The 57,671-nt window shown below is 60.7% G+C and carries 52 protein-coding genes; 33 read left to right on the top strand and 19 right to left on the bottom strand.

The genetic code is table 11. The annotated features are described in order from the left end of the window. Nucleotides 1–58 precede the first annotated feature (58 nt). Genes SM763_RS18635 through SM763_RS18620 form a run of 4 tightly spaced genes read right to left on the bottom strand, consistent with a single transcriptional unit; the run spans nt 59 to nt 2,595 of the window. Nucleotides 59–1,408 (bottom strand): dihydrolipoyl dehydrogenase family protein, encoded by a 1,350-nt coding sequence (locus tag SM763_RS18635; RefSeq protein WP_368999389.1) that lies wholly within the window; start codon nt 1,406–1,408, stop codon nt 59–61. A 19-nt stretch (nt 1,409–1,427) separates the two neighbouring features. Next, complete coding sequence (merF, locus tag SM763_RS18630; RefSeq protein ID WP_368999388.1) at nt 1,428–1,832, bottom strand: mercury resistance system transport protein MerF; 405 nt, start codon at nt 1,830–1,832, stop codon at nt 1,428–1,430. 37 nt (nt 1,833–1,869) lie between these two features. Beyond that, nucleotides 1,870–2,175, bottom strand: coding sequence for a heavy-metal-associated domain-containing protein (locus tag SM763_RS18625; RefSeq protein WP_368999387.1), 306 nt, complete (start codon nt 2,173–2,175; stop codon nt 1,870–1,872). 12 nt (nt 2,176–2,187) lie between these two features. Next, a complete protein-coding gene (locus SM763_RS18620) occupies nt 2,188–2,595 on the bottom strand; it encodes a mercuric transporter MerT family protein (protein WP_368999386.1) in 408 nt (135 codons plus the stop codon). Nucleotides 2,596–2,691: 96 nt separating this feature from the next. On the opposite strand from SM763_RS18620, the gene SM763_RS18615 reads away from it, so the two are divergent. Further along, the gene (locus SM763_RS18615; RefSeq protein WP_219436576.1) at nt 2,692–3,093 is read left to right on the top strand and encodes a MerR family transcriptional regulator; all 402 of its coding nucleotides are present in this window, start codon (nt 2,692–2,694) and stop codon (nt 3,091–3,093) included. Nucleotides 3,094–3,162: 69 nt separating this feature from the next. Here SM763_RS18615 and SM763_RS18610 read toward each other — a convergent pair whose 3' ends face one another. Together SM763_RS18610 and SM763_RS18605 are read right to left on the bottom strand one after the other, a co-directional pair. Further along, entirely contained in the window at nt 3,163–4,086 is a 924-nt protein-coding gene (locus SM763_RS18610; protein WP_368999385.1) for an arsenic resistance protein, read from the bottom strand. A gap of 366 nt (nt 4,087–4,452) precedes the next feature. Further along, on the bottom strand, nt 4,453–5,367 hold the full coding sequence (locus tag SM763_RS18605; RefSeq protein ID WP_490363296.1) for a hypothetical protein: 915 nt from the start codon (nt 5,365–5,367) through the stop codon (nt 4,453–4,455). A gap of 456 nt (nt 5,368–5,823) precedes the next feature. Between SM763_RS18605 and SM763_RS18600 the strand changes: the two genes are divergently transcribed. From SM763_RS18600 to SM763_RS18550, 11 genes are all read left to right on the top strand, one after another. Further along, nucleotides 5,824–8,001, top strand: coding sequence for a ParB/RepB/Spo0J family partition protein (locus SM763_RS18600; protein WP_093455102.1), 2,178 nt, complete (start codon nt 5,824–5,826; stop codon nt 7,999–8,001). Nucleotides 8,002–8,127: 126 nt separating this feature from the next. Beyond that, nucleotides 8,128–8,508, top strand: a complete 381-nt coding sequence (locus tag SM763_RS18595) for a DUF3768 domain-containing protein (protein ID WP_093455101.1) — start codon at nt 8,128–8,130, stop codon at nt 8,506–8,508. 116 nt (nt 8,509–8,624) lie between these two features. Continuing rightward, nucleotides 8,625–8,921, top strand: a complete 297-nt coding sequence (locus SM763_RS18590; RefSeq protein WP_093455100.1) for a hypothetical protein — start codon at nt 8,625–8,627, stop codon at nt 8,919–8,921. Between the two features lie 79 nt (nt 8,922–9,000). Further along, nucleotides 9,001–9,384 carry a DUF6878 family protein gene (locus SM763_RS18585; RefSeq protein WP_103911894.1) on the top strand — a complete coding sequence of 128 codons (384 nt, stop codon included), beginning with the start codon at nt 9,001–9,003 and terminating at the stop codon, nt 9,382–9,384. A gap of 1 nt (nt 9,385) precedes the next feature. Continuing rightward, nucleotides 9,386–9,862, top strand: coding sequence for a DUF6915 family protein (locus tag SM763_RS18580; protein WP_093455098.1), 477 nt, complete (start codon nt 9,386–9,388; stop codon nt 9,860–9,862). Between the two features lie 104 nt (nt 9,863–9,966). Then, a complete protein-coding gene (locus tag SM763_RS18575) occupies nt 9,967–10,614 on the top strand; it encodes a hypothetical protein (RefSeq protein ID WP_093455097.1) in 648 nt (215 codons plus the stop codon). Between the two features lie 50 nt (nt 10,615–10,664). Next, nucleotides 10,665–10,916 carry a type II toxin-antitoxin system ParD family antitoxin gene (locus SM763_RS18570; RefSeq protein ID WP_036784147.1) on the top strand — a complete coding sequence of 84 codons (252 nt, stop codon included), beginning with the start codon at nt 10,665–10,667 and terminating at the stop codon, nt 10,914–10,916. Then, the gene (locus SM763_RS18565; RefSeq protein WP_103911893.1) at nt 10,909–11,208 is read left to right on the top strand and encodes a type II toxin-antitoxin system RelE/ParE family toxin; all 300 of its coding nucleotides are present in this window, start codon (nt 10,909–10,911) and stop codon (nt 11,206–11,208) included. Before SM763_RS18570 ends, SM763_RS18565 begins: the two co-directional genes overlap by 8 nt. A 126-nt stretch (nt 11,209–11,334) precedes the next feature. Next, on the top strand, nt 11,335–15,732 hold the full coding sequence (locus tag SM763_RS18560; RefSeq protein WP_093455095.1) for a strawberry notch-like NTP hydrolase domain-containing protein: 4,398 nt from the start codon (nt 11,335–11,337) through the stop codon (nt 15,730–15,732). Continuing rightward, the gene (locus SM763_RS18555) at nt 15,729–16,775 is read left to right on the top strand and encodes a DUF7146 domain-containing protein (protein WP_093455094.1); all 1,047 of its coding nucleotides are present in this window, start codon (nt 15,729–15,731) and stop codon (nt 16,773–16,775) included. The genes SM763_RS18560 and SM763_RS18555 overlap by 4 nt, the downstream gene beginning before the upstream one ends. A 299-nt stretch (nt 16,776–17,074) precedes the next feature. Then, on the top strand, nt 17,075–17,986 hold the full coding sequence (locus tag SM763_RS18550; protein ID WP_093455093.1) for a DUF2493 domain-containing protein: 912 nt from the start codon (nt 17,075–17,077) through the stop codon (nt 17,984–17,986). Nucleotides 17,987–18,107: 121 nt separating this feature from the next. On the opposite strand, the gene SM763_RS18545 is transcribed toward SM763_RS18550, so the two are convergent. After that, nucleotides 18,108–18,464 (bottom strand): hypothetical protein, encoded by a 357-nt coding sequence (locus tag SM763_RS18545; RefSeq protein ID WP_093455092.1) that lies wholly within the window; start codon nt 18,462–18,464, stop codon nt 18,108–18,110. A gap of 578 nt (nt 18,465–19,042) precedes the next feature. On the opposite strand from SM763_RS18545, the gene SM763_RS18540 reads away from it, so the two are divergent. The 4 genes from SM763_RS18540 to repC all read left to right on the top strand — a co-directional run bounded on the left by SM763_RS18540 (nt 19,043) and on the right by repC (nt 23,632). Further along, the gene (locus SM763_RS18540; protein ID WP_103911892.1) at nt 19,043–19,381 is read left to right on the top strand and encodes a DUF736 domain-containing protein; all 339 of its coding nucleotides are present in this window, start codon (nt 19,043–19,045) and stop codon (nt 19,379–19,381) included. A 496-nt stretch (nt 19,382–19,877) separates the two neighbouring features. Then, nucleotides 19,878–21,089: a plasmid partitioning protein RepA gene (repA, locus tag SM763_RS18535; protein WP_093455149.1), complete on the top strand. Its 1,212-nt coding sequence runs from the start codon at nt 19,878–19,880 to the stop codon at nt 21,087–21,089. Between the two features lie 103 nt (nt 21,090–21,192). Further along, a complete protein-coding gene (gene repB / locus SM763_RS18530; protein WP_093455150.1) occupies nt 21,193–22,188 on the top strand; it encodes a plasmid partitioning protein RepB in 996 nt (331 codons plus the stop codon). 160 nt (nt 22,189–22,348) lie between these two features. After that, nucleotides 22,349–23,632, top strand: a complete 1,284-nt coding sequence (repC, locus tag SM763_RS18525; RefSeq protein WP_093455151.1) for a plasmid replication protein RepC — start codon at nt 22,349–22,351, stop codon at nt 23,630–23,632. A gap of 12 nt (nt 23,633–23,644) precedes the next feature. On the opposite strand, the gene SM763_RS18520 is transcribed toward repC, so the two are convergent. Next, complete coding sequence (locus tag SM763_RS18520; RefSeq protein WP_093455152.1) at nt 23,645–24,754, bottom strand: tyrosine-type recombinase/integrase; 1,110 nt, start codon at nt 24,752–24,754, stop codon at nt 23,645–23,647. A 113-nt stretch (nt 24,755–24,867) separates the two neighbouring features. Between SM763_RS18520 and SM763_RS18515 the strand changes: the two genes are divergently transcribed. The 6 genes from SM763_RS18515 to SM763_RS18490 all read left to right on the top strand — a co-directional run bounded on the left by SM763_RS18515 (nt 24,868) and on the right by SM763_RS18490 (nt 34,105). Continuing rightward, entirely contained in the window at nt 24,868–25,752 is an 885-nt protein-coding gene (locus tag SM763_RS18515; RefSeq protein WP_188479851.1) for a DUF1403 family protein, read from the top strand. A gap of 2 nt (nt 25,753–25,754) precedes the next feature. After that, nucleotides 25,755–26,369 (top strand): SMC-Scp complex subunit ScpB, encoded by a 615-nt coding sequence (gene scpB, locus SM763_RS18510; RefSeq protein ID WP_188479850.1) that lies wholly within the window; start codon nt 25,755–25,757, stop codon nt 26,367–26,369. 327 nt (nt 26,370–26,696) lie between these two features. Continuing rightward, entirely contained in the window at nt 26,697–27,983 is a 1,287-nt protein-coding gene (locus SM763_RS18505; protein WP_050523638.1) for a Fic family protein, read from the top strand. 116 nt (nt 27,984–28,099) lie between these two features. Next, nucleotides 28,100–30,628: a tellurite resistance TerB family protein gene (locus SM763_RS18500; RefSeq protein ID WP_188479849.1), complete on the top strand. Its 2,529-nt coding sequence runs from the start codon at nt 28,100–28,102 to the stop codon at nt 30,626–30,628. Beyond that, nucleotides 30,621–31,928, top strand: a complete 1,308-nt coding sequence (locus tag SM763_RS18495) for an ATP-binding protein (RefSeq protein ID WP_064260171.1) — start codon at nt 30,621–30,623, stop codon at nt 31,926–31,928. Before SM763_RS18500 ends, SM763_RS18495 begins: the two co-directional genes overlap by 8 nt. 5 nt (nt 31,929–31,933) lie before the next feature. Next, entirely contained in the window at nt 31,934–34,105 is a 2,172-nt protein-coding gene (locus tag SM763_RS18490; RefSeq protein ID WP_368999383.1) for a DEAD/DEAH box helicase, read from the top strand. 43 nt (nt 34,106–34,148) lie between these two features. Here the strand turns inward: SM763_RS18490 and SM763_RS18485 are convergent, their stop codons facing one another. Together SM763_RS18485 and SM763_RS18480 are read right to left on the bottom strand one after the other, a co-directional pair. Further along, nucleotides 34,149–35,894 carry an ATP-binding protein gene (locus SM763_RS18485; RefSeq protein WP_188479847.1) on the bottom strand — a complete coding sequence of 582 codons (1,746 nt, stop codon included), beginning with the start codon at nt 35,892–35,894 and terminating at the stop codon, nt 34,149–34,151. Between the two features lie 9 nt (nt 35,895–35,903). Further along, nucleotides 35,904–36,929, bottom strand: coding sequence for an SIR2 family protein (locus SM763_RS18480; protein ID WP_188479846.1), 1,026 nt, complete (start codon nt 36,927–36,929; stop codon nt 35,904–35,906). A gap of 480 nt (nt 36,930–37,409) precedes the next feature. On the opposite strand from SM763_RS18480, the gene SM763_RS18475 reads away from it, so the two are divergent. The 5 genes from SM763_RS18475 to SM763_RS18455 all read left to right on the top strand — a co-directional run bounded on the left by SM763_RS18475 (nt 37,410) and on the right by SM763_RS18455 (nt 43,455). Beyond that, nucleotides 37,410–37,748, top strand: coding sequence for a DUF736 domain-containing protein (locus SM763_RS18475; RefSeq protein ID WP_037207756.1), 339 nt, complete (start codon nt 37,410–37,412; stop codon nt 37,746–37,748). Between the two features lie 635 nt (nt 37,749–38,383). Beyond that, the gene (locus SM763_RS18470) at nt 38,384–38,560 is read left to right on the top strand and encodes a hypothetical protein (protein ID WP_229737799.1); all 177 of its coding nucleotides are present in this window, start codon (nt 38,384–38,386) and stop codon (nt 38,558–38,560) included. Nucleotides 38,561–38,971: 411 nt separating this feature from the next. After that, complete coding sequence (locus SM763_RS18465; RefSeq protein ID WP_368999382.1) at nt 38,972–39,592, top strand: helix-turn-helix domain-containing protein; 621 nt, start codon at nt 38,972–38,974, stop codon at nt 39,590–39,592. Beyond that, the gene (locus SM763_RS18460) at nt 39,585–41,513 is read left to right on the top strand and encodes a relaxase/mobilization nuclease domain-containing protein (RefSeq protein WP_368999381.1); all 1,929 of its coding nucleotides are present in this window, start codon (nt 39,585–39,587) and stop codon (nt 41,511–41,513) included. Before SM763_RS18465 ends, SM763_RS18460 begins: the two co-directional genes overlap by 8 nt. A gap of 16 nt (nt 41,514–41,529) precedes the next feature. After that, nucleotides 41,530–43,455 carry a type IV secretory system conjugative DNA transfer family protein gene (locus SM763_RS18455; RefSeq protein ID WP_368999380.1) on the top strand — a complete coding sequence of 642 codons (1,926 nt, stop codon included), beginning with the start codon at nt 41,530–41,532 and terminating at the stop codon, nt 43,453–43,455. Between the two features lie 69 nt (nt 43,456–43,524). Here SM763_RS18455 and SM763_RS18450 read toward each other — a convergent pair whose 3' ends face one another. Together SM763_RS18450 and SM763_RS18445 are read right to left on the bottom strand one after the other, a co-directional pair. Continuing rightward, complete coding sequence (locus SM763_RS18450; RefSeq protein ID WP_271073668.1) at nt 43,525–44,253, bottom strand: HNH endonuclease; 729 nt, start codon at nt 44,251–44,253, stop codon at nt 43,525–43,527. A 249-nt stretch (nt 44,254–44,502) separates the two neighbouring features. Beyond that, the gene (locus SM763_RS18445; protein ID WP_368999379.1) at nt 44,503–45,438 is read right to left on the bottom strand and encodes a BrxR family transcriptional regulator; all 936 of its coding nucleotides are present in this window, start codon (nt 45,436–45,438) and stop codon (nt 44,503–44,505) included. Here SM763_RS18445 and SM763_RS18440 point away from each other — a divergent pair. The 6 genes from SM763_RS18440 to SM763_RS18415 all read left to right on the top strand — a co-directional run bounded on the left by SM763_RS18440 (nt 45,412) and on the right by SM763_RS18415 (nt 51,976). Next, complete coding sequence (locus SM763_RS18440) at nt 45,412–46,503, top strand: exonuclease SbcCD subunit D (RefSeq protein ID WP_368999378.1); 1,092 nt, start codon at nt 45,412–45,414, stop codon at nt 46,501–46,503. The two genes, SM763_RS18445 and SM763_RS18440, sit on opposite strands and share 27 nt — an antisense overlap. Continuing rightward, nucleotides 46,500–49,580 carry an AAA family ATPase gene (locus SM763_RS18435; RefSeq protein WP_368999377.1) on the top strand — a complete coding sequence of 1,027 codons (3,081 nt, stop codon included), beginning with the start codon at nt 46,500–46,502 and terminating at the stop codon, nt 49,578–49,580. Before SM763_RS18440 ends, SM763_RS18435 begins: the two co-directional genes overlap by 4 nt. A gap of 394 nt (nt 49,581–49,974) precedes the next feature. Continuing rightward, nucleotides 49,975–50,223: a hypothetical protein gene (locus tag SM763_RS18430; protein WP_065331062.1), complete on the top strand. Its 249-nt coding sequence runs from the start codon at nt 49,975–49,977 to the stop codon at nt 50,221–50,223. 109 nt (nt 50,224–50,332) lie between these two features. After that, a complete protein-coding gene (locus SM763_RS18425; protein ID WP_368999376.1) occupies nt 50,333–50,581 on the top strand; it encodes a toll/interleukin-1 receptor domain-containing protein in 249 nt (82 codons plus the stop codon). Between the two features lie 28 nt (nt 50,582–50,609). Continuing rightward, entirely contained in the window at nt 50,610–51,275 is a 666-nt protein-coding gene (locus SM763_RS18420) for a hypothetical protein (protein ID WP_368999375.1), read from the top strand. Between the two features lie 179 nt (nt 51,276–51,454). Next, nucleotides 51,455–51,976 (top strand): hypothetical protein, encoded by a 522-nt coding sequence (locus tag SM763_RS18415; protein WP_271073673.1) that lies wholly within the window; start codon nt 51,455–51,457, stop codon nt 51,974–51,976. 139 nt (nt 51,977–52,115) lie between these two features. Here SM763_RS18415 and SM763_RS18410 read toward each other — a convergent pair whose 3' ends face one another. The 7 genes from SM763_RS18410 to SM763_RS18380 form a co-directional block, all read right to left on the bottom strand. Continuing rightward, the gene (locus SM763_RS18410; RefSeq protein ID WP_490363295.1) at nt 52,116–53,108 is read right to left on the bottom strand and encodes an ATPase, T2SS/T4P/T4SS family; all 993 of its coding nucleotides are present in this window, start codon (nt 53,106–53,108) and stop codon (nt 52,116–52,118) included. Then, entirely contained in the window at nt 53,105–54,529 is a 1,425-nt protein-coding gene (locus tag SM763_RS18405; protein ID WP_368999374.1) for a TraB/TrbI/VirB10 family type IV secretion system protein, read from the bottom strand. Before SM763_RS18405 ends, SM763_RS18410 begins: the two co-directional genes overlap by 4 nt. A 2-nt stretch (nt 54,530–54,531) precedes the next feature. Continuing rightward, the gene (locus SM763_RS18400; protein ID WP_368999373.1) at nt 54,532–55,266 is read right to left on the bottom strand and encodes a TrbG/VirB9 family P-type conjugative transfer protein; all 735 of its coding nucleotides are present in this window, start codon (nt 55,264–55,266) and stop codon (nt 54,532–54,534) included. Between the two features lie 5 nt (nt 55,267–55,271). Continuing rightward, entirely contained in the window at nt 55,272–55,952 is a 681-nt protein-coding gene (locus SM763_RS18395; protein WP_368999372.1) for a VirB8 family type IV secretion system protein, read from the bottom strand. A gap of 17 nt (nt 55,953–55,969) precedes the next feature. Then, nucleotides 55,970–56,983 carry a TrbL/VirB6 family protein gene (locus tag SM763_RS18390; protein WP_368999371.1) on the bottom strand — a complete coding sequence of 338 codons (1,014 nt, stop codon included), beginning with the start codon at nt 56,981–56,983 and terminating at the stop codon, nt 55,970–55,972. Next, nucleotides 56,984–57,409 (bottom strand): hypothetical protein, encoded by a 426-nt coding sequence (locus SM763_RS18385; RefSeq protein ID WP_368999369.1) that lies wholly within the window; start codon nt 57,407–57,409, stop codon nt 56,984–56,986. 8 nt (nt 57,410–57,417) lie between these two features. Beyond that, nucleotides 57,418–57,671, bottom strand: a 254-nt coding sequence (locus SM763_RS18380; protein WP_490363294.1) for a type IV secretion system protein, incomplete at its 5' end; no start/stop codon positions are given.

The raw sequence follows: 57,671 nt of genomic DNA, 5'->3' as shown, positions 1-57,671 counted from the left end.
TGGTTCTTCCTTAGCTTGCGATCGGTATCGCGACACGGCCCCGATCAATAATTTTGAATCACACCATCGAACCGATGTCGGAGGCATAGCTCGGATAGGCGAAAATCATGGCCTTTATCTGGTTGGCGGTCTGCCCGGCACCCATGGCCATGGCGAAGAGATTGATCTGTTCCTCGGAGCCCGGTCCGATCAGATGCGCGCCGAGGATCTTGCCGGTGCCCTGTTCGACAAGAACCTTGAACCCAGTATGTTTCGCGCCGACGCGCAGCGACGAATACCAGTCCCCGGTCTTTTCGAAATGGGTGTCGAACTTCAGCCCCTGTTCCCTGGCCGCCGCTTCCGACAAGCCCACGGTGGCCACCATCGGCAGGGTGAAGACTACCGACGGGATCGGCGGATAATCCACGGTACGCTCGTCCTCTCCAGCCAGCAGGTTCTTGCCTGCCACACGCCCTTCGAAGGCGGACACCGGGGTCAGCTTGGGCCCACTGTCAGTGCAGTCGCCCGCGGCGAAGATCGCCGGGTTGGTGGTGCGCATCGCGTCGCTCACCTTGATGCCGCGGCGCGAGTATTCTACGCCTGCGGCTTCGAGGTTCAGCCTGTCGATATTCGGCACCCGGCCCGTGCCATGCACCACCAGGTCGCAGGTCACGATTTCGGTACCGTCGGCGCGTTCCACTGTGACGGTGAATTCATCGCCCTGTTTCTCGATCTTCGTGACCTTCGCCTTGGTGCGCAGGTCGATGCCAAGTTCCTCGGTGCCTTCGACTAGCATTTCGACCAGGTCGGGGTCGAAGTTGCCAAGGGGGCGATCCGCCATTTCCAGCACGGTCACTTCGCTGGCACCGGCGCGCCTGACGATATGTGCGAATTCCATCGCGATGAAGCCACCGCCGACAAAGGCGATGCGGTCGGGCCGGTCGGGGAGTTCAAGAAACTCGGTGCTGGTAATCAGATGCTCTTCGCCGGGAATGTTCAGCGTCATCGGCCGCGCGCCGGTGGCGATGTGGAAATGCTTCGCCGTCACGGTTTCGCCGTTCAACTCGATCGTATCGGAGCCGGTGAACCGAACCTCTCCGTGCAGGACGTCAATCCCCGCCTTTTCCATTCCGCCTTCGACGCGGGGCGGCATATTGTCGGTGAAGCTGCGCTTGAAGGCGATCATGTCGGGCCAGTTGACCGACGGCTGCGCCACCAGCCCCTTGCCCTTCATGTTTTCCGCCCATTCGACACCCTCGGTGACCGCGACCAGCATTTTCTTGGGGTCGCAGCCGCGCAGGGCGCAGGTGCCGCCATGGGGTTCGCTGTCGATGCTGGCGACGCTCCAGCTTGCATCCGCGGCCATCCGGGCGACGCCATTTCCAGCAGTGCCGCCGCCGATCACGATGAGGTCATACGTCTTGGTCATACCTGTTCCTTTCCTTGTGTCAGTTTCTCTTGATCCGGCTCACTGCTGAACTGCCTGATTTTCTGAGCCAGAGCGCATATCCCGCCACCGCCAAAGCGGCGGCAACCGAGATCCGCAGAGCAAAGCGGAACTCCAGCCAGAACAGCAGAGCCGTCAGAACAACCGCCAAGCCGATGAGAAGGGCTTTCGGACTGTGCCCTGGTCTGCCGGCTTGCTGCCACAAGGCATATGCAACCGCACTCAGCGAGGCGAAGAGCATCGGGAAAAGCGCGTAGTCGAGCCAACCAACAACGGCAGAAAGTCCGACCCCGGCGACGATCAGCACCAGGAGCGGCGTGAAGCAACAGATCGCCGCAAATACGCTGCCGATGAGGCCGCGCCGCAAAAGGGTCGTGGGTTCATTGTTATTGTTCATGTCTGTCATGCTGTCTCCAGCTCCGGGTGCGGGTCGGTGAATGCGATCAGGAATCACCGGACTCGACGATGTCCGCCGGATAGCCGGTGGCGCGGATTGCTTCGACGATCATGTCCTGATCGGTGGCCTCGTCATCAAAGGCGACGATGTAGGTGCCGGTGCCGAATTCCTCTCCTTCCGTGAAGTCGATGATCTCGACCGAGGGAACGCCCCGCATGGCCGCCGCCACCGTGTAGGAGCAGGTCGGACATGTCAGTTCGCCGACCCCGATATTGATGCGCTGTTCGGCGGCGCTGGCGGGGAAAGCTGCGAGAGTTCCAACGACCGCAAGGGCAAGATGGAGTGACTTCATGAGTTCGGCCTTTCAGTAGGACAGAAGGTATGGGGTGAGATAGGGAAAGATCATCGCGACGGCGACGATTGCGGTGGCAATCCAAAGAATGGATCGCATGAGTGTCCGGTTCATGGGACGCGCGCAGGTGCCATCCGCGCAGACTTTGGCCGGGATCGGACGATAGGCCTTGTAAAATCCATAGCCGATGAAGGCGGCACTCAGCGCGAAGGTGATCCATTTATACTGGTAGAGAACGCCCAGCTGCGCAATGAACACGCCGGTAACGCCGAAGCTGACCAGCACCAGCGGCAGGATGCAGCATGAGGTCATGGCCAGCGCGCCAAGCGCGCCGAGCCAGGTTGTCGCCCATGCTTTTTTGTCGGCAGCCACTGTTTCGTCCATTGCCGTCTGCCGGCCCGCGGATGTGGTCTCAGTCATGGTTCGAATCATCCTTGCCTCAGTGATGATCTCAATCTAGGGTCTGTAGCTGGTACAGGCTCAAGGGGGTGAAACGTGAAAAATCATCACAGATCGGTGAAGGTCCTCAGGCGCGGAGATCTCGCCAAGCTGACCGGATGCAACCTCGAGACCATCCGCTACTACGAGAACATCGGCGTCATGCCCGAGCCGCCGCGCACGTCGAAGAATTACCGGGCCTATGACGAGAGCCATGTCGGGCGCCTGCGCTTCATCATGCGGGCGCGCGAGCTGGGGTTCACGCTGGACGAAGTCCGCGATCTGCTCGCATTGGTCGATGGCGGGGTCCAGACCTGCGGTGAGGTGCAGGGTCTTGCAAATTCGCATCTCGCCTCGGTCCGCGCCAAGATCGACGATCTCAGACGCATCGAACGCGTGCTGTCCTCCACCGTGGCGCAATGCACCGGTGACGATGTCCCTGAATGCCCTGTGATCGACGCGCTGACGGAGGTGACCTGAAGGGCCATAGTTGAGGACGCCCACGCATGTCAGCCAAGCGGACAATGGTTCCAGCGCCGTTGTTTGCGATCATTCGTTCCCCGTGGAGTCCTGCGTGATCGCCGCATGTTCGGGGACCAGATAGCGCGGCACGATCCACAGATAGGCGACCATGCCGAAGAGCTCGACGAGCGACTGGAAGACGATGACCACGGCCGCCACGTTCCACTCCGGTCCGAGCGCCAGCACCAGCGGAAGTACGACGATGGAGTTGCGGGTTCCGAGCGAGAAGATGACCGTTCGTCGCCCGCTAGTGGACAATCCGGTCGCCCGCCCGGTCGCCGCTCCCAGAAGTGCTGCGGCGACGAGGTAGGCGACGTAAACGCCCGCCACCTGCGCCAGAACCGGCAGCGCATCCCGTACCGCGTCGACTTGCGAGGCCGCGATCAGGAACACCACGACAGCCAGAAGCGGAACCGGCAGCCAGGGGAGGCGATTTACTATCGCGGCCCGCTCCGGGCGCGCCCCTGCCCAACGCTCCAGCAGAAAAGCCGCTGTGAGCGGCAGCAGGATAAGCGCCGCAAAGACGGCGGCAATGCGGTCGGCGGCGAGAAGCTCAAGGAATGCGTCACCGAGAAAGAGCCAGAGGAAGAGCGGCAGACAGGCGAACTGAACCGCGAGGAGGATCGGTGTCGCGGTCGCGGCACGCACCGCATCGCCGCGACCGAGATGGGTGAATGTGATGAACCAGTCGGTGCAGGGCACCAGCAGCACGACAAGCACCCCGAGCCGAAGCGCAGGATCGTCAGGCAGGAACGCGATCAGCCCCCAGACCAGCAGCGGCACCAGGACGAAGTTGCCGATCAGCAGGGTGCCGATGAAACGCCGGTCGCGCGTCGCGCGCGGCAGGTGCGCGAGCGGCATCTGAGCGAAGGTAGTGAAAAGCATAAGCCCCAGCACCGGCCACAGCAGCGCCTCGAACACCCCCGAGATACCGGGGGCGAGCGCGCCCAAGACCAGACCGGAAAGGATGGTAGCGAGATAGATCCAGGCTTGATGGCGTTCGAGATTTGCAGCTTCATGTCCTGCCCCTGCTCTATCCGACGGCGATTTTCAAGAAGACATCACTAGACAGGCCATTGCGACAACGGCACGTTCGTCGCTTGGAGCGTTGTTTGGTCTGTCCGGTTTATACCCGCAGACCGGTCACGACCCAGTCGACAATGCTTTCATTATAGTTGGGGACGCGGCGATAGCCGAATTGTCTCAGCCAATCAGCCGAACTCGTTGACCTCGAGAATCTGGAAAACGGCGCTCCTCACCGTTTCAGCTGCGCTGCGGATAGACGCAACATGGCCGCCGCACAGATCGGTTCGACCATCAGTTTGTGGCGCGCCACATTCGAAACCGTCCTTGCCCTGTTAGCTCGCGGATCAGATCCCGCTCTTCCATCCAGGCGAGGTTGCGCTGGACAGCGGCGCGGCTGGCTCCGGTTAGGGCCTCGGCCATGGGGGCAGAGACCAGGGGCCATTCGCTCAGCACTCCGCGAAGGGCTGGCGGCGTCTTGCCCGAGAGCGGGGTCATCTTGGCTTCCGCCCGCGCCGACCATGTCTCGATATCGTCGAGGTGCCGCATCGCGGTCAGGCAGGCCGTTTCCATTCCCTCGAGCCAGCGCGCCAAACGGTCAGCCGGGGGGCCGCAGGCGCGGAGCGCCCCCGCCCCACCCATGGCCAGGGGTGCGAATATCGCCCCCTCGCCCTCATGCGCAGCAATGCGCGACGCCGTGACCGCCGCTTCCATTCCGTCGCTCTGCTTTCCGAGGCCCGCGAGGCTCCAGAGGTGAAAACCGAAACACGCGCGGGTGATCGGGTGAAGATCGGAGGCTTGCGCCATCAGGTCCAGCCAACCGGTCGCGCGATCCGTCAAGGGCTCGGCATCGTCGCTCAGGTTTTCTGGGTCACGGCGGTCGAGGAAGGCGAACAGGTCGACCTCCGGTCCCGGCCCGCCAATCAGTCGGCGCACTGCCCAACTGATACGGGCGAGCGCCGCAGTGTCGTCCTGCACGCCGGGCAGGCGCATGGAGATCCAGAGCGCCAGCCGGTCCGGGCCAATCCGGTCACCCACAAACCAGCTGAGGTCTGCCGCCTCGATCAACGCAAGCCTGTGCCGCCAGCCTTCCGGGCCACGCTTCAGACGGTCCCCTAGCGCACCGATCCTTCCGGCGACACGGGCAAGGCGGGCAGCATGGCCCGCCTCGGCATCTCGCCAATCGTCGAGAACAGCGGTCTCGCGCACTTCGGCCCGTGGTCCGGGCGGCAGATAATCCGGCTCATCTTCCATCGGACCGGGCAGAAACCACAGATCGTCTTCCGAAACATCTTCATCCCCCTCGGTAGTGATGAGGGGGTCGTCGTAATCGTCATTAAAAATAGGCGCTTGCGGCTTCATGTGTGCAAAATACGAATATGATGCACATTACCCAAGCATTTTTTTTTGGCCATCGCCCGTGCTCTATATATATAGTACGCGCGCGCGATTGTCGGCGGTACCTCTCAGATCGCGCTCAGCACAAGGAAACCAAGGGATTGTGCACCAGCACGACGAGATAACACACGCTTGCATCCATTTACAAACGGTCGATTGCTGACGTGTTTCGCAATTGCAAAGAGCCAGAGAAAGGGAAGCCCGTGTGCCGGGCTTGAAAGGAAAGAGAGAGCCTCTTCCGGGTCCGGCGCGACAAGGATCCTGACCATGGCCAAGACCAAAACCACGACGCGTTCGAAACCCGCCACCTCAAAGAAAACCGAAACCGCCGGATCGGCTGCGCCTGACGGCGCCGCCGACATCCGGATGATCCCGCTCGACCAGCTGGAGCCGAGCCAACTCAACGTCCGCAAAGTCGCCGCGAGCGCTAGCGACGACGCCGAACTCCTCGCCAGCATCCGCGAGACAGGCATCAAACAGAACCTAGTGGTTCATGCGCTGTCAGAGACACGTTTTGCTGTTGACGCCGGTGGCCGTCGCCTCAAATCGCTGAAACAGCTGGCCGAGGACGGTGTGATCCCCGCAGACCACCCGGTGCCCTGCCTCGTCGAGGACGAACGCAACGCCATCCTCACCTCCGCCACAGAAAACCTTCAGCGCGCAGCCATGCATCCGGCGGACCAGTTCGAAGCTTTCGACAAGATGATTGGCGAAGGGCGCAGCGAGGACGAAATTGCGCTGAAATTCGGTGTCTCCGTCGACCTGGTACGCCGTCGGCTGAAACTCGCCCGTGTCGCGCCCGAAATCATCGAGCGATTTCGCGCGGGGGATCTGACCCTCGAATGCGTGATGGCGTTTACGCTGACCGACGACCACGATCGGCAACTGGCGGTCTGGAACGCGGTGAAGGGCGGCTATCACATCCACCCGCAAAGCATCAAACGCCAACTGACCGAGACCGCGCATTCTGCGAACTCGGCCTTGGGGCGTTTCGTCGGCATCGAAGCCTATGAGGCGGCGGGAGGCGTTCTGCTGCGCGACCTCTTCGACGATCGCGCCAGCGCCCATATGGAAAACCCTGAGCTCCTCGAGCGTCTCGCCATCGAGAAGCTGCAGGCCGCGGCCAAACCCTTTGAAGGGACATGGAAATGGGTCGAGGTGCATCTCTCTGTGGATTACGGGGCGTTTCGCAGTTTCGGGCGTGTCTATCCGCAGGATATCGAACCCGATCCCGATCTGCTCGCCGAGGAAGAGCATCTCATCGCCCGCGAAGAGGAATTGGCGGCGCAGAATGACGGCGAGGATTGGACCGACGCCGAGACCGAAGAATACTACGCCATCGAGCCGCGTTTGCGCGAGATCGAAGCCCTGCAGCGCGAGCGGCAACCTTTCGCGGACGCAGATCGCGCCATTGCGGGCGTGGTTCTGACCATCGGTCATGACGGTGCGCTACGTGTCGAGAAAGGCCTGGTGCGGCCAGAAGATATCCCTGCTGCGGCCATGCCGGACGAAGATAGTGCTGATGCGGGTGATGCCTCCTCCCCCGCCCGCCCACATGTGACGCCGCCGACGTCCTCCACGCCAGTGCCGACCTCTGACCCCGCGGCCACGTTGCGCAAGGCGGACGGCATTTCGGCGAGCCTGGCGGATGATCTGCGTGCCACGCGCCAGCACATCCTCAGGGCGCATCTGGCGGCTGATTTCGAGGTGGCCTTCGATGCGATGCTCTACGCGCTCTGCGAACAGGCTTTGGGGCGGTCCTACGGCAACGAGGCACTCGACATCTCGATCCGGCCCTTCCAGGCGCAAGACCGCGAAGTGCTGCACGCGGACACCGTCGCCCAAAAAATGCTCGAGGCGCTGGAACAAGACCTCGCCACGGACTGGATGAAGCTTCAGAAACCCGAGGACTTCCGGACGATGTCGGCGTTGCCCATTGCGGACAAGCAGGCGCTTTTCGCCTGGGCGACGGGTCTCGCGGTCAAACCCCAGCTTTCCTCCGACAATCGTCCTTCCCCGATCATCGAGGAGATCGGCGCGCGGCTCGATGTTGATGTGGCTGCCTGCTGGCGCCCGACTGCCCAAAACTACTGGGGTCGGGTCAACAAGGGGCATGCGGTGGCCACGGCGCGCAAGCTGATCGGTGACGACTACGCCGAGGATCGCAATCGCGAACGCAAGGGCGATATCGCGGCCGCGATGGAGCGGGCGTTCGCAGAAGCGGCGAGCGAGACGGAAGGTTTCGACGCCGCGACGGTTGCAAAGACGACGCGGTGGCTGCCCGACGGGATGGTGTTTGCCGGTGCGACGGAGGCTGGTGCCGACACGGCAGGCGCTGCGCCGGAGACCGAGGAGGGAGATCTGTCCGCCGAAGATTCTCTGAGCGACGCTGAGAGCAATGAACCGTCGTCCTTGCCCGCCTTCCTGAGCGAGGATGCGGCCTGACGCGGCGAAAACCGATCCGATCATGACCTAAGCCTTGGGCCGTCCTCGCGCAGAGGGCGGCCCTTTCCCGCTGACGGGTTTCACGCAGCCGGTGTCTGATCGGCTGGCCCGTCCCGGAGAATTCTCATGACCACCACACTCGATATCGATCCCGTCAAGGAAACCGAATTGATCGCCGGGCAAAATGATGCCTTTCGTCGCTCCATTCTCAGGACCACCCCCGTCGCCGATGCGCCGCAGGGCCAGTTTGTCATGACCCGTGGTGTTGCAGCACTAGGGCCGGACGCCCAGCTCGCTCTCACCCGCCGCGTCGCTTCGTTTGACGCGTTCAACGCTGACAGTGACCCCCATGGTTGGCACGAGATGGGGGTCATCGACTTCGACGGGACCACGACCTGGTTCAAGCTCGATTTGTACGACGTCGACTATCAATATGGCTCTCCCGAGCCATCCGATCCCGCGCAAACCCGCCGCGTCCTGACCCTGCTTCTGCCGTCAGAATACTGACGCCCCTCTTCTTCAACATCACCTCGGATCGCCCTTGCACAAAGGGCGGTCCTTTCGCGCTGGCGGGTTTCCATGGGGCGCGATGGTCGCGTTCCGCCCGCCGCAGGAGACCAGAGATGGCCAAGACACTCGACTATCAGATCACCCTCTATCCCGCGCACCGCGACGGCGCCTTCGTCGTCACACAGTTCCAGATGATGGCGAATTACCCGGAAAAGCGCATCCAGGCCGCGGGCATGGACGACCTGATCGACCAAGTGACGCAGTTCGCGATGGAGCATGGCGAGAGCTGCAGTGCCTCAGTGCGCTGCCTCGCCCCGCGCAAACCGCCGGGGTTCAAGCGCGCGACTGAGAATCTGTATTTCAACCTGGTTGACCGGACGGGTGACGAACGCGGCGACGCCGCGGCTTGAAGCCCCCCGCAGGAAACCTCCTGGGCGATCTGATGCAAAGGTCGCCCTCCCCTTCCCTCAATTCCAAAGGATCGAAGACATGACACAAGTGAATGATTTTTACGCGCAGATGCTGGAAGCCCAGCAACGCGCCGCCGAACAGAGGGTTGTGACCCGCGTGGCCCTTCTCTCCGAACTGCGTGCCGTCGGCGTGACGAAGATCGAGGTGCAATACGAAGGCTACGGCGATTCCGGCAATATCGAAGATGTCGTCGTGACGCCAGACACGATCTCTCTCTCAGAAGAGTTGCGCCGCCGGGTCGAAGATTTCGGCTGGGACTTCGCCTATGCGCTCAGCCCCGGGTTCGAGAACAACGAAGGTGGCTATGGCGAACTGACCTGGGTGCTCGCGACTGACAACATCGATGTCAGTCATTCGAACCGCTACATCGCGACCAATACCACCGAACATGAGGGGCTTTGATATGGCACATCCCCTCCACCACGCCGAAAGCTCGGCCCGAAAGTTCGGAGGTGTTCCAGATGATTACCAATATGTGCACGATTGGTTCGACTCATCTAAGGAACACCTCGCACTTTTCACCCACCGAGCACATCGGCACCACACGCTCGGGATCTTCGAAGCTGAGCGTTTGTTTGGGCGAAGCCTGACCAACAGCGCGGGCCGGGTCGTGCCGATCCGCTGGATCGGCGAACAACATGTGCGCGAAGACTGCCAAGGGCGCATCCCGTCGCTGGCCGACTGGCTTGGACGCATCCAACCGGAACCGTGGATGGCCAACGGCCGGATCGACAACGACCCGACGCAGATCGGCAGCGATCCGCGCGCGGTCTGGAGCCACGCGGTGGCAAATCACCAGACCATTCTCGGCTTCGAGGAATGGCTGCTGAAGGTCTCGGTCGAACACGTTCAGCACCGCCAGAACCGCGCCGCCGCCTGATCCGACGGGCGGCAACCTCACCAACCAACTCATCACAACCAGATCGACTCGCCTGCGCCCAATCGGCCTGGCGAGTCGATTTCGTTCCAAGAAAGGACATCGACATGCACGACCCTGTCTATGAGGAGGCCTATCACGGCCACACCATCAAGATTTTCCATGACCCCGATCCCGAAAGCCCACGGGAGTGGTCGAACCTCGGCACGCTGATCTGCTGGCATCGGAGATACCGGCTGGGCGAAAGCCACCATTTCGCAAGCCCCGAGTCGTTTCTGCGCGATCTCGCGGGTGTCTCGGATCAGTGTGATCTCTCAATGGACCAGTTGCGCGAGCGCGCCGAGCGCAAGGCGATCCTTCTGCCGGTGTTTCTCTATGACCATTCCGGCCTCGCGATGAACACCATCGGGTTCCACTGCCCGTGGGATTCCGGCCAGGCCGGTTACGTCTATGTGTTGCTTGAGGCGGTTCGGAAGGAGTTCGATGTGAAGCGCGTCACCAAGGCACTGCGGGAAAAGGCAGCCGACATCCTGCGCGCTGAAATCGTCAGCTACGACGCCTATCTTGGCGGGCGGGTCTATGGCTATGTCATCGAGCGTGACGGCGAGGAGCTCGACGCCTGCTGGGGCTTCTTCGGCGACTATGAGCTGGACTGCCTGTCCGAGGCACGAGCGTTTGTAGACCATCTCGTTTTACAGGCGAGATCCAGAGCCGTCGCCGCCGAAGAACTGGGCGCAAGCCCACCTCCGAGTTGAAATGCGTGAAGTACTCATATATGTTATTCATGCGTATTTCGGAGGTGAACATGGCAAGCACAAGCGTCACACTGGGCCCCCATTGGGACGAATTCATTGCCCTGATGTTGAAGGAAGGGCGCTACGGGTCAACCAGCGAGTTGATCCGCGCCTCCTTGCGCCTGATGGAAGAACAGGAAGGTCAGCGGGCGCGGCTTCGCGTTGCGTTGATGGAGGGCAAGCAATCCGGCGACGCTGGTCCGCTCGATATGGATGCGATCAAGCGCGAGGCGCGGAGCCGCTCCGGCGCTTCTGATGCGTGACATCCATCTCTCTGAAGCGGCTAAATCCGATCTCGTCGATATCTGGGTCGAGACAGACCGACAGTGGGGCGCGGCGCAGGCGGACCGCTATCTCGACGACATCGAGCGTGCCCTGAAGGGGCTGATCGCCAATCCTCAAATGGGGTCGGACTGCTCCGATCTCCTGCAGGGTGCGCGTAAACTGATCACGGGCCGGCACCTCGTGTTCTATGAGGTGGACCCGGACAGGATATTTGTGATCCGGATCCTGCATCAATCGATGGACGTGCCTCGCCATCTGCGGCCGTCCTGACGCAGGGCAAATTCGCACCAGGGCTTTGCCATGAAAGAGCGAGAGACAGGGCGGGAGGGGTGACCCCTCCCGGGTGCGAGAGTGCGCGCGGGGCCTGGGGCCAACCCTCAACTCCGGAGATTGCCGATGAACGCTCACCCCCATTCCGTCCCGCTTGCATGTCTTTCAGAGGCCCCTGCCCTGCCCGAGGCTGCAGGCGTTGCTCAAAACCTGATGCAGGCTGCAAATGCCCTCGTCCCTTTGTTCGAGGCTGGCAAACCCATTGACGCCGCCGCTGTTCGCGCCGTGATGGAGGAGGCCTTCGGTGCCAGCGACACGAGCGGCGCCTGGGTTTGGAAGGACGCCTACGAGGCCGTCGAGGTTGCGCAAATCCTGATGCTCGCGCGCTATGGCGCGCTGATGCAGCGCCAGGCGGCCTCGCCGCAGGCCTTCCTCACCATGATCGAGCGGCTGGCCAGTCTGGCGCCCTCGCACACACGGCGTTCTGAAGATAGCGTCCGCCTGCAACAATTTTCGACCCCCCTGCCCCTTGCGGCGATTGTCGCGCAGGCGGCGGGGTTTCGCGAGGGCGACCTGGTGCTCGAGCCATCCGCTGGCACCGGCATGCTGGCGATCTTCGCCCGGACTGCAGGCGCGCGGCTTGTTCTCAATGAGCTTGCGGAAACGCGCCGTGCCTTGCTGGAACAATTGTTTCCGGATGCTGTTGTCTCGGATCACGATGCCGCCTCGATCGACGACCGTCTCGACCGCGCAATCACGCCCTCGGTCATCGTGATGAACCCGCCGTTTTCGGCTGCGAACCATGTCGAAGGTCGGTTTCGGCAGGCGACCAGTCAGCATGTTCTGTCCGCGCTGGCACGTCTTGCTCCGGGTGGGCGGCTTGTCATCATCACGGGCGAGAGCTTTCGGCCCTCCACCAAGAGTTTCCAGCCGACGTTTCAACGCATAGGCCAGAGCGCAGACGTGGTGTTTTCCGCCGCGATCGACGGCAAGGTCTTCGCGCGGCATGGGACCACGATCGACACGCGGCTGACGGTAATCGACAAGCGCGCGGCGGGCGAACGCGAGACCGCACCTGTCGAAATCGAGGCCGTCTATCATCCCATCTGCGCAACCACGGGCGATCTTCTCTCCGCAGTGCTCACCCATTGTCCCGCGCGCCGCAACCCCCCGCCCTGCCCTACCAGCGCGGCATTGTCTGTGCCGAACCGCCAGTCCCGCACCAACCTGTACGCTCTGCGTAACGCCGCCCGCAAGGAAACCCGCGCCCGCGCCGAGGAGCGCGCCCGGCATCCCTTTGATGATGTCGTGACGGCCCCGCTCGACTACCTGCCGAAAGCCTGGAGCGTACCGGGCGTCGCGCTGCAGGACACGGTTTACGAGACCTATAATCTTCAGGCGATGCGGATCGGCGGCGCAGCGGAGCACCCGACAGCACTTGTCCAATCCGCAGCCATGGCGTCTGTCCCGCCGCCCGTGCCGACCTATCGCCCAGTCTTGCCGAAGTCCCTTGTCGCTGACGGCCTCCTCTCCGCTCCGCAGCTCGAAAGCGTGATCTACGCGGGCAATGCACACGAGGCGCACCTGAAAGGCTGGTTCAAGCGCGGGGAGATCGAGGGTCAGCTTATGGCCGCGGCGGAGGGTGACGAAGGTGCCTTCCGTCTGCGCAAGGGCTGGTTCCTGGGCGATGGCACCGGCTGCGGCAAGGGGCGGCAGGTGGCGGGCATCATTCTCGACAACTGGCTCAAAGGGCGCCGCCGGGCCGTTTGGGTCTCGAAGAGCGACAAGCTCATCGAAGATGCGCGGCGCGACTGGATGGCCCTCGGGGGGCGTGAAAGCGATATCGTGCCGCTCTCGAAATTCCGCCAAGGGAGCGACATCCGCCTGCCCGAAGGCATCCTCTTCGTCACCTACGCCACGCTGCGCTCCGCCGAGCGGGAAGGCAAAGCCTCCCGTCTCGACCAGGTGACGTCCTGGCTCGGCGCAGGGTTCGACGGGGTCATCGCTTTTGATGAAAGCCACGCCATGGCCAATGCTGCTGGCGAAAAGTCCGACCGCGGCGACAAGAAGGCCTCACAGCAGGGCCTCGCTGGCCTCGCACTGCAAAACGCTGTGCCTGATGCACGCGTCCTCTATGTCTCGGCCACCGGGGCCACGGTCGTCGGCAATCTCGCCTATGCCTCCCGCCTCGGGCTCTGGGGCACTGGCGATTTCCCCTTCGTGACACGTGCAGAGTTTGTCGCCGCGATGGAGGCCGGGGGTATTGCCGCCATGGAGATGATCTCGCGCGACCTGAAGGCGCTCGGGCTATATCTGGCACGCTCGCTCTCCTACGCCGGGGTCGAATACGAGATGCTGGTGCACGACCTGACGCCCCCTCAGATCGCGATCTACGACAGCTATGCCGATGCCTACCAGATCATCCACACCAATCTTGAGGCCGCGCTTCAGGCGTCTGGCATCTCCTCCGAGACCGGCACGCTGAACGCCCAGGCAAAATCCGCCGCGCGTTCGGCCTTCGAGAGCAACAAACAGCGCTTCTTCAACCATCTCATCACCGCCATGAAATGCCCCTCGCTTATCCGCGCGATCGAGGCGGATCTGGCGGCGGGGCATTCTGCAGTGATTCAGGTCGTCTCGACCAGCGAAGCGGTGATGGAACGCCGTCTCGAGGAGATTCCGGCCTCGGACTGGGACGATCTGCAGGTCGATTTTACACCGCGTGAAAACATCATGGACTACCTGATGCACAGCTTCCCGACGCAGCTTTTCGAGCCCTACACCGACGAGAACGGCGATCTGCGGTCGCGCCCCGCCCTCGATGCTGACGGCAATCCCATCATCTGCCGCGAAGCGGAGCGGCGGCGGGACGATCTGATCGAGCACTTGGGTGCCCTCGCCCCGGTGCAGGGCGCGCTCGACCAGATCCTCTGGCATTTTGGCGGCGATGCGGTGGCCGAGGTCACGGGGCGCAAGCGGCGCATCGTGAAAACGCGCGAAGGGCGGCTCAAGGTCGAGAACCGCCCCGCCTCCTCCAACCTCGGCGAGACTCAGGCCTTTATGGATGACGCCAAACGCATCCTGATCTTCTCAGATGCAGGTGGCACCGGGCGCAGCTATCACGCCGACCTTGGGGCAAAGAACCAGCGCCTCCGGGTGCATTACCTGCTCGAGCCCGGTTGGAAGGCCGACAATGCCATCCAGGGGCTCGGGCGCACCAATCGCACCAATCAGGTGCAGCCGCCGCTGTTCCGGCCGGTGGCCACCAATGTGAAAGGCGAGAAGCGGTTCCTCTCCACCATCGCGCGCCGCCTCGACACGCTCGGGGCGATCACCAAGGGGCAACGCGAGACCGGCGGTCAGAACATGTTTCGCGCCGAGGACAACCTCGAAAGCCCTTACGCACGCGCGGCGCGGCGCCAGTTCTTCTACAAGCTGCGCGCGGGCAAGATTGACGCCTGCTCCTACGCCAAATTCCAGGAGATGACCGGGCTGACGCTCGATGACGCGGACGGCACGATGAAGGAAACCCTGCCGCCGATCCAGCAGTTCCTGAACCGCTGCCTTGCTCTGAGGATTGACGTGCAAGACGCAATTTTCGAGGCCTTCGGCGGGTTCCTCTCGGCGATCATCGAAGACGCGCGGCAGGCGGGCACGCTGGATGTCGGCCTCGAGACCCTGCGCGCGGAGAAGTTCGAGATCGTCGATCGCAAGGTCATCTTCGAGCATGAGGCGACGGGGGCGACGGCCACTGCGCTGACCGTGGAGCGCACAGACCGCAACGATCCTCTCGCCCTGCCCCGGGTCAAATCGATCTGCGCAAACACAGAGGGCGCGACGCTCTGCTGGAACACGACCTCCAAACGCGCGGCGCTGATGGTGAAGGCGCCCGCCTTCATGGACGAAGACGGTGTGCCGATCCTGCGGGTGAAACTGCTGCGGCCCATGGGAACCGAGATCCTCGCGGCCAGCGAATTTTCGACCTCGCATTGGGAGGAGATTGATGACTCGATGTTCGAACATCTCTGGCAGACCGAAGTCGCCGCCGTGCCGGAGTTCACCACCTCGAAGATCACGCTGATCTGCGGGCTGCTCCTGCCGATCTGGGATCGGCTGCCCGCTGACAACATGCGCATCTATCGCCTGCAGACCGAGGATGGGGAACGCGCCATCGGCCGTCTGGTCAGCCAGGATCAGCTTCTCAATGTCTACGCGCGCCTCGGTCTCGATTGTCAGATCGAGATGGCACCGCAGGAGGTGTTCGGCGCGGTGATGGACGCAAAGACGACCCTCAGCTTGCTCGGCGGTTACCAGTTGCGCCGGTCGCTCGTGATGGGGCAGCCGAGATGTGAGCTGATCGGCGCGTCCGGTGCGGCCCTGCCCGGTTTGAAGGCTTTGGGCTGCTTCACCGAGGTGATCCAGTGGAAGACGCGGGTGTTCATCCCGGTGGACGGCATTGACGTGCTGGCGCGCGTGCTCGGCGAGCATCCGGTTGGCGCAAACGCTGCGAATGCCGCCGCATGAACGCGCGGCGCAGCATCGCAGACCTCTCGGCCGATCTGGCAGATCGGGCCGAGAGCTTCTGCCGCCAGTATTTCCCCGAGGGGCGCAAGCAGGGCAACTATTGGCAGGTTGGCGATACCTCGGGGGCCAAAGGTCAAAGCCTCGCCATCCGGCTGCAAGCTCAAGGTGGGCGCAAGGCCGGATCCTGGGCCGACTTTGCGACGGGGCAATATGGCGATCTGATAGACCTGCTGCAGGAACGGCTTGGTTCGGTCACGCTCAAGGAAACGCTGAGGGAGGCGCAGTCCTTTCTCGGCGAGGCCCCCTGCGCTGCCGTACCTCGTGAAACCCGAAAGGCTGAGCGCCCGGATGCAGCCTCCAGCAAACGCATCGCGCGGGCGCGGAAGCTCTTTGCCGCAGGCAAGCCGGTCCTCGGCACTCTGGCGGCCACCTATTTGCAGGGGCGCGGGATCTCGCGCTTCGGTCCAGCGCTCCGCTATCACCCGCAGGTCTTCCTGCGCCACGGCGAGGACGGGCCTGATCCGCCGCACAGAGCCCCTGCCCTGCTGGCGAAGATCACGGACAATCGGGGCCAGATCACTGGCTGCGCGCGCACCTATCTCGACCCCTCCACCGGCGGTCTGGCCGCGATCGAGAACCCGAAGCGGATCCTTGGGCAGCTTCATGGCCATGCCATCCGCTTCTGGTCTGGCACCGGGCGCACTGATCTCATCGTCGGCGAAGGTCTCGAGAACACCCTTTCGGTTGGCACGGCTCTGCTTGAGTTCGACCTCGCGTCTTGTCTCACCGCCACCCATCTCGGCCTCTTCATCCCGCCGCCGGGGATCAAGCGTATCTGGATCGCGCGGGACAATGATGAAGCAGGACGCAATGCATCAAAGAGATTGCGTAACCAACTGGAATCGCGAGGAATTGCCTGTGGTGATCTCGTGCCGGCAATGGGCGATTTCAACGACGATCTGCGGGCACTTGGCAAGGATGCGCTGCGCCGGTCCCTTTTAGAGGCCATGAAAGCGCAAGGTCTGGAGATTGGGGGCGGATGACCGCCTGCCTACCCATTGATGTCCGACAGGGCAAAGGTTCCGCCGGTTCGATCTGATCCCGTTTGGACAAGGGGAGCGATGGACCAGCGGGTCGGGGCTGAGTGCCCCTCGCCCGGGCAGCAATGCGCCCGCTACCCGGAAAATTCCCCTCCCCTTTCAGGGCATTCCTCGCGGGACCAATTTTCCGGTCCGGGTCACATTCTCCGCTTCGCTCCGATCCTGACGGATGCGGCCCGGTCGCCGCCGGTCCTGACATCGCCCCATCCAAATCGGGTCAGATCAAACAGAGGAACCAGACAATGCCCCATCAGACAGACATCCAAGAGGAGACCGGCGTGACCTCCGCCATCCTCGACCACCTCGCACTTCACGGCGCAACACCGGGACCCGGCGAGACCGATCATCGCCCCCTGCCCCAACCCGACGAGGTCGAACTCGCCATGGCGACCCTCTTTGAGACCACCATCGGCCTCCTCACCGGCAGCCAGTTGGAGGACAATATTGAAGAGATGCTCTGGTCCCTCACCTCGATCTTCCATCGCCGGCTGACCCATATCCAGAAGCTTCTCGACGACAACGAATTCGAGGTCCGGGAAAGCCTCGCGATCCAGGACGGCTCTGAGGTCGCCTCGGTCGAGCTGGAACGCCTCCAGATGATCGGGCTGAAGCTCTGGGACCATCGCGACGCTTTCGAGCAGATGCGCGATCTGGCCGTGGACCATTTCTCGGCCGCCACCGGTTCGCCCTGGCTGCCCCGCACCGGATCCAAGGTCTCGCATCGGGGTCTGATCTCCGCCGTGGTGGACAGTCGGGCCTATCTCTCGGCCAAGCGCCGCAAGGAGACCGAGGTGCACTGCCCCGAAGGCACACGGATCGCTTTTTCGGGCGGCGACTATCAGGCCTACGACCTGATCTGGTCCGTCCTCGATGCCACCCTTGCGAAATACCCCGACATGGTGCTCTTGCACGGTGGCACGCCCAAAGGCGCCGAGATGATCGCGGCCCGCTGGGCAGATACCCGAGGTGTCACCCAGGTGGTCTTCAGGCCCGACTGGAAGAGCCACGGGAAGGCCGCCCCCTTCAAGCGCAATGACAAGATGCTGGAGACCATGCCCCAAGGGCTGATCGCCACCCCAGGTTCGGGTATCACAGAGAACATCGTCGACAAGGCCCGCAAGCTCGGGATCCGCATCAAGAGGATCGGGGCTTAGGCCCCGGTTCTACAATGACATCAGTCAGAGCGCCCAGTGCGGTTCGCACTTTGAGTTCGCGGAGGTGCGCAGTATTGCAGGATTTGGTCTGTCAGACTGCTGAGTGTGTGGATGAGTATTTCTAGTTTGTCGCTGTCGCGGGACTTCCAAAAGCCTCGTGACGCTCACGTCGTCCCGGGATCAGCGGGATGTTCGCCGAAAGGCGCCCCATTTCGGCCAGGAAACTGACCAATCCGACGATCGTCTTGAACTCGCGCAATTTGAAGACGCTGCGGCTCGTGACAAGCATCTTCGCGTCCTGGCCGTCCTTCGTCACCGCGTGCACGATCCACGCGCCATACCAACTGTTATGGCGCTTCTCGGCAGTCTGGTTGCAGATCACCTCGATGAGGTAGCCATCTGAGAGCAGATCGCGCAGGCCATCCTCGGTGACCACATTCTGTGTTGCGCCGTCCAACTGCTTATCCTCTTCACTCATCCCGACACGTGTCGGGATTGGAGCGGGCTCGGGCGTTTGCCTGATCTTCCGAGTCGCACACGTCGTTTGCTCAGTTTTGCGCTGCCATACGGGACATCTTCGAAGTTCGCAACGCGGCCGGGATTGAAGCTGTCGGGAAAAGATGTGCGCGTCCTCGCCTGGGCATTTCAACTTCTCCAGCCTGTGAGATCACTTTCTGCTCTAGGCCATTGGTAACTCGACCGAGGACCTCAAGACGGGCCGGTGTTGCGTTGCGACGGGTCGTGGTATGTATCGAAAGATCAGGTGTGACTGTGAAAGGATCGTTTCGGCGTTCTTAGTTGTCGGCAGTTCACCCACCTTCCTTCGCGGCCACCGCACTTCTCCCAATGTCTGAGTTGCATGACATGCTGGTCGCAGCTGTCGTCCCGTCCACAAAGGTTGTCGCCGATCTTTTTCCCCTGACCCTGCGGGTCTTTCCTCGCGCAGCAAAAAGACCGGCGCCTGCCCCTCTCCAGCTCACGCTTCGCCTTCGGTGTGGCCGGGCCTTGGCCAGCTGCAAAGTGACCATCATTGCAACGCAAACAAGGAGAAGAGCAATGACCACGAACTGCATCAAATTCACCAGCGCCGACATCGAAACCGCCAAGGGCGTCGGCTCCATCTCGACCCTGACCTTCGACCTCGACATCACGGTCGAACCCGTCGCGAGCGCGAACCCGATGGCCCCCACGCACCGCGTCCTCGGCCGTTCCCCGCGCGGCAAGCTGGTCGAGTGCGGCGGTATCTGGAAAAAGCAGAGCAAGGAGACCGGCGCCGACTACTACACGCTGACCATCCGCGACCACGGCTTCAACGCCAACCTCGGCAAGGCCGCGAACCAGGACGATCTGTCCCTGCAGGCCGTCATCCCCTGGGGCCCCAAAGACGCCGCGTGACGCAAAGAATCGGCCGGGGCAACCCAGCCGATTTCCCCCCGCGTCCCTTCGCATTGACATGCATTGCCTGCATGTTGGCGCGCACTGGTTGGTGTGCTTGGTGGAAGCAACTGAAAGCTGATCGGGCATAAGGGAGATGATGACGCAATCCGTTTCGGAGAAGACTTTTCCGTCGTCCCCCACGCACTTTAAGGCTTAGTACCTCTTGCATTTTGACAGCCGTGCAATGGAGGAAAAATAAATAATAACATAAGGTTGCGGTCGTGGTCATGTGACGCGCTAATTGGCTGGAAGTCAGAGCTTACGACAGGTCATCCCAAGATATTGGGTAGGAGCCATCCGTGATCACTACAGTTTGTCGAGGCATCTAGGCCCGCTGGCAGATTGGGTGGGGTCGAGCCGCCGGGCGAAAATCATTGTTAAGACTCATTTTTCCGTGTAGATGACACTTTAATGAGCGAAATCGCTGAAAAAGCGATATTTAGAGGGCAGTCAGATGCGACAACGGTCTTTTGAGGCTGATACGAAGGATCAACCCTTCGACGAGATCATCCTTCAGCAGGGAGAGCTGATTTCTGACCGTCTCAACATGTTGCGACAGGAACAGTATCCTCCAGACGCCCAGAAAGGTCTACGTCAGTTCTCTCTGGCAGAGGTTGCCTACTATCTCGGCGTGACCCAATCGACGATCAAGAAGCTTCACCTCGAGGGCAAAGGCCCCGAGCCCGAAACGTCGTCTTCCGGCAGGCGCAGCTACTCGGCTGAGCAAATGCTGGAATTGAGAGCCTATCTGGACAAGCATGGCCGTCCCGGAAGGCGCCGTTATGTCCCCTATCGACAGCCTGGCGAAGAACTGCACGTTGTTTCTGTCGTAAACTTCAAAGGGGGCAGCGGAAAGACCACTACCGCAGCTCATCTCGCTCAGCATTTAGCGCTGAAGGGCCATCGTGTTCTTGCGATCGACTTGGATCCTCAAGCCTCACTAACAGCTTTGCACGGTATCCAGCCTGAGCTCGACAACGTGCCCTCGCTTTATGAGACGCTCCGGTATGACGATGAGCGCAAGCCCATCTCTGAAGTAATCCGGCCGACAAACTTCCCAAACCTAGACATCGTTCCGGCAAGCCTCGAACTTCAGGAGTACGAATACGATACGCCGGTTGCTTTGACGAGCAGCGATCCCCATGAGGGCCGCACCTTCTTCACTCGGATATCCAAGGCGCTCAGTGAAGTTGATGACCGCTATGACGTGGTCGTAATCGATTGCCCTCCTCAGCTGGGCTACCTCACGCTCACTGCTCTGACGGCTTCTTCCTCGGTAATTGTGACGGTCCATCCTCAGATGCTGGACGTCATGTCGATGAGCCAGTTTCTTTTGATGCTGGGCGGGATCATGAAGACGATCCGTGACGCCGGAGCAAACATGCGCCTGAAGTGGTTCCGCTACCTCGTAACGCGGTTTGAGCCAACAGATGGTCCTCAAAAGCAGATGGTCGGGTTCCTCCAGGCGATGTTTCCAAACCAGATGCTTTCGGCTCCTGTACTGAAATCGACGGCGATCTCCGACGCTGGGATCACCAAACAGACGCTTTACGAAGTTGAGCGCTCTCAGTTCGTTCGAACCACTTATGACCGTGCAGTGACCTCCCTGAACGACGTCAACGACGAAATCGCCGAATTGATCCACAAGGCTTGGGGGCGAGAATGACTGTGGTTTTGACAGCCGTGCAGAGCGCCAATTTTGACAGCCGTGCAACTGTCGAAATGCAGACTGCGCGCCGGTTGGATTCTAACGAAGTGGAGATGACTTGATGGCTCGCAAAGACCTCCTGAAGAGCGTCATGGCTGGTTCGCCGGAGCAGCCCAAGGATTCCGGGCGCTCCGGATACGCAATGCGCGGAGCTTCGAAGTCGATGAAGGTTTCGATTGATAGCCTTGCGGAGAACTCGAAGCGTCTCCTTGAAGGCGAAACAATAGTCGAGATTGATCCGCAATTGATCGATGTGTCATTCGTTTCGGATCGGCTTAGTGATGACGATGTTGCTTTCAACGAACTGAAAGCATCGATCGCGGCCGGTCGCCAGGACACACCGGTTTTACTTCGACCGCATCCAGAAGCAGATGGTCGTTACATGATCGTCTTCGGGCATCGCCGTGTGCGAGTTGCATCGGCGCTCGGCCGTAAGGTTCGCGCAGTTGTAAAGCCGATGGACGACGTGGCCCACATTCTTGCTCAAGGGCAGGAGAACACTGCGCGCGCAGATCTCTCATTTATTGAGAAGGCCCTATTTGCGAAGAGCCTTTTGGATATGGGGCAAGCAAAGGACGTGATCCAGTCCGCCCTGACCATTGACGGTACTTTGCTTTCGCGCATGCTGTCAGTGGCGCAGAACGTCCCGCGGCACGTCATCGAACAGATTGGCCCAGCCAAGCAGATCGGGCGCGATCGTTGGGAGGATTTCAAGAAGTTGGCCTCGGAGCCCAAGAATGAGAAGATCCTCAAAGGAGCTTTGGAGTTCGACGGTTTTCAGGGTCTCGACAGCGATGCACGCTTCGAGTTCCTGCACAGCAAGCTAGCAGAAGCGGGCAGGGCGCCGAAAAGCCGAAAAGCGCGTGCCGCGCCCAAGAAACGTACTTGGACCGCCGGCAAAGGCCGCATCAAAGGCGTCATCGGCCGATCCGGAAAGGCATTCAGCATTTCACTCACGGCGCAAGACTCGACCGAGTTCGGGGATTTTCTCTCGGGCCGGCTTGATCAGCTGTACAGTGAATTCCTCGCGACGAAAGAGGAGCAGTCAGAACAATGATCTAGGCAAAAGAAAAGCCCCCAAGCAGCGTGGCCTGAGAGCTAATCTGAAAAGTTTGGTCGCTTAGAAGATATCTCTCCCGCGAATCACTGTCAACAAGAACGCCACTTCGGCGAACGGCTTTCTTTTGCCTCCACATAACTGGAGGTGAGAAACAGGCATGAAACATACAGGTTGGCGCAAGCCGACACCGGGTCTTGGCATTGCAGAGCAGCTTGCCCAAGCCGGTGAACAGTTAGCTGTACCCAAGACGCGGGCCTTCGTGGCCGTAAAGCGGGTCGGTGCATACATTGGCCTCAAGGCCGGAGACATGATGCTCCTCGACACGCTCGGGGCCTTTACTCAGGCCCAGGACTGGGAGGAGGGGCAGCGCCCGATCGTCTGGGCATCAAACGCCTATCTGATGGAGCAGACGGGCTTCTCGCTCTCGGCTCTCAAACGCCATGCGCGACGGCTGGCCGAGATCGGCGTGATCTCCTTCCAGGACAGCCCGAACGGCAAGCGGTGGGGGCGCAGGGACGCCGATGGGCGCATTATCGAGGCCTACGGCTTCGATCTGTCGCCGCTGTCGGCCCGTGTCGAGGAGTTCGAGGAGTTGCATGCCGATTTACAGGCCGAACGTGAGCTCTGTCAGCGCCTGAAGCGCCAGATCACGGTGGCACGACGGATGATCAGGGCGCGGATCGAGGCTGCCGTCAGCAACGCGCTGCGCGGGCCCTGGGCGCAGTTCACGGGGCTCTTCGAAGAGCTTTTGGACCGGCTTCCGCGCCGCCACGAAGCTTCCGAACAGCTTGTCCGGCTCTTGACCTGGTTCAAAGAGCTTCAGGAGCGTGTCGAGGCAGCTTACCTTAAGGCAACTGAGGCTGTCCAACCTGTGGAAAACACGCCTGCAACCAAGGCACAAGTCTTCGAAAAGACTCAAAAAATGAACCCCAGGGAGGTCATTTCTGACCCCCATATACTAATTACAACCCAACTAAATCCTGTAACCTGTAATCGCTCAGAAACTGAGCAAGCGGCGGGCGTGGTGCCAAATGCGCCACCGGAAGAGCAGGTTGATAGGGAGTTGGAAGAGTGGGTTGCTGAGACCCGCAAAAAACGTGGAGCAGCGCTTGATTTGCCGACTGTGATGCAGGCTTGTCCCGAATTCGCGTCCTGGGCGCGCAATATGGGCGGGTATCTCAAAGATTGGGGCGATCTGCACCGGGTTGCTGGCCAGTTGAGGCCAATGATTGGCGTCTCGGAGCATGCCTGGAACCTCGCGCAGGTTCGTCTTGGGCCTCAAATTGCAACCGCCGCGCTGGTTCTGACCTTCGATAAGCATTGCGCCGGCGAAGTCGCGTCTCCGGGCGGCTATCTCCGTGGTATTGTCCAGAAGGCCGGGGCAGGGGAGTTGCACCTCGAGCGTAGCTTCTACGGTAGGCTCAGCGGGCAGGCGGCGTAATGGGGCAGCGGATCAAAGCCCCGCGGCCTTGGTCAGGTTCACCCGGAATCTGTCGCGACGGCGTTGATACCGGCGGGTCATCTCGGCCGATGCGTGTCCGAGCTGCTTCTGGACATAGCGTTCGTCGACTTCCGCGCTGCTGGCGAGACCGGCGCGCAAGGAATGGCCTGAAAACAGCGCTAAGCGGTCTTTTTCCGGCAGCTCGGCGCGAATGCCGGATTTCAGGACGGTGGATTTGATGAGGCGGGCGACATGCTTGTCGTTGAGGCGTTTTTCCAAGGCCTTCTTTCCGTCGCGGGATGTGCGGACGAAGACCGGTCCGAAGTCGATCTTCGCGAAATGCAGCCATTGTTCCAGCGCATGAACGGGGCAGGTTTGGTTCGAAGAACCGCGGCCAATCTCCACCTCGCGCCAACCGGCTTTGGCATTCAGAGTCAGCACAGCACCGTCACCGAGGATCTCGATCCAACCGCCTGAATCATGCGTATCGTCTTTACCGACATCGAGGCTGATGATTTCAGAACGGCGCAACCCGCCAGCATATCCCAAGAGCAGGATGGCTCGGTCACGCAGGCCGCGCAGGTCGTAGGGCAGGGTGGCCACCATTGCGAGGATGTCTTCCGGCAGGATCGCTTCTTTCTGTACCGGTGGCCGCGCATGTTTGCGCTTGATGCCGGCCAGGACGGTGGCGATGTGGCGATCCTTGCGGTCCAGCGCGAACCCACGTTGCGCGTAGTTCCAGGCAAGCCCAGAAAGGCGGCGATCTAAGGTGCTCACCGAGAGGGCAGGGGACCCATTGGTCGGCGCGGCCAGGTCCGTCAGATAGAGACCAATCATCTCTGGAGACGGGGGTAGGGGCTCCGCGCCTTTCAATCTGCACCAACGCGCAAAGTGCTTCCAGTCGGCGGCGTAGGCCTTGTTGGTGTTTTCGGCGGTCGAGGCCTTGGCGTAATCACGTGCGTTCTCGGCCAGTCGATCCAGCGTACCTGAGCCGGCCACATGGGAGGGCAGGGTCAGAGCCTCGCTGGATGTCGGGTCTCTCGCGTCGTCTTCGTTGATGGAAGACCCGATTGGTGCGTCTGAGATCGATTTCTCATTCATTTTTGACATGTCGCTGAGCATATCTTTTGAGGTCCGATAATGTAAACTTATTGGACATAAGTGAAAGACGCAAGGTGGGGCGGTTAGATTGCTATTTTCTGGCAGAAAGCGCCGCGCAAGTGTAGGCTTCAGGCATGACTTTTGCCCGGCCGGACCCCATCAGCGACCTCGACACGTTACCCCGGATGCCCGCCTGGGTCACATCTGCACGCGCTGAAACCATTGAAGATGTTGCGTTTTTGTCGGGCGCTGCGTTGAACCACCTGCATGTTGTGCTAGGACGCGCGGAGGTGACGCAAGCCTTGTTGAGGGCGCGGTTGGCGTTGCGCGCTGCGGGGGCTTGTATCGCGTTCTCTGGGCGGCCGGAGCGGGCAGGGGAGCTGCGCGACGCGGTGCACCTGCTGCGACCCGGCGATCTGCCCGGACCGGCGGGCGAAACCTGCCTGGCCTGGCGGCGCGCGGTGGAGCGGCCGATGTCGATCAAAGCTCTGGGCCGGGCGTTGCCGACCCTCGAGCCGGGCCCGATCGCAACCTGGCTCGACGCGGGGAAAGGCGGGCCGGTGACCCGTGCCGCAATGGTGTTGGAGGCTGTGCTGCGCGAGGCGCCGCGCGCAGACGTAGCAGGGCTGATCCTCGCGGATGCGGCCCTCGCGCAGGCGCTTGGTTGGGACCGTCTCGTGCCGCTGCTGGCCCCGGGCCTGAAGCGCGCCGACCTGCGCAAGCAAGGCGATGACCTTTGCTTGGCCTGTCATCGGGCGCTCATCTTTGCGGCGGTCGAGGCAGTGCGCCTTGCCGCCGATCTCGCGCGTCGGGCGGCGCATCTGAACGCCGTCGCGCCGAAGCTTCGGGCCAAGGGCGCTGGCGAGGCCGTCGAGATGTTCCTGACCCGCGACGCTGTCGCACCGTCGACTTTGCCTTTGCCGGATCGCGCCGCGCGGCGGCTCTGCGACCGGCTGGTCGATCTTGGCGCGGTCCGCGAGCTGACCGGGCGCGACACGTTCCGGCTCTACGGGGTGTAGGGATGGCGAAGGATCGTTCCGACCTCGATCTTGACCGCGAACTCGCCGACCTGCCGCCGGAGCTGCGCTGGCGCGAATGGATGCGGCGGATCGAGGCGGTGCTCTTTGCCTCTGCCTCGCCGGTCCCGCGCGAGGATCTGGCCCGAGTGGTGGGGCAGGGGGCCACGGTCGATCTGCTGGTCGAGGATCTGGCCGCCGATCTGGAGGGGCGGGCGTTCGAGATCGCCCCAGTCGCCGGCGGCTGGATGTTTCGGACGCGAGCCGCCTATGCGCCCGCGATCCGCGCGGCTGCGGATGTCGGGGATCAGTTGCTGGACCTGAGCGAATTCGACATCGCGGTCCTGGCGGCCGTCGCCTATCACCAGCCGATCACCCGCGATGGCCTCAAAGACATCTTCGGCAAGGAAATCAGCCGCGAGCTGATCGGGCGGCTGCATGCGCGTGGCCTGATCGGGACCGGGCCAAGGTCGCCTCGGCGCGGGGCGCCCTATACATTCGTGACGACCGAGCAGTTACTTGTCGCGTTCGGGTTGGATAGCCTCCGCGATCTTCCCGATCGGGAGCAGCTGGTGGATGCCGGGGTTGTGGGCGAAGCACCACAAGTCGATTTCGGATAGCGAGTTGCCGATCTTGTTGGGCGCTAAGGATCTGAGAGAGCACTGTTTTACCTCACCATGGTTTCGAATCTTGCCGATCTACGTTGCCGATGCTTGGCGCAAACTCGGTCGTTCTGGTTATCGTTTCATCTGCAGCGCAACGATTCATGTGGGACACCAGAAATATTCACAATTTCAAGGTGATAATCGTTTCGTGCTTTTGACGAAGTTGGCTTTTGCTTCCTGACGCCTGAATCGTTGCAAAATCCGCGCAACGAAAACTTGCGCCTGGGAAAAGTGTAGGTGTATCAATATCCTAATCGTTTCACGCTTGCAGGATATCGTTTCATGGCCCTGTCGGATCAAGACATTCTCGACTTTGTCGGTGAGAACCCGGGTGCTGGACGCGATGCCATCCGGAAGGGCATTGCAAGGGATGTGAGCGAAACCACCGTATGGCGTCTCTTGAAGCGCATGGTGGATGAGGGGCGCCTCGAAGTATCCGGCAAGGGCAGGGCGACAGGATACAGAATTGCCGGGGGCGCGGTCGTCCGGGCGCATTTGTCGACGCCATATAACCGGCGAGCGCCGGTATCCTATCGACCGGAGTTTCTCGACGCCTACGTCCCAGAAAAGACCTGGTACCTGTCTGCACCAGACCGCGAAAGACTGTTGGAGGCCGGCCGTCCGCAGGGCGGCGCAATTCCTGCCGGAACATACGCGCGCCGGATCCTTGAACAGCTTCTGGTTGATCTTAGCTGGGCATCATCCAGGATGGAGGGCAACACCTACGATATTCTGCAGACCGAGCGACTGATCAGGTTTGGCGAAGAAGCTGCGGGAAAGGATCGAAAAGAAGCCTTGATGATCCTCAACCATAAGGAAGCCATCCAGTATGTCGTCGACAATCTCGATGAGATAGGGCTTCGGCGTCCCGATCTGTTCGCGATTCATGCGCTGCTCTCAGACGGACTCCTGGCGGATCCGGCAATGTCGGGCCGATTGCGAGCGATGCCGGTCGGGATCTCGCACTCGAGCTATCGACCGCTCGACGATGCGGTCACGATCGCAGAGGAGTTCGACATCCTGCTCCACAAGGCTGCGCAGATCACCGATCCGTTCGAGCAGTCCTTTTTCCTCTTGGTGCACATTCCGTACCTCCAGGCCTTTGCCGACGTTAACAAGCGAACTTCGCGCGTGGCCTCGAACATCCCACTTCTAAAGTCGGATCTTGCGCCGATGTCGTTCACGACTATGGACGACAGCGACTATATCGATGGGCTCATCGGGGTTTATGAATTGAACAATGTCGCGCTGCTGCGTGAGGTCTACATGGACGCGTACTTGGCGTCTGCGGAGAAATACCGAATTCTTCGCGCTGAGGTGGAGAGCCCGGAAAAGGCTGCGCTTGCATATCGGGAATTCGTTCGCGCTGCGGTCCGGCGTTGCGTTCTCGAATTCAAGGAGTTCCGAAACGATGCGGTTGATGAGATGGCTTTGGCTGCTGGCGTGCCCGACGCTGATCGAGCGGATGTTGTCGCTTACGTTCGTGAGCAGATCGCTGGGCTCCATGAAGGCAACGTAATCCGCTATCGGCTGAAACCAGACGACCTGAAAGGAGTGAACCTGCGCTAGATCGTTGATCGAACCGGACCGAAGAACGTCTACGCATCAAAAGCGCATTCAATCATTGCGATAGTCGTTGCAATGATGGGCATCCAAAATAGTGTGGTTCGGAGAGGGTTCCGATAATGTCTTCAATAATCAAGTTTTTCCGAATTACATTCTTTCTCGTCCTGTATTTTTTCTTATGCATGGTCGTGGTGACCACAATGCTTCAGGCTTGGCCGATTGGCGGCCAGATGTTGTTTGCATTTAGTGTTCCCGTCATTCTGGTCTGGTGGCAAGAAAAACGGAGATCGCGGAAAGTCGCCGCAAAGGCGCAAGCTGAGGGGAGTTCTGAAAACCTACCCCCCCGACCTGAGCAGGTGCCGCGCCCAAGTGCCTACGACAAGCGTATCGAGCGTGAGCGCGAACGAACTCGCGAAGCCAACGCGTCCAAAGAGCCGGCTGCCGTTCAGGCTTATTCCCCACCAAAGCAGGACTACGCTGAAATCGTTCGGGCTGGAAAGTCTGCGGCGCCGGCACTTGCAGCGGCCGCAGAACGAAACCAGGCCTCGCGAGTGGCATCGAGCGCATCGGCCCGATCATCGAAAAGCGGGTGGGTCCCGTCTAATGAAACAGCTAGCGTCGCCGGCCGCAACATCGGCGGGATGGTCTATGTCGGCACGCCTCCCTTGCTGAACACCTACGGGTATCGTGACAAGTGCCGAGCGTATATCGATCCATCCCTGTCCGTCGCGCGCTCTGGAGCCGACAAAGCTGGTGAAGGTATGCCCTACTGGCCAGGGTACTCGGATATCTCACCTCAGTGCCGGGCAACGTACCTCGACTGGCTGGCCAGCGGGCGCAACGACGCCTCTTACAACCCTGGCTACATGTTCCTGTACTTCTACGGTTTGGAGCGTCGCTGCTTTGTGGATCAATCGGACGAAGAAATCGCCGAAATCGTCGACGAGGTTCGGCGGCTGCAGTCACTTTACTCTGACAACCACTCGGTCAAGCGCTATCTGGGCGAGTTTCTTGACTTTGTAATGCTCTTCGAAACTGACATTAGTGCCATCGAGCCTATCTTTGAGCGGCAAGGTTGGGACTTGCCGCTGACCTTGAAATACGCAATCGGAGCTCGGATCGACAAAGGCGAGAACTTGACAGCTGACTGGTTGCTGAGTTGGTTCATCTGCCATCCGGAAACAAATCTGAGAACTCCCGCGACGCGGTGCCGTGACGAGTTCGTCGCTCTCTTCCGCATGCGATTTGATCAACGATTTCCGGACGGACTTAAAGTTACCAAGCCTAGGAAGAAGCTCACGGCGTCCTATCGGGCCGCCTCCAGCGAGTTTCAGGGGTCTGCCAACCCAACCGTGGACGGCAAGCCGGTCCCGGATATTTCCGGCCTGCGCAAACCGGTAGAGATTGCCCAGGAGTTGGCTGACGAGGTGATGAACGATCTCGACAAGCTCAGTCGCTTCTTGGGCCGAAATCCTGATGGTCGCGGAAGCGTTGAAGCGCATGCCTTGCTGCCTTCTGAACTGTGGGATGCCTTCCCATCAGAGGAAATGGACCGCTTGAAATCCTGGGCAAGCGATATCGTCGATCGAGGGGGATTGGTGCCGCTTAAGGAGGTGATCAGACGTCTGGAGGGAGAAACGAACGAGAAAATCGGGAAACGGCAGATGACAGGAGCGGCCGACGCGCTCGCGCGCCTCGGTTTCGGTCTGGCGCCCGACCCTCGGTTTGCTCTCCGGTCGCCCAAGGCGGAGGAGCCCGTTGTGCTTTTTAGTCTGGGTGAACCCATCGAAAGACTGGAGGAAGTTTCCGACAGCTATCGAAGCGCCTTGATCGAACTGGCACTTGGGTCGTTCGTCGCCCATGCGGATGGTCGCATCGCGGAGCCTGAACGCAGGGCGTTGGAAGATCAGGTTTCTGCCGCGACCCTCAGCGATCAGGAACGCCGCAGGCTGCGTGCAAACCTTGAATGGTTCCTTGCGGTGCCACCGGACATGGCGCTTCTTCGACGGAAACTGAAGGAGGTGGGCCAAGACAACCAGGCCGCCATGCGGGCAGCGCTGGTTGGTGCAGCACATGCCGATGGCATTATTCACTCCGACGAAGTCGCAAGCATCGAAAAAATCTACAAGGCTTTGGGCCTCGATTCTGCGCTTGCCTACTCGGATCTGCATGCTGGCGAAGTCGGGGATGGTCCTCGCACTGTTCGTGCCTCGCAACCGGGTCGCCCGGGCGAAGCGATACCCGATCTTGAAAAAGCCAGCGGACCCAAACTCGACGCGTCTCGGATCGCAGCAATCCGTTCGGACACTGAGCGCGTGTCGTCCGTCCTCGGTCAGATTTTCGATGTCGAAGAGGAAGAGAGTGGTGCGTCTGGGCCCGCCAGCCAAAGTCAGCTGGCGGGGCTTGACCCGAAACACGGCGCCCTTGTCCTCGAACTGGTTTCTCGGGAGCATTGGTCTGACACGGAGTTCGAGACGATCTGCGCGTCGCATGGCTTGATGGCGTCCGGGGCACTGGAAGTCGTGAATGAATGGGCTTTTGAGACCTACGATGAAGCGCTTCTCGACGAGTATGATGGATATGACGTGTCTCCGGAGATTGCGGAGGCGGTAAAAGAAAAGATGAGTGCGGAGGGCAGGGATGTCTAAGTTGAAACCACGTGAACGCGATGCAATCGTACAGGCGCTTCGGGCCGGGGTCGTGCCCAAGCTCGGTTTGCGCCATATTCAGGTCGGCCGCGTCCGGGAGATTGAAGAGCTCGTCAAGGACATGGACCGGATATCAGATGGCGGATCGGCGATCCGGTTCATCATCGGGGAATACGGATCGGGCAAGACGTTCTTCATGAACCTGATTCGCCTCGTGGCCTTGGAGAAAGGCCTGGTCGTGATGTTCGCGGATCTGGCGCCGGATCGCCGCATTCACGCGACCGGCGGACAAGCTCGGGGGCTTTATGCGGAGATGGCCCGAAACCTCTCGACGCGGACAAAGCCCGATGGCGGGGCATTGGCCAGCGTGGTGGAACGGTTTGTCAGCCAAGCTCACCGAGATGCTGAAGAACGGGATTTGCCCACTGGGACCGTCATTCGTGAACGCCTTGGCCACTTTGAAGAACTTACCGGAGGGTTTGAGTTCGCCGAAGTCATCCGTCGATATTGGGAAGGCCATGAGACCGGCGACGACGAGTTGAAATCCGCAGCCCTGAGATGGCTGCGCGGCGAGTTCGCGACACGCACCGACGCGCGCAAAGCGCTTGGTGTGCGAACGATCATCGACGACGCCAGTGTCTATGACCATCTGAAGCTTATGTCGGCATTTGTGTGCGAGGCCGGTTACAAAGGCTTGCTCGTCGGCCTCGACGAGATGGTGAACCTCTACAAGCTCACCTCGTCGCAGGCCCGCAATGCAAACTATGAACAGATCCTCCGGATCCTGAACGATGTGCTGCAGGGTAGCGCCGAGAACCTCGGATTTCTCATGGGTGGAACCCCGGAGTTTCTGATGAACACCCGTCGTGGGCTCTATAGCTACGAAGCCCTTCAGTCGCGTTTGGCCGAAAATACCTTCGCGCGAGACGGATTGGTCGACCTTTCAGGACCGGTTGTCCGGCTCGCCAGCCTGACCCCTGAAGACCTTTTCGTACTTCTGGCCAATGTCCGGCGGATCATGCAGGACGATGCCAGTGTTCTGCCGGACGCCGCACTCGAGGCATTCATGGCGCATTGCTCGGACCGGATCGGTGAAGCTTACTTCCGCACCCCGCGCAATACGGTGACGGCCTTCGTGAACCTGCTTTCCGTGCTCGAGCAAAACCCCGGTGTCGAGTGGAGCGATCTGATCGAAAAGATCGAAGTCTCCGAAGACCTCGGCGAAGACATGACCGAGGTAGACGAGTCGACTGGTGCCCAAGACCCCGGTGACGATGATCTGATCAGCTTCAAGCTCTGACGCCGATGAGCAGTGCGTTCGACAAACTGGCGAGACCTGTGCAGAAATGGATACGCCAGCAAGGATGGCGCGAACTTCGCGACATCCAGGCGCGATCCATCCGGACGATCTGCGAGACCAATACCGATTTGATCGTTGCGGCGTCCACGGCGGGCGGAAAGACCGAGGCGGCGTTCCTGCCGTTGATTTCACAGGTGCTTGACGAGCCGTCCGACGGCACCGGCTTCGACCTGCTCTACATCGGTCCGCTGAAAGCCTTGATCACGGACCAGGCCATGCGGCTGGAGGGCATGTGCCAAGAAGCAGAGCTTCCGGTTATTCCCTGGCACGGGGATGTCTCGCAATCCGTCAAGACGCGGGCGTTGAAATCTCCGAAAGGGATCCTGCTGATAACCCCAGAGTCCCTTGAGGCGCTTTTAATTCGTCGCGGTTTGGAAATCCCTCGCCTGTTTGGGGCCACGCGGGCGGTCGTTATCGACGAACTGCACACAGTCCTGGACAGCGAACGCGGTGTTCAGCTTCGTTCACTGCTCACAAGGCTCGAGCTTGCGATAAAGCGTCCAGTCCGTCGGATAGGTCTGTCAGCGACGCTGGGGGACATGGACCTCGCCAAGGCCTATCTGCGCCCTGACGCAGCAAGCTCTGTCCAGCTGATCGAAGCAAATGGCGGCGAAGCTGAATTGAAGCTTCAGCTTCGCGGCTACCTCTCAGGCGATGAAGATGACAATAGTCCATCCGCAACTGACGCCATAGCAGCCCATCTGTTCAAGCATCTTCGAGGCAGTGACAACCTGGTCTTCGCCGGGGCGCGCCAACGGGTCGAGATTTACGCAGATCGGTTGCGGGAGCTTTGCGAACGGGAGCACCTGCCACAGGAATTCTATCCCCACCACGCGAGCCTCTCCCGAGAACACCGTGACTTCGTTGAGCGGCGCTTGAAGGACCCTGCGAGACCGACAACCGCAGTATGCACGTCAACGCTTGAGCTTGGAATCGACATCGGTGACGTGACCTGCGTGGCTCAAATCGGTGCGCCATTCAGCGTTGCGGCTTTGCGACAACGGCTTGGCCGGTCAGGCCGGCGTGAAGGACAACCGGCCATTCTCAGGCAGTACGCTGTCGAAGCCAAATTGACGCCGGAGAGCAGTTTCGTGGATCGTCTTCGCCTCGGCCTGATTAGGTCCATCGCGATGATAGACCTGCTGCTGGAAGGCTGGTGCGAACCTCCAAAACCCCAAGCACTTCATCTCTCGACGCTCGTTCATCAGATACTGTCAGTCATAGCGCAGCGCGGCGGTGCGTCTGCAAGCGTGGTCTACAACGTACTCTGCCGCGAAGGCCCCTTTCGGAAGGTTGCAACCGAAGTCTTCGCAGATGTGTTGCGTGCAATCGGCCACCCAGAAACCGGCTTGATCGAACAGGCCGGCAGCGGGCTGCTACTTTTAGGACCCGCGGGCGAAAAGCTGGTCGAGCATTACAGCTTCTATGCGGTGTTCCAGACGCCTGAGGAGTTCCGGTTGGTCGCAGAGGGTCGGGATCTTGGAACCTTGCCAATCGACAATGTTCTTGCTCCTGGGATGCTGCTGATTTTTTCTGGGCGGCGTTGGGTAGTTCAAGAAATCCATGATCGTGAAAAGGTCATCGTCGTCAAACCCGCAAAGGCTGGTGTGCCGCCCGTCTTCGGCGGCGATGCTGGGGACATTCATGACAAAGTGATCGACCGAATGTTCGCCGTGCTCGAGGGGGATTCCAGCCCGGCTTACATGGATACAGTCTCTTTGATGATGCTCGAGGAAGCGCGTGCTCACTATGAACAGCTGGGGTTTAGGGCCAAAAACATACACACCATTGGCGAGCATACATCAGTCATTGCGACGCGGGTCGGTACGGTGAAGACTTCAACCCTCGCGCTAGCACTGAGAAGTGAGGGGTTTTCGGTCGAACTGCATGACGGGTTTCTGATGGTGGAGGCCGGGGACGAAACCCCCGATCTTCAAGCGGTACTAGCGCACATTCGATCTGGCGAACCTGTCGATCTGTTCGCTGGAGCTGGGAATTTAATGTCGGAGAAGTTTCATCCATACCTGTCGCAGCCCCTCTTGGAGTTGGATGCAATTTCTTCCAAGCTTGCGCCCGATACTCTTACCGCGATGGTCGGTAGAATCGTCCCAGCATAATATGTGCGGCAATCCTCGTTGACTGTTTTCATCGTTCCTAGGGCTAGTGATTGCTTTGTCTGCGCCAAGAAAGGACGGCATCTTCCGTTCCCGCAACTGGTGCCGCGTTACTCCAACGATCCCAGAAATTGACTGTCGCGCTATTGGGCTTGAAGCGCGGCTCGGACACCACAACTCGCGTCGGAAGCAAGCTCGCATCGCCGACCACCAATGCCTCACCGATGTCGAGGACCGGTAGAAGATCACCAAACCCGCCGAGGCTGTCAGGCAGCAACCGTTTGATCACGGATTGATCGTCGCCGTTGGTCAGCCGCATCGCAATGACATTGTTGCACTGGCTCAGAACGGTGCGGTTCACTTCGGATGGTCTTTGGCTGATAACCACTAGTCCAACACCGTATTTCCTGCCTTCTTTGGCGATCCTCTCGAAAATCCCGACCGAGATCTCATCGGCTGACTCTGACGATGCACGCTCCGGGATATACAGATGTGCCTCATCGCAGAACAATGCGATGGGATGACGGTTGTCTGGTGGCGTCCACTGGCTGACTGTGAATATCAGCCGAGCAATCAAGCTGACCATGAGCGGCAGGATGTCGGACGGTACTTCCGAGAAATTGATGATCTTGATCCCACCCTTGCCATCAGCTTGCGATCCGCGCCCGCCTATCAGGAAATGCGTTACCTCCGACAGCCAGGCCATATCCATACAGGCCGCTGGCGGCTGAAATATGAACCCAAGCCTGCGATCATTCCGTTTGGCTTCAAATCGCGCGATTAAGCGGCTGAGCTTGTCGAAGTATGGTCCTTGCTTTTCCTTGTTGTTAGCACCCGGAACCATTTGTTCGTTCAAGTCAGATAGTTGCTTGTGGACACCGTCGATATCGAAAGGCACGGGGCTATCGATAGTGAAATTTGCAAGAATGTCGGCGTGTTTTCCCGGATCAAGCATTGCACGCTTCGCATCGGTGATACAGCGCGTCATGAGCATGGCTTGGTTCGGAGCGTTCTGATCGGACCGATCGACAAACAAAGCGACCAATGCCTCATAGCCGAGAAGCCAGAACGGTAGATGCAGAACACCGTCGGCCAGTCGGCGATCGTGGCCAATGTCCCCCGGCCCAGCGATGCGTAGATGCCGAAACTCGTCGCTATCGAGGGTCTGGTACTCACCATGGATATCGAACAAGATTACGTTGGCTTGTGGAAGACCGGCAATCTGGTCTAGGAGCCGCGCAGTTGTGTACGATTTGCCGCTGCCAGTGCTACCGACCACGATGGCATGACGTTGGAACAGACGGTTGCCGTTCAAGAAGGCCCGCGCGTCCTCGTCCAATGCATAGCGACCAAGATCAAGCTGCGGGCCGTCGCCGGAAACCTGCGAAATGACCTGCATGAAGTCTGTCAAGCGCTGACCTTCCAAGGAAAAGCAATCCGCATCGATTTCGGGCACAGTCTCTAGGGTGCGCTTAAAGACGTTCTCTTTCAGTCCCTCTTTGTCTACGAGTGTTCCAATCAGAGCGACCCGAACAAGGTTGTTTTCGGGGAGCGCGGCTTCCGGATCCTCCTCAGCCCCATCTATTGCAGTTTCGTCACCTGCCTTGCGTGTGATGCGCGAAACTATCCCGATTAAGTGCTGCCCAGCTTTCGAGCTTCTGATCGCGGTCAACCGATTGACCTGAATCCGTTTAAGGCGTTCAAGTTCATCGACTCGCACCGTCACAGTGGCAGTATCGACGGCGATAATTCTGCCGAGACTTTCATCATCGTTGAAATCAAGTATGCCCAACTCTTCCTCCTAAAACCCAATCAATTCGTTCAATGCAGGCAACTCCCAATATTTGCCTCCGGTAACAACAATACCGTCTGGGTTGTCACGGTTGTAAACCATTGTCCCGTCATCGTGGTTCTCGAGCGCAAGGTAGTGACGCCCGGCGTTGTTCTTGAGAAAATCCTTGGCTTCGGGCGTTAAAGTGCGCGCTACGACAAGGATGGGAACGTCATGCACATGACAACGCGTCATCAGCTTCGGATGGATATGGCCGTCGCGGAACCCGTATCCTATGCAAATGAACGCGGTCGCGGCACTCAACACACGATCAGCGCCCTGTATCGCGCTCCGAAAGGGCTCGTCGTGCGTCCGCTGATATTTGCTTACACCTGGCGTGACAATCAGCGGCACCAAACCATCGGGCAACTCGCTCGTCATCGGCAGCGACATCACACCCCCATGCGGGTCTGAAAACCAATCAAGAGACCCGTGGACTTTCCAGACTGTGACCGTCCGCGCCAAATTGGCCCCTTGTTTGAAAATCAGATTCTCTGCCCCATCGGCCCGTCGCAGATAGCCCGGAAGGAATCCTGTGTGGTGGATATAGCCGCCTGAATCGGCTGCATACTCTGCAACGCGGTCGTAGTTTGTTGTTACGACATGGATATTGCGGTTTGTACTTCGGAATAACCCTGTGAATAGGGTGCGGAGCGGAAAAATGGTCTCGGTCTTTATAGCTGATTTGAGCAGGCTATAATCGCCCTGAGCGATGAAGTCCCAGGTACTTCGGACAATCTTGACAACCAAGGAGTCGGGTAGAGGCTTGTTTTCTAGTGCTGCTTCTAAATGATCTCCAGCGGCCAAGGCTGTTCTAACAAGTGTCCAGGCATCGACTTCCGGTCCATCGTCGGCCTGTACATTATCGCGGAGCCAAACGGCCAAATCCCCCATGCCACGAATGCCATGCGGTATCGAGGCCCCGCTGCCCAAGACTATCACTGGGCTATGCTGTGCACAGTTTTGGCACTGCTTTGCGAGTTCTTCTAGTTCCAAAGCTATTTTGCCTCACTTCTTGTACTTTGGCTTAGTTTGTCTGTGCCCGAAAACGATTTGGTCCAAATTTTCGCTCTTACGATACCCCCGGTAGCACTTTTTTGTCACAGCAAGTTTTCGCTGTCGTCGCAAGGTGGGTGCGTCGGGAATCTGGCAAGTGACATGGATCCGAAAATGCCTGCTCCAGCTATGATCCATGCATCAACATACGCCCTCTGGCATCTTTGACGGCTGTTCACCATCCTTCCTTAGCGGCCAACGCACTTCTCCCTTTGTCTGAGTTGCATGACATGCTGGTCGCAGCTGTCGTCCCGTCCACAAAGGTTGTCGCCGATCTTTTTCCCCTGTCCCTGCGGGCCATTCCTCGCGGATCAAAAAGACCGGCGCCTGCCCCTCTCCGCTGCGCTTCGCCTTCGGTGTGGCCGGGCCTTGGCCAGCTGCAAGGTGACCATCATTGCAACGCAAACAAGGAGAAGAGCAATGACCACGAACTGCATCAAATTCACCAGCGCCGACATCGAAACCGCCAAGGGCACAGGCTCCATCTCGACCCTGACCTTCGACCTCGACATCACGGTCGAGCCCGTCGCGAGCACGAACCCTATGGCCCCCACGCACCGCGTCCTCGGCCGCTCCCCGCGCGGCAAGCTGGTCGAGTGTGGCGGCATCTGGAAGAAGCAGAACAAGGAGACCGGCGCGGACTACTACACGCTGACCATCCGCGACCACGGCTTCAACGCCAACCTCGGCAAAGCCGCGAACCAGGACGATCTGTCCCTGCAGGCCGTCATCCCCTGGGGGCCGAAAGACGCCGCGTAAGCCAAAGGCCAGACCGCTTCGGCGGTCTGGCTATCTCTCGTTCTTGGGTGCGTCTGATGGGCGGGCCCAAATGCCGATGTTCGAAGAACGCGGCATATTTCGGAAGCGGACGCAGAGGCGGGTCGTCAGACCGGATAGGTCGCGGACGCGGCTTCGATCCTTCTGTTCAGTGGCAACGTGCATCGCGCGAACCCGAGTCGGAACAGAATTTCCGCAGGGAGAGCTGGCAGCCAGCTGAGCGAGGCAAGCGAACTTCTTCTCTCATTCGACCAACCCGCGCCTGGGTCGTGTTGGCGAAGCTGCCAGGGCGCCGAACTCACCCTGTGCCGCGAGGGTGTAAACCGCAGATCAACGTCATGCGTCCGGGGGGCAATGTCTCACGTCAGGGTCACTGCCGCGCGCCTTTCCGTCGACCTGTTGGCCTTAGAGATCGCTAGCCCGGGGTCGAGCGGTCGGCAACGCCGGGGACAGGTTTCTGGGCGGCTGGCGCCTTGAGCGCTGCGGGGCATCGCTCACAACAAACCTGCCCCCGGCGTGCTCCATTTCATTCCGCCCCGTGCCGGGTGCAGCCCGCTCTCATGCCCCCGGTCTTTTCCACGATCCGTCCAACGACGATCAACGGAAAGGATCACACCATGACACTCGAACAATCCATCGACCTCGCCGAACTGCAAGCCGACATGGCCTTCGATGCCTACCTCGCCGCCTTCGATGAAGATGCCCATCCCGAGACTCTCGACGGCCTCGAGACCGAGGCGCTGATCGCCCGCAGCCGCTACGACGACCTGCGCTCTCAGGGACTGGGTCACTGACCCAGACACCCCTGCGGGTCTTCGGATCCGCAGGGGTCTGACGCTGATACTTACCAACATTTTGTCGCCCTAAACGGGTGTGACCCGCGCCATCCCGCGCGGGCCGTCTTCGTGTTCCTGGTGCCCGACCCGTGACCGGCTCGAGCGCTAGGATTGCCTGACATCGCCTGCTGCTTCAGCACAAGTTTCAGCAGACTTTTTCGACCAAATTGCCGCGCATCGATGAGTACGGCGGCGTTCCATGTCGCGCTGTGCAGCGGTCTTGAGGGCGTCCAATTATTCGCAAAAAGACACAACACACAAAAAGTAATATTGCGCAATATGATGTATTGAAGTATAAGCGAAGGAGAGAAGGAAGACGTTGGCAGGATATGGCCAATGTTTGCACATTTTGTCCGAGGGGTCTGACCCGTGCCGAGGCCAGCGAAAAACCTGAAGCTTGAAGAGCGCATCGAAGTCGCGCGGCGCTTTGCGGCGGGCGAGAGCGCGAAGGAGCTGGCGGCGGTGTTTGGCATCTCTCCGCGACACGTGAACCGCCTCGCGAAAGAGGAGGCGGGCGAAGGCATCGCGGTGCGCGATCCGAGCGAGACGGTGGCGTTCCGGGCAAGCCGATCCGAACTGGACGCCTTCGATGTGGAGTGGCGCGAACGGGGCTACGCCAATCGTTCTCAGGCGCTCAATGCGGTGCTGCGCGGTCGTTGCGGATTCCTTGATGTTCCCCGCGATCTGGTCGCCGAATTCTGCGCCGCATGGCGTCAGGCGAAGGACGTGAGCGACGCCGGATTGGTGCTTGCCAAGGCGGTCCATCGCGGTCGGCTGGAGGTCTCGGAGGCGGACCGCGCGGTGCTGATCGAACTCCTTGATCTGGCGCAATCAATGAGCCGTGAGATGGGCCGGATTAAGGATGCGGCGCAGGCGCTGCGTCAACAGGAGTGGCCGCAAAAGGAAGAAGGGCAGGGGGCGGATCGCGCGGTTCTGGAGGGCAGCTCGCCCGCGACCGGCGGCGGTCTGAGGCTGGTGCGCAATGGCTGATCCCCTCGCCCTCTACTCTTCGGTCATGGGCCGGCTCTGGGAGGATGAGCGCATCCGGGGCCAAGCCGCGGCGCGGATCGACGCGCGGCTGGCGGGGCGTCGACAGGGGCGGAGTTTCGCGCACGTTGGTTCCCTGTCGGCGCGGAACGCGCTGAAGGCGGCCTCGGGTCAGAGCCGAGCGGCGGTGTTCAAGCGGATCCGGGCGGGGGGCTGCAAGACGCGTGCTTCGCTTGGGGCGCAGATCTCTTACATCAACGACAAGGCGGTCTACACCTACTCGACGATGACCAATGCCCTGACCGATGCCGCGGTGCTTTCTGAGGAGCAGAAGGAAAGCATCATCGAGGACTGGGCCGGGACTTGGCGCGGCTCGACCAAGCTCGGGTTCACCTCGCACATGCTCCTGTCCTTCCCGACCGACGTGACGGTCGACCAGGTCCGTGACATCGCCATGGACTGGACGGAGCATTTCTTCGAGAGCGGTGAATACGGCGACCAGTGGGATTATGTGCTCGCGGTCCATGACGACCGGGCGCACAAGCACGCCCACATCATTCTGAACAATCGCGGCGTCGAGAAAGGCACCTGGTTCTCTTGCTGGGCCGAGGGCGTGATGTCGCCGCAGCTCATGCGCGAGAAGCAGGCCGAGATCGCGGAGCGCTACGGCGTGATGCTCGACGCCACCACCCGGCTCGAGCGGGGCATCTTCGAGAAGCCTGTCGGGATCGAGGAAATCTACCGTGCCAAGGAAGAGGCCCGCCTGCCGCGCGAGATCGTCATGACGGCCCAGGAATCCGCCATCGCGCAGGCGCAGGTGGTGGGCTTCGCCAAGGACTACAAGAACCTCGCCGACCTGCTGGACCGGATGGACCGGCACCACATGGCCCGCGCCGTGCGCGGCATGGCGGACGGGCTTGGTTCCGACACGCCGTGGAATTTCACCGAAGGAGAGATAGACATGAAGGACATCAAGACCGTCGGTGATGCAATCGACTATTCCGAGCGCACGATCGAGGCGCTGCGGCTCAAGGCCGAGGAACTGGACCCGGCCGAGCGCGCCGCTTTTGAAGCCAAGGCCGCACCGATCATCGCGGATCTCTCGCAGATGGTGCCGGACCCGGACTTGCGCGCGCGTTTCGGCAAGCAGCTCGAGGAACCCTATCCGCCGGGGGCGGGCAGCGAAGTGCTGATCGCCGCACTGCAGTCCGGCAAGGACGAGGGGCTGCGTGAGGTGCTCGAGCGCGCCCAGGCAGTCGGCATGGACAGTGAGGATCTGGTGGCTCGGATTGCTGCGGGCGGCACGCGGAACTACGGCATGGCGCAGGACTGGGTCGAGCGGGACATGAACGCGGTGCTGGCGAAGGACGGTCTCAGCGTCGAGACGGCCAATGATGACCAACTGGATGCCGCGCTGGAAAAGGTCGACGGCGTGATGGACGCGTTGATGGAAAGAGCAAAGGAGATGGGCGTCGAGATCGGTCGGACCCTCGCGGACGAGGAACAGGAGATCCTGCCGCTCATCGACGAAGACGACCGGACGCCAAATCCCTACCTGCAGGACCTCGCCGACATGCTGCGCGACGGCAAACTCACCGAGGAACAGGAAGAGGTGGTCGAGCGGACCCTGGAAGCCGAACTCTTCAAGGAGTTGGGCGAGGAGGGCTTGGCCGAACTCCGCCGTGGCAACTTCGAGGTGCTGGATGCGGCCCTGCCGAGCAAGCTCGACCAGATCACCGTCACGCAGGAATTCCTCGAGATGACGTTTGAGGAGACGGGTGACCAGGTCTTCACCGACCGTGCCGCCGGGTTGCAGCAGGACAAGGCGACCGAGGTGGCGCGGCTGCGCGGCCAGCAGGAAGCGCAGGAGCTGGGCCGCGATCTTGGCCGCGACCGTGGTCTCGACGACGAGATGGAATTCTAAAGGGGAGATGAGCACCATGACCAAGACACTTCCCCTCTGGGCCGCACTTCTTTTCGGTGTGATCTGCGGCGCCGTCATCGGCACCATCGTCGCCGCCTTCTACCTGACCCTGGCCCTGAAAACCGGGTTTCAGAGTTTCGACATGCTGGCGGTCTGGAAGGCCAGCGCCGACACGCGCGCGGCACATCCCGAGGCCTTCAAAGTGGGGTTTGGCGCCGTCGGCTTCGGAGCCATCGGCCTCGGCGCCTTGGCGCTGGCCTGGACCTGGAAGAAGGAGCGGGACGATTACGGTTCCGCCCATTGGCAGACCAAGGCGGAGCTGAAGAAGAACGACATGCTGCAGGCCCCCGGCAAGGGCTTTGTCTGCGGCAAGCTGGGCGCGCCGACCGCGAAGGCGGAGTTCATCTCCTCGACCACCATCCCGCATGTGATGATGGTGGCACCGACCCGTGCCGGTAAGGGCGTCGGCTTCGTGATCCCGAACCTCCTGAGTTTCGCGGGCTCGGTCGTGGTGCTCGATGTGAAGGGCGAGAACTTCGAGAAGACCGCACGGCTCCGGGCGCTGAACGGAGACGAGATCTATCGCTTCAGCCCCTTCGACTGGGCCAACGCCACGCATCGCTACAACCCGCTTGCACGGATCGCCAAGGCCCCGAGCTTCGCGCAGCGTTTCACCGAGGTCTCGATCCTTGCCGACCTCTTCCTCGACAAGGACAACAAGACGCTCGACACCTTTTCCGAGGCAGGCAAGTCGATCTTTGTCGCGGCCTGCCTGCTGTCCATCCAACGCGGCACGCCGAACCTTGGCGAGGTGAACAAGATCGTCGCCGGGGGCGAATACAAGAATGCCCAGTACAAGACCTATGCCGACGAGGCCGAGGAAGACATCCTGCGCGAGCTCTGGACCAACGCCGCCTCGGCCTCGTCGCGGCTGCTGACCTCGAACATCCAGGCGCTGATGACTGCCGGTCTCAAGCAATGGGACAACCCGGCGGTGCGCTCGGCTACCGAGGCCAGCGACTTCGATTTCTCGACTTTCCGCAAGACCCCGCAGTCGCTCTACATCGCGGTCTCCGAGGACCACATCGCAACACTTGCCCCGCTCCTGCGCCTGATGTTCGCCGATCTCATCGCCTCGATCCGCCTGAATGAGCCGGGCCCGGATGAGCCCTGGCCGGTCATGATGATGATCGACGAATTCCAGCAGATGGGGGCCATGCCCTATCTCGAACGGGCGATTCATTCGCTGGCGAGCTATGGTGGCCGCGTCGCGATGATCGCACAGTCGCTCGCTTCGCTCGACCGGATCTATGGTCCCGAGGGCCGCGAAAGCCTCGAAAACGGGGCGGGGCTCAAGCTCTACATCACCCCGCGGGACCAGCGGACGGTGAAAGAAGTTTCCGCCGCGGTCGGTAGCACGACCCGCGAGGCGGTGACCCGGATGTATGGCCGAAACAAGGGCTTCCTTGGCGCGACCTCGACATCAGCGCGGCTGGAAGAGCGGCCGCTGCTTTCCGAGACCGAAGCGCGCCTCATGGATCCCGACGAGGTCATCATTCTCGCTTCGCCCCAGCATCCGATCAAGGCGAGCCGGGTCAAGTATTACGACGATCCGTTCTTCAAGGAGATGCTGGCCCGCCAGGAGGGCAAGCCCTTTCCCTATCCGCCGAGCGTGCAGGGTGTGGGGCCTTGGAATGGAATAGTGGGTGGCGACGGTGATGATGGGTCAGTCGCGGATGAGATTGTGAAACCAGTCGAACGCGCGCCGGCCCGCGATCGTTCGCAGCGACGCGAGGCCCGCGCGATGAGCGTTATGGCGATCGAGGCTGGGCGCGGGCAACCAGAGCCGGAGACGCTCGAGCGGGAAGCGGTGGTGCCGAAGGAATGGGAGGCGGCGCTCGACCGGCAGGAGGATTTCATTGAGGAGTTATTGGGTGGATGAGGGTGGTCACGTTGTGAAACGTCCAAAGGACAGGTGTGCGAATTGCAGTAGGCGACAATTGTAGTGCGCTCACCCATAGTCTTCTGCGTCTACAAAACCTTGTCGGTCGCTGCCGCAGGCTCCACCAGGAATTGAAGCGGCGCCACTAGGCATGCCAAACTGATGGCACCACTCGCCATCGTCCCCAGCGTGCACGCAGCCGGTGCAACCTGTCTCGCGGTCTTCATTCAAGCGGTGGATGCGGTCGTGACAGTCGCCACACAATGCCACTAGTTCGAACAGAAACTCGCTACCCCAATTGCGATAACTGAGGTGATGTACCTCGGCTGCTCGCGCTTTGCGGCACCCCTCGCATAGGCCAGCAGCACGATCCATCACTAGCGATCGCCGTTCGGCCCACTCGCGGGATGCAAGATAGTCGGCATGAGATCTTTGGAAGTATGATTTACCCTCAACACTGCCGCGCCACCGGCTCTCTTGGATGGCGACGTAGCGGCGGCGCACTGTGTCCCACTCGCCCTTCCGTTTCGCCTCGTAGTCCGGGTTGTGCGCTTCGTCGATCTCGGGCAATAGTTCAGTCTCGGTCGTGCGCTTCACCGGGTTGCCCAGAAGCAAGCCGCAGTCGAGGCACTGCTTTTTGACGATTGGCCCGCCGCCCTTGTTGAAGCCACGACGAAGTTCGCTGCGCGTGTGCTGGCACTCGGTCGCGTTAAAAGCGTTCACCTCTTTCGCATATCGCTCTGCAAGATCGCGATCCAAGGGGACGCGCTGGTTGGTGTCGGGATCAAGTATTGCCATGTGTCATCTCGCCTCGCTCGTCCATGAACTGTTTTGTCGCCGCCCACCCCCCCCCCTAGGTCGTCAGAGTGAAACCTGAAAAATATTTGACCAAGGTAGATGCTATTGACCTTGGTCGACCCATTCCCGCCACTCGCTTCCAGCGAGCAACGCGACTGTGCGAATTTCGAAGAGCGAATGGGGCATCATATTCAGTCCCTAAAGCTCAATTCCGGAGTTGGTCAGAACTTCACCTTTCGAAAAGACCATTCATGCATTCATCTCTTCAACTGTTTCCAATTCCAAACGCGCCTTTTCCTGGTTCAGTCGCCATCGTCTAACGACATAAAACACGAGCGCCTTGCGCGTTTCGATCAGTAAGTGCGTCTTTTCGTCAAAGCCATACTCTAGCCGGACGGCTCGCGCTTGTGCATCGGATAGATCTGAACGCGGGCGTATCCACATGCGCACCAAGCTGTTCCAGTCCGTGTCAAAAGGCAGGGGAGCAGGCCGCTCCCGCGTTTTCATCTCAGTTTGTCTCGTTATTCGTATTGGGAGATAATCGCGGTACGCCTCGTGATTATAGCTCCAGGCGCGGAGATAAATTGCCTCTCCGTCAAAATGGAACTGAACTGGACTGATCCACTGCGGGTCGGATAGGCCGCTTGTCATCGAGGTGTAGGTAATCTGGATGTCGCGTTCGCCCATCCTGGCGCGGTAGAGTTGTGCGACAACGGTGGAATCCATCACGCGAGTGGGAAGCGGGATGCTCGCGCCAAGCGATGTCGCCTTGCTATCAAGTAATTCGAAAACTTGTTCCGGGCCAGCCTCAGTCAATGCGCAGTGGTCGCCGGTCGAGAAATAGGCCTTCACTGCGGCATCGTAGACCGGCGGCGTATTCGTCAGAGAAAGATAGGTTCGAAAGTCAACCGCAGCCTGTGCCATCGAGATATTGAAGCGTTCGATCAAGTCGCGGCGGTTCGCCTGACCTCTCCAGGTCAGACATTGGTCGAGGAACAAAATTCGCTCGCGTTGCGCGTGTTTGAGGGCTTTCAGGCTCATACGCCGAGTAATACTTGACTCTGCTCGCATAGTCCATACATTTACTATACGTATAGAAAATGGATTGATCTGGTGCGAATACTTCATACGGCAGATCTGCACCTGGGGCGGCAGTTCATGGGGTTGAGCCTCGAGGAGGATCATGAGGTCATCCTGGGTCAGATCCTTGAAACGCTTGTCGCCGATCGGGTCGATGTTCTTGTCATCGCCGGGGACGTTTTTGACCGTGCCTCGCCGCCCAGTTCGTCGATTCGGCAGTTCAATCGCTTCCTCAAACGCGTGGCAGAGGAGACCGAAGCCGCTGTGGTTATGATCTCTGGAAACCACGATTCTGGCGACCGGATCGAGGCAATGTCTGTCTTTTCCACCGCGTCTCGTGTGCTGGTGCGCGGGATTGCCGATGCGGTGGAAGCGCCGCTGGTGCTGCGTGACGCGCATGGCGAGGTCGCCTTTTCCGCGCTGCCTTTTTCCTATGAATACGCCGCACGCGAGGTGTTCGGGGATGAAAGCATTAGTGCGCCGGCGGAGGTAGTTGCCGCCCAGATCGCAGCTGCGAGGGGGCAGGTTCCTGATGGGGCGCGTTGGGTCGTCGTGGCCCATGCTTTCGTCGCGGGGGGTGCGGTCGGCGAGACCGAGCGCGCCCTGACGCGAGTCGGGGGCATCGAAACTGTTCCCTCCGATGTCTTCGATGGGGTGGACTATGTTGCACTGGGGCATTTGCACAAGCCGCAGGAAGTGGGCGCGAGCCATATTCGTTACTCCGGCGCACCGCTCGCTTTCGGTTTCGACGAGGTGGGAAACGAAAAATCCATGACTGTCGTCGATCTGAAAGCTGAAGGTGTCGACATCCGCACCGTACCGTTCCGACCGATCCGGCAGGTCCGCTCGCTTACCGGGGCATTCTCGGATCTTCTGGCAGGAACGCCGTCTGACGATTTCATCCAGGCTATCCTGACGGATGAAAACCCTCTGATCGATCCGATGAAGCGGTTACGCGCGACCTATCCCAATGCTTGCCATCTGGCCTATGCCCGGCAGGAGCGCGCTGCGGAGACCAAGGCGCTCGGCAGCGGGCGGGCCGCGGTCACGCCAATCGAGATGATTAACGACTTCGTGAAAGTTGTGCGCGGCCGGGAACCAAACGCCACCGAAGTCGCGATCGTCGCGGAAAAGCTCCACGCAGCATCCTCCGGGGAGGAGCAGACATGAGACCCATTCGCCTATCGCTTCAAGCCTTCGGGCCATTTGCGACAACCGAGGTAGTCGATTTCCGGTCCGCGCTGGAGACGGGTCTGTTCGGAATTTATGGTCAGACCGGCGCGGGAAAGTCGACGCTGTTTTCGGCGATGTCCTTCGCGCTATTCGGGGCGCCGACCAAGACTGATCAGGAACCACGTTCACTACGCTCGGATCACGCCGCATCGGATCTACCTACCGAAGTCGAATTTGTCTTTGAGCTGGGCGCCAAGACCTACCTGATCCGTCGTCGTCCGGTGCAGGAACGTCCAAAGGCGCGCGGTGAAGGGACCACTGAGGACGCCGCAGAAGCCTCGCTGTTCGACGTCACCGGGATTCCGGTGGACACTCTTGGTCCGAGTCAGTCTGGCCGTGTCATTGCGGAAAAGAAGGTCTCGCTAGTGGGGCAGCAGGTCGAGGCGCTGCTTGGCTACGGGGCAGAACAGTTTCGACAGATCGTGCTCTTACCGCAAGGCAAGTTCGAGACGTTCTTGGCCGCAAAAACGGATGCGCGTGTCGAGATATTGCGGGATCTCTTCGACGTGAAGATCTATCGCGATCTCGCCGCACGGCTGAAAGAAGAAGCCTCAGAGGCAGAACGAGCGTTGCGCGACCAGCGCGCTCTCTACGTGGCTCGACTCGAGGAACGTGGTTTTGAGAGCGCGGAGGCGTTAGAATTCGGGATTGCCGCAGCCGAAGCAAAAGTCGAAGAAAAGCAGGGAATTCAGCACGGCGCGGCGATGGCTACCGAAGCCGCGCGCAAAGCTCTGACCGAAGGCGAGCAAATCGCGACAGCATTTTCTGCTGTCGACACGGCACAGCAGGCATTCGATGATCTAGAAAGGAAAACGGGCGAGGTCGAAGAACTGGCCAAGCGGATTGAGGCTGTCCGGAATGCCATGCAGGCCCGTGATCTTGAGACGGCTTGGTGCGATGCGGAGCAGGAAAGCCTGAATGCGGTGGAGGCTGTCACGAAGGCCGAGGCAGAACTCAAGATCGCCACTGGCGTGAAGGAGTTGGCGGAAAAGAAACTTGCTGAGGCACAGTCTGGCGAGGACCGACGGCAACAAGTTCAGGCTGACCTGACAAGGTTGGAGGCGATCGAGAAGCAGGTCGGGCAGGCAGCGGATCTTAGACGCGCGTTTGACGACGCTGCGGAGGACGAAGCTTCAGCGAAAAAGGCTCTGACCGAGGCCATAGATGCCCGAGAGAAGCTCAAGTCTCAGCGCGATGCGACCGATCTGGCGCTTGATCAAGCGCGAAAGACCGAAACGGAGCGAGGCCAGCTGACCGGTGAGCTGGCCGAGGTCAACCGAGAAAGGGTCAAGGCAGCGGCGTATGCTAAGGCGCAAGAAGCTGTCGCTGATGCCCAACGAAATGTCGAAGCGGCATCGAACGAATTGGCGACAAGAACCGATGCGACGCGAACCGCTGACGCGGACTTGGTAGATGCCGAGGCACGGCTTTCGCGCACGCAAGCGATCATTCTCGCGGAAAAGTTGACCGAAGGGGCGCCCTGCCCTGTCTGTGGTTCCCATGATCATCCTGCGCCTGCCCATGGTACGCCCGAACAATCTGGTTTGACCGAAGCATTTCGGAGCGCGCAGGTTCTGGCGAGAACTGCGTCCGAAGCCAGAGTTCGGGCCGAAAGCGAACTCGGCAATTTTCGAATCCGGCTCGACGAAAAGAAGCGGTCGCTGGAGGAACAGGAAAGTCCTGAGCGCACGTTGGTGGAACTCGAAGCTGAAATCGCACGACTTGAAGGCGATGTCGCCGAACTCGGAGAAGCGGTCGATGTAGACACGATGGCGGAGCAGTTGGCTCAACTCAAGCTGAAACTGACCGAGGCTGAAACTGCCGAGGCTACGGCGCGCACCGCTGCGGGAAAGGCTGAGACCGCTCTTGCCGGCGCGCGCGCCAAGCTGGACACAGTGATCGAGGCCCTGCCGGAAGGTCTGCGCACGCCCGAGGCGGTTGTCGTTCGACGCGAGGCTTTGCAGAGAGAGCAAAGGCAACTCTCCGAGGCGCTGGAAGTGGCGACGCAACAGGACCGAGCCGCCAGTGAAGTGCTCACCCGGTCGCAAGAGCAGCTAGAAGCAGCGAAGCGGGCGCGCGACGGGCAGCAGCAGCGCGTGAAGAAGGCACAAGGTGATTTTGTCGCTCGGCTTACCGAGGTTGGGCTGGACAAAGCGGGATATGATGCCTGCAAGAGCCATTTCCCGACTCTCGACGCCGACCGCAAGAAGGTGACCGATCACCGCGATGGATTGATCGCTGCTCGCACGACATTGCAGAACGCCATAGCCGCTTGTGCAGATCGTGAACGCCCGGATCTTGCCCCGCTACAGCTGGCGTTGGCAGACGCCACCCAGACCTTGAACGCGGCCAACGCTGCACTTGCCACAGCGAGAACGGATGTATCGTCACTGGCCAAATTCAAGGAATCGCTTGCCGCGGCTCTGACCGAAACCGAGCGGCTAGAAACCGAGACCGGTCCGCTTCGGGGGCTGGCCGATCTGGCTAACGGCAAGAACGATTTCAAGATGACACTCGAGACCTTCGCGATCGGAGCAATGTTCGACCAGGTTCTCGAGGCGGCGAATATGAGGCTCGACCCAATGACACGTGGTCGCTACCGGCTAACGCGCGGGCTCGAGGCATCTGGCGGTCGCGGCAAGCGTGGGCTCGAAATCGAGGTCTTCGACATCAACACCGGCAAGGCGCGCCCGACAGCCACGCTGTCAGGCGGCGAGACCTTTATCGCGGCACTGGCCCTCGCGCTTGGGCTAGCTGATGTGGTCGAGAGCCTTTCGGGCAAGATCCGGATGGACACAATCTTTATCGACGAAGGCTTTGGGAGCCTCGACACCGAGAATGGGGCGGGCACGCTGGATCAAGTGATCCAAGTTCTTGCCGCGCTGACAGAGGGCAGTCGTGCCGTGGGCCTGATATCCCATGTAGGGCTGGTGCAAGAGGCTATTCCACAAGGCTTCTACGTGCGTTCGACCCCGAGCGGCAGCCGGGTCGAGGAAAGGAGGGGGCTGGGATGACGGACCGTTGGTATTACAGGAAGGCACACACCCGCCGTCTGTCGACAGGGCGCACGGTATCCGTTCGCGGAGGTTGGGCAGTTCGAGGCGATCGTGAAAGCAAGAAGGGCGCATCCTTCAGGCGGACTTGTCCAATATGCGGGGCGCTGATCGTAAGCGTGGGCATGCCCAGAGGAGGGTGGGTCCATTTTGAGGGCGGCAAAGGCCTGACACGTATCAAACATCCGTGCCTGCATCTTGGTGAAGGCCTGAGCAGGCGGCGCGACGAAGACACGCCAGACCTTTTTGAGGCGAGGCTGCCATTTTAAAATGTCACTGATGAAGCTTGCGAAAAGTTGGCTCCAATCCCACATCTAGTATCTAGAAGCAAACCAAACACCATATGGAGGATAGTATGGCGGTAAATCGTAAAGGAACTTCGACCAAGGTTGCCTCGCTTGCAGCAGACACCCTTTTCAAACCTGGCTCTTCACAGATCGCCCGCAAGCTTGCTGGTTCGGCGTTGTCTCAGTCAAAGACCAATCGGCAAACCGGAGCGGAAATGGAGGACCTCGCGTCAAAGGTACTTCGCAGCGATCGCTATTCTGAAAAGACAAAGACACTTGCCGCTTCGGTGTTGTCCCAGTCGAACAAGAAGCGCTGACTGTAGACAGTATTACAGTGGTTTCGGGCTCAAGCGCTACAGGCCGTGTCTCACGTAGGTAGCGCTTTGGGTAAATCATGAACAAACATTAAACATTTGAGTTGAGCAGATGCGGGCATTCATTTCTTATTCCCATAACGACAAGGCCGCGCTTGATCGGCTGCACGTCCACCTCAAGAACCTTACAAGGGAAGGGCGTATTGAGACCTGGTATGATCGCAACATCTTGGCTGGTGGCGAACTGGACGCTGAGATTGAACGGGAACTGGAGGCTTCCGACCTGTTCCTGCTCCTGGTGAGCCCCGACTTCATCGCATCCGACTACTGTGTCGAGCGCGAAAATGAGACGCGCGCTTGAACGCCACGCCGCAGGGACCGCCCGTGTAGTGCCGATCATCGTGGAGGAATGCGATTGGAAAGCGATGAGGGAGTTGCGCCAACTGAAGGCCGTGCCGACTGACGGCAAGGCGATCAGCGCATGGGCCAATCCAAACACCGCTTACCTAAATGTCGTGCAGGAGCTTCGACGCATCATCGAAGCTGAAGCTGTACCTGCAGCTGCGGCGGAGGTAGCCCATGAGCCGTCGGCCACACGCCCCTCGATGGCACGCTACCGAGCAAAGCGGCAGTTCGACCAAATCGACAAGGGTGATTTCCGCGATGCTGCCTTCGCCACCTTCAAGGATTACTTCCGACGAGCGATCATCGAAATGGACTCAATCGATGGATTGCGCGGACGTTTCGTTGACAGAAGTGCGACCTCTTTTGGGGCAACGGTTGTCAACAGCGGCCATCGAAATGGTACGGCCCACATCTCGGTGCACTGCCGTAGCTCGCAGGTCGCCCTGGGCGATATTTACTACTCGTTCAGCGAAAACGCCGGTGACAACACAGCAAACGGCGGTTTCAACATTTTGGCCGATGATTACGAGCAATTCCTGATTCAAACCATGAACGTCTTCGGTAGAGCTGATGAACGACTGACTCCAGAGCGAGCGGCTGAGGTGCTCTGGAATGAGTTCATTGGTAACGCAGGTATCAGCTATGACTGAGCGTGTTCATTTCCGCTGCAACAATTGTGGGCACCGCTTCGAAGTCGAAGTGCTTGATGAGTACGAACGTCGCGAGGCCCGCCGTGAAAGGCGGCCGACTAGCGCGGTGCATTGTCCCGAATGTTATCGAACCGATATCCGGAGGGGTTGGGAATGAAGGCTCGTGAGGGACACCACATATGCGAAGCACTTTGAACGTAAAATCAGCCGCTCTCGCCGAGGAGCCGAAAGGTACGCTGTTTCTCCTCAAGAGGTACGGCCATCAGCCAATCTATGGCATTAAGCTTTCCGAACCATTGGATCAGCCCAACGACAAACCGACGGTTCTGCTATTGAACCCTGACTTTGGGCGTGAAGGCGAAGCCAATTGGCATCGGATATTCCAGTGGGAAGCGGACGAGTGGTGTATCTCCTTTGGAACCGACTGGATATTGCAGCCTGATTTCGCGGCTTCTTCGCTGTCTGAGATGAACGATCCGCAGCAAGAGGCATGTCTGACGATCGGGCCCCAGGGCATTCACTTCCGTGCGGCACCTGGCGACGGATTCCGGGTCTCCTATCGCCACTTCATCCATGTTGAAACCCTAGATCCGGTGAAGGATCTCGGAAATGCCGCCTTCCACCTCAACTCGTACCGAATCTTCTTGAACCGAGAGGATTGGGACAATAGGCGCCCCCCGATCTTTCAGCACGGCGTCTAGGCGACAGCCACCTCTCCTTCGAAGCCAGGAACAGATAGTTGCTATGTCATAGGGTGATCGTTGCGCCATGTGTGTCCGAACGTTTCACCGATATCACTGCACTCAAGACGTCGCTAATCTGCTTTCAATGCGTCAAAGTTCAATGGCTTCGTTCACCCGGCAGATAGAACTCCGTAATCCCCCGCTTCCCCTCGGCCCGCCCGAGCTGGACGATCACATCGATGGATTTCCGGATATATTCCCGCACCTCGGCGAAGGTCAGCGGTGTGCCAGCCTGCAGCACCATTATCGCCAGCCGGTCGATGGCGAGTTCTGCGGTTTCGGCGTGGATGGTGGAGACCGACCCGCCATGGCCGGTGTTGATCGCCTCGAGATAGGTCAGGGCCTCGGCGCCGCGCAGCTCGCCAACGATGATCCGGTCGGGGCGCATGCGGAGGGAGGCCTGCAGGAGAGCGTTGGCGCTGCGTTGCGCGCCGGAACCGCGGTCGGCCAGGAGGGCGACGGTATTTGGCTGGCCGGGGAAGAGCTCGAAGGCGTCTTCGATGGTGATCAGCCGCTCCTGCTCGCTCACATGGGTCAGGAGGTGGCGGGCGAACGTGGTCTTCCCGGTCGAGGTGCCGCCGCTGATCAGGACGTTGAGCCGCGCCTCGACCAGGGTCTGCAGCGCGGCCTCGAGGTTTTCTTCGGCGAGACTGGAAATGTTCTTCATCTTCTCGGCTCGGAGCGCGTCGAGCGAGACGGCCTTGCCGAAGAGATAGGCGGGGGCGTAATCCCGGACGCTGCCCGAGGCGAAGAGGCGGATGGTGATGGAGGCCCCGCGATCGATGGCGGGCGGCACGGCGACCTGGACCCGAAGCGGGCGGCCCGCATATTCCACCTTGCCGGACACGAGCGGGTTCTTTTCAGAGACGCGGGCCTTGGCGTCGCCGACGATGGTCTGGGCCATGTTGAGGGCTGTGGTCCGATCCACGGTCTGGCCTTCGTGGCGCATGGTGGCATCGCCCGCGACCTCGAGCCAGACCTTGCCGTCCGGATTGATCGCGATCTCGACCACGTCGTCGCGCCTCAGGAGATCGCGGAACGGATCGAGATAGCGTTCGAGGTAGGAGGTTGGGCTTTCTGAATGGCTCAATAGATCACCACATCCCGATCCACGAGCACGGTGACCGAGGCCCCTTGATCGACATAGATCGTCGGAGCGATCGACACCTGGTCGGCGATGACCGATCCGACCGCGTCCTGCAGGTCGCTGCCGACATCGCTCAGGACGATGCTTGTGGTTTCGTTGTTGGCACTCTCCGCCGCCACGGCCGGTGCCGCCCCGATCACGGAGATCAGCGCAGCGCCGCCGAAGCGCTCGGCGAACTTGGTGTCGACGAGACCGGTGAGGCCCGAGCGGCCGAGTTGATCGCCGCCCACGGCAGCGATCTCCATCGAGGTGCCGTCCGGAGTCAGGACGCGGGTCCAGAGGATCAAGATGCGCTTCTGGTGCATCTCGATCCCGGAGCGATATTGGCCAAAAAGGCGGGAGCCCCGGGGGATCAGGATCCGGTCCCCGGAAAACGCCGGAACCGGCTCGGAGACGACCGCGACCACGGAACCCGGCAGATCGCTGTTGATGGCGGTCTGGAGCGCGGCCTGGATGACCGAGCCTTGGGTTAGCGTGCGTTCGGGATGGGTGAGGCGGGCGGCCTCCTGCACCTCGAGCGGTCGCGCACTCTGCAGAAACTGCTCGTTTCCTGATAGGACCGGGCCCTCGGTGCCAACAGCAGCAGAATCGGCCACCGCCGCGCCACTTTGGCCACCACGCGGACCGTCGGCATAAACCACGGCCGGCGACTTGATCTGCGCAGTCAGAAGTTCTTCGGCGACCCGTTCGGCTTCTCGCTGGCGTTGTTCCTCTTCCTGACGGCGGCGTTCTTCGAGAAGGCGCTGATCGGCGATCAGCCCTTCCCGGTCCAGCTCTGCTTCGAGCCCCTCGCGCTGCGCCCGTTCGGCATCGAGCATGGCCTGCAGACCTTCGATGCGGGTCTCGGTCTGGCGCTGCAGGTTGGTAAGTTCGTTTTCCTTGGCGGCGAGAGTCGCTTCGAGTGCTGCCTTTTGCTCGTCGAAGGCCTCGCGCAGGTCCGCAACGGCAGACTGGATTTCCGAGTTGCGGGCGGCCTGGCTGGCGGCGAGGGCTTCGCGCAGCTTGGCGATCTCGGCCAGCACCTCGGCGCTTGGCTCGGGGGTGGGGGCCGCTGGCACGTCCAACGCTTCCTCGACGGCGATCAGCGCGTCATTGACCCGCTGCTCGGTCTCGTCAGGCGGAAACTCCAGCCGCCCGCCGGTGCCGGGACGGCGGTCCTGAAAGGTCTCGACATCGGAGGTCTCAAGTGCGCTGTCGCCCTCCTGCAGTCCAGTGGCCAGGAAATACGCGACCCCGGCCCCGCCAAGGGCGAGGGCGGCGGCGAGGGCACCGACCCCGAGGCTGTTGCCCCGGCGTTTCGATTTGCCGCGCTGGCTGAACTGGTCGAGACGGTTCTGGAGATCGGGAGGGGTTTGATCGGCCATGGTCAGTTGCTCACGTAGATCGCGCTTTCGTCGCGCCAGGCGCAGATTGCTTCGTCACCGATGCGCAGTGTCCAGTAGGTGTTCACCCCGAGTACGCGGACGGTGTTGCCTTGCTGGGTCCAGTTGACCGTGCGCTCGCGCCCCTGGTCATCGGCCTTGAAGAGGGCAGGCTGGCGACCGTTCTCCGGGAAGACGAAATACGTATAACGCCCGTCGTCATAGATATGGCTGGGGCGGAAGTCGCCCTCGCCCGAGACGCGGTAATTGTAGTTGCGCGGGGCCTCGAACCCCTTCGGTTGGGTTGCACTCGCCGCGCGACGTTCCTCGTCGGGGTAACGGAAGCGAACCTCGAAGAACATGCCGGTGCGGTTCGGGATCGAGCCCTCGCGGAGATGGAAGGAATAGGTGCGGCGGTTGGTGATCACCGTCATGTTGGTGGAGGCATTGGCCACATGCGGTTTGATTGTGAGCACATTGCCAAGCTCCGGGATCGGGTCGACCTGGAAGCTTTCGGTGTCTCCGACAATCACCGCCTCGAAGCGTTCCCCCGCCCCGAAATGAATCGTGGTCGAATGCCTCAGATCCGTCTCGATTCGGTAGACTTGGTTTTCGTTATAGACGGCGGTGCGAATGCGGATGTCGAGCGGGCCGCCTTGCGGCGTGGCCTCGGCGAAAGCGGCAACAGGAATGGCAAGCGCCAGGAGAAGCGTGGTGAGGAGCGCGGGCAGGGATTTCATGGGGGTCAGTTCTCCAGGGTCTCGGCGTCGACGCGGTAGGAGGTCACCACGAAGCCCAAGGGGTTGGCCCAGACGTCCTGAAGGCGCTGGCGGGTTTCGGGTTGGAAGTCGTAGCCGACGGTGGCCACGTAAGACCGGGTGACGGTGCGGGTGTCGCGCGGGCGGCGCAGCGTGCGGGTGAAGCGGACCTGGGCCACGCCGCGCTCGATCTGGTTCACGGACTTGATCACCACCTCGATCTTGGCGTCGCGGCCGTAGACGGTGATCGGGTAGTCCTCGTTGGTGGAGGACCAGAGATCTCGCAGCGTGCGCGCGGCATCGCCGTCCGAGCGGTCGAGTACCGAGTTGATGCGTTGCTCGCCATCGGTCAGGTCGTAGGTTTCTCGGTCGTCGACGTAAGATACGAGATTGGCCTGGATGATGGCGTCGCTCTCGGAAAGGGTCAGGGCCTGGACGGCGGCGACCCGGTCCATCTCGCCGGTTTCCTTGTCCACGACGACCACGAAGGTTTCGGTCGTCTTGAGCGGAAAGAGGCTCGCGCCCGCGACCATGCCGGCCACGCCGACCAGCACGCCTGCCGCCGCGACGAACCATGCAAAGCGCTCGCGCCGTCTTGGCCCGTAGATGAAATCCGCCTCGAAAACGTCGCGGTCGTGGTTCGCGGAACTGGTCACACGCTTCTTCAAGTCAGTCGTCTTTCACATCAGGGTTTGCGGAAGGCCTTGGCGGCGGAGAGAAGCGCGCCGGGGCTTTGCCGGATCATTTCGCCTGTCCTCACCACGCCCGCATTGGCCATCTGGTTCAGCTCGTGCGGCGATTTGCCGGTGACGAGGCGCGAGGTTGCGCCCGCGCCATACTCCCGTGTGTTCACGAAACCCTGACGCGCAAGGCCCGTGAGACCGACGGCATTGGACGCGATGCCGACGACACCGGTGAGATTGGAGGCGATGTAGGGCACCGAGGCCATGATCCCGGCGCTGAGGATCAGGATGACGAGGAATGGCAGGATGAGGCTGACGGTCTCGACATCGCCGGGATCCGCAGAAGCATCGCCGATGGCTTCTGCAATGGCGACGATGATGCCCGCGGCTCCTGCGGCGGCGACGGGCATGAGCGCATAGCCGATGGTGGCGCGGGTCCAGGCCTCGAAGAGGGACTGGGTCGGTTTGAAGAGCGAGGTCACGATCATGAAGGGGGCGATGACGATCATCAGCGCGAAGACGATGCGGGCGAAGGCGATGATCCCGGCAGTGACGGCGGCGAAAACGGCGGAGAGGACAAAGAAGATCGCGCCCAGAACCGCGCCGAAAACCCAGCCCGCGCGGTCGCCGATCGTATCGCCATAGGCGGTGATGCGGGCAACCATGTTGTCGAGGCTTTCATAGACCCCGGCCTCGTCGCCCGAGCCAGTGAGCGCGAGGATCGAGGCGCCGACGGAGTCAGGGACCCGTGTGACGATGTCATAGATGACGCTGAAATTGTCCCAGCTCTGCGCGAAGATCCCCACGAGCGCGATCTTCATTCCGAAGGCAAAGCCGGTGCCGAAGGGCAGGGGGCGGAGTTGCATCACCGCGTTGATCCCGAGGAGCACGACAAGGAGCGCGGCCCCGGCGGAGATCACATCGCCGACAGCACCTGCCGAGGAGACAAAGCCGTCCTGCGCCACGGTGTTCACCGCGGCGTCGACCTGGCCAAGGATGTCGCGAATGACCCCCATTTACTCCGCACAGGCCTCCACAACTTGCGCCTCGAGCGCGTCCGCCTTGGCGTAGAGCTCAAGCACGTTGAAGGGCAGACGCGGGTTGTCCGAGGTCTGGAACCGGGGCAGGGCTGTGAGTGCCTGATCCCAGGTGAACTGGTCGAGCAGGCAGGTGCAGCTCTCCGAGGCGAGGGCTTCTTCGGCGATCAGGATACGCAGAATCGCGCGGTAGCCGTTGCGCATATAGGCGGTCTCGGCCAGATCGGCGGGCGGTTTCGGAACACGGCATGCGTCGGCCTCATCCCGCGCGATCGCCATCGAGTTGAAGGGTGTATCGCTGGACGGGTCCGCGTTCGGGGTCTGGGCCAGCGCTGCACAGGGCAGGGCAGCCAAGACAAGTGCGGCGAGACAAAGAGACCGAATTGGTGCCAAGCTGTGGGTCATGACTTGCCTCATGGGTCCACCGCCATCGAGCGGAATTTGCGTTCATCCGCGAGCGTCGCGGCATCGACGACGCCAAGCTGGCCGGCACTGACGCCTTGCGCCGCTTCCAGCCGCCATATCTGGGTCAGAATGATGCCGAGCTCGGCGGTGACGCGGGTGTTGAGATCGACGGCGGCCTTCAGCCCGTCCTGATCGTCGATGAGCCCGACCATGGTCTCCAGCCGCTCAAGGCTTTGCCCCGCCTCTTCATGGCTTTCCTGCG

It is taken from the genome of Pseudophaeobacter sp. C1-32P7, assembly GCF_041008775.1.
GTDB classification, from domain to species: Bacteria; Pseudomonadota; Alphaproteobacteria; order Rhodobacterales; family Rhodobacteraceae; genus Phycobacter; species Phycobacter gallaeciensis_A.
The sequence above is the reverse complement of the archived record's forward strand: the minus strand, read 5'-3'. Positions and strand labels throughout refer to the sequence as shown.

Bases quoted from the DNA above. Each gene is read 5' to 3' on its own strand.
- SM763_RS18635 (WP_368999389.1), bottom strand. From the start codon at position 1,408: ATGACCAAGACGTATGACCTCATCGTGATCGGCGGCGGCACTGCTGGA.
- merF (WP_368999388.1), bottom strand. From the start codon at position 1,832: ATGACAGACATGAACAATAACAATGAACCCACGACCCTTTTGCGGCGC.
- SM763_RS18625 (WP_368999387.1), bottom strand. From the start codon at position 2,175: ATGAAGTCACTCCATCTTGCCCTTGCGGTCGTTGGAACTCTCGCAGCT.
- SM763_RS18620 (WP_368999386.1), bottom strand. From the start codon at position 2,595: ATGACTGAGACCACATCCGCGGGCCGGCAGACGGCAATGGACGAAACA.
- SM763_RS18600 (WP_093455102.1), top strand. From the start codon at position 5,824: ATGGCCAAGACCAAAACCACGACGCGTTCGAAACCCGCCACCTCAAAG.
- SM763_RS18595 (WP_093455101.1), top strand. From the start codon at position 8,128: ATGACCACCACACTCGATATCGATCCCGTCAAGGAAACCGAATTGATC.
- SM763_RS18590 (WP_093455100.1), top strand. From the start codon at position 8,625: ATGGCCAAGACACTCGACTATCAGATCACCCTCTATCCCGCGCACCGC.
- SM763_RS18585 (WP_103911894.1), top strand. From the start codon at position 9,001: ATGACACAAGTGAATGATTTTTACGCGCAGATGCTGGAAGCCCAGCAA.
- SM763_RS18580 (WP_093455098.1), top strand. From the start codon at position 9,386: ATGGCACATCCCCTCCACCACGCCGAAAGCTCGGCCCGAAAGTTCGGA.
- SM763_RS18575 (WP_093455097.1), top strand. From the start codon at position 9,967: ATGCACGACCCTGTCTATGAGGAGGCCTATCACGGCCACACCATCAAG.
- SM763_RS18570 (WP_036784147.1), top strand. From the start codon at position 10,665: ATGGCAAGCACAAGCGTCACACTGGGCCCCCATTGGGACGAATTCATT.
- SM763_RS18565 (WP_103911893.1), top strand. From the start codon at position 10,909: ATGCGTGACATCCATCTCTCTGAAGCGGCTAAATCCGATCTCGTCGAT.
- SM763_RS18560 (WP_093455095.1), top strand. From the start codon at position 11,335: ATGAACGCTCACCCCCATTCCGTCCCGCTTGCATGTCTTTCAGAGGCC.
- SM763_RS18555 (WP_093455094.1), top strand. From the start codon at position 15,729: ATGAACGCGCGGCGCAGCATCGCAGACCTCTCGGCCGATCTGGCAGAT.
- SM763_RS18550 (WP_093455093.1), top strand. From the start codon at position 17,075: ATGCCCCATCAGACAGACATCCAAGAGGAGACCGGCGTGACCTCCGCC.
- SM763_RS18545 (WP_093455092.1), bottom strand. From the start codon at position 18,464: ATGAGTGAAGAGGATAAGCAGTTGGACGGCGCAACACAGAATGTGGTC.
- SM763_RS18540 (WP_103911892.1), top strand. From the start codon at position 19,043: ATGACCACGAACTGCATCAAATTCACCAGCGCCGACATCGAAACCGCC.
- repA (WP_093455149.1), top strand. From the start codon at position 19,878: ATGCGACAACGGTCTTTTGAGGCTGATACGAAGGATCAACCCTTCGAC.
- repB (WP_093455150.1), top strand. From the start codon at position 21,193: ATGGCTCGCAAAGACCTCCTGAAGAGCGTCATGGCTGGTTCGCCGGAG.
- repC (WP_093455151.1), top strand. From the start codon at position 22,349: ATGAAACATACAGGTTGGCGCAAGCCGACACCGGGTCTTGGCATTGCA.
- SM763_RS18520 (WP_093455152.1), bottom strand. From the start codon at position 24,754: ATGCTCAGCGACATGTCAAAAATGAATGAGAAATCGATCTCAGACGCA.
- SM763_RS18515 (WP_188479851.1), top strand. From the start codon at position 24,868: ATGACTTTTGCCCGGCCGGACCCCATCAGCGACCTCGACACGTTACCC.
- scpB (WP_188479850.1), top strand. From the start codon at position 25,755: ATGGCGAAGGATCGTTCCGACCTCGATCTTGACCGCGAACTCGCCGAC.
- SM763_RS18505 (WP_050523638.1), top strand. From the start codon at position 26,697: ATGGCCCTGTCGGATCAAGACATTCTCGACTTTGTCGGTGAGAACCCG.
- SM763_RS18500 (WP_188479849.1), top strand. From the start codon at position 28,100: ATGTCTTCAATAATCAAGTTTTTCCGAATTACATTCTTTCTCGTCCTG.
- SM763_RS18495 (WP_064260171.1), top strand. From the start codon at position 30,621: ATGTCTAAGTTGAAACCACGTGAACGCGATGCAATCGTACAGGCGCTT.
- SM763_RS18490 (WP_368999383.1), top strand. From the start codon at position 31,934: ATGAGCAGTGCGTTCGACAAACTGGCGAGACCTGTGCAGAAATGGATA.
- SM763_RS18475 (WP_037207756.1), top strand. From the start codon at position 37,410: ATGACCACGAACTGCATCAAATTCACCAGCGCCGACATCGAAACCGCC.
- SM763_RS18470 (WP_229737799.1), top strand. From the start codon at position 38,384: ATGACACTCGAACAATCCATCGACCTCGCCGAACTGCAAGCCGACATG.
- SM763_RS18460 (WP_368999381.1), top strand. From the start codon at position 39,585: ATGGCTGATCCCCTCGCCCTCTACTCTTCGGTCATGGGCCGGCTCTGG.
- SM763_RS18455 (WP_368999380.1), top strand. From the start codon at position 41,530: ATGACCAAGACACTTCCCCTCTGGGCCGCACTTCTTTTCGGTGTGATC.
- SM763_RS18450 (WP_271073668.1), bottom strand. From the start codon at position 44,253: ATGGCAATACTTGATCCCGACACCAACCAGCGCGTCCCCTTGGATCGC.
- SM763_RS18440 (WP_368999378.1), top strand. From the start codon at position 45,412: ATGGGGTTGAGCCTCGAGGAGGATCATGAGGTCATCCTGGGTCAGATC.
- SM763_RS18445 (WP_368999379.1), bottom strand. From the start codon at position 45,438: ATGATCCTCCTCGAGGCTCAACCCCATGAACTGCCGCCCCAGGTGCAG.
- SM763_RS18435 (WP_368999377.1), top strand. From the start codon at position 46,500: ATGAGACCCATTCGCCTATCGCTTCAAGCCTTCGGGCCATTTGCGACA.
- SM763_RS18430 (WP_065331062.1), top strand. From the start codon at position 49,975: ATGGCGGTAAATCGTAAAGGAACTTCGACCAAGGTTGCCTCGCTTGCA.
- SM763_RS18425 (WP_368999376.1), top strand. From the start codon at position 50,333: ATGCGGGCATTCATTTCTTATTCCCATAACGACAAGGCCGCGCTTGAT.
- SM763_RS18415 (WP_271073673.1), top strand. From the start codon at position 51,455: ATGCGAAGCACTTTGAACGTAAAATCAGCCGCTCTCGCCGAGGAGCCG.
- SM763_RS18405 (WP_368999374.1), bottom strand. From the start codon at position 54,529: ATGGCCGATCAAACCCCTCCCGATCTCCAGAACCGTCTCGACCAGTTC.
- SM763_RS18400 (WP_368999373.1), bottom strand. From the start codon at position 55,266: ATGAAATCCCTGCCCGCGCTCCTCACCACGCTTCTCCTGGCGCTTGCC.
- SM763_RS18390 (WP_368999371.1), bottom strand. From the start codon at position 56,983: ATGGGGGTCATTCGCGACATCCTTGGCCAGGTCGACGCCGCGGTGAAC.
- SM763_RS18385 (WP_368999369.1), bottom strand. From the start codon at position 57,409: ATGACCCACAGCTTGGCACCAATTCGGTCTCTTTGTCTCGCCGCACTT.